Here is a 57671-nt window from a genome sequence, read left to right on the forward strand (position 1 = left end):
ATCCTCCAGCCTGCGTGCTTCATCCATATAACGCTGCACCAGCTTACGCAAGCCTTCGACCCGCGCGTAACAATCCTGCCAGGCGCTCCGCGCCCTATCGAGATTGGCCTTGTGCCACTCAAGGCTTTTGTATTGCTGGGCAACGGCGACATCGAGCTGGCTGAGAAAGCGCTGATAACCCAGTAACCACTGCCCGGAAACCCCGGCACTGCCGCGTTGCAACCATTGCTGCTGATAATCCTGACGAAACTGGTCAAGCTCCTGCAGCTTGTTGTTGGCCAGATTGACCTGCCCCTGAAAATGCCCAAGCCGCTGAGCCGCCGTTCGCTCGGCGGCTTCCGCCATCTCGACCACTGGCGCAAGACGCGCCGCTCGACTCTGAGCCATAAGCTATCAGCCGCCAGGTGCCGGTGCGAATATAGACGCCAGCGCCTCGCCACTGCCTTGCATGCTTTCGTTGTCTCGCAGGCCCTGGCGCTGATAGCGCACCAACACCGGGTGCAACGCAATCGCCATGTCGGTCTCGCGATCACCACCCGCCACATAGGCACCCACGCTAATAAGGTCGCGAGTCTGCTGATAGCGCGACCACAACTGTTTGAAATGCTGCGCACGCGCCATGTGCTCGGGGCTGACCACCGCAGGCATGACCCGACTGATGGAGGCTTCGATATCGATGGCCGGGTAATGGCCTTCTTCAGCCAGACGCCGGGACAGCACGATGTGACCGTCGAGCACACCACGCGCGGAGTCGGCAATCGGGTCCTGCTGGTCATCGCCTTCCGACAGCACCGTGTAAAAGGCCGTGATAGAACCACCACCCGCCTCGGCATTGCCTGCGCGCTCCACCAGCTTGGGCAACCGGGCGAACACAGAGGGCGGGTAGCCTTTGGTGGCTGGCGGCTCGCCAATGGCCAGGGCGATTTCCCGCTGAGCCTGAGCAAAACGGGTCAGCGAGTCCATCAGCAGCAGGACATTCTTGCCCTTGTCACGAAAGTATTCGGCGATTCGCGTGCAATACATGGCAGCGCGCAGCCGCATCAGCGGCGCATCATCGGCTGGCGATGCAACCACCACCGAGCGCTTCAGGCCCTCTTCGCCAAGAATGTGCTCGATGAACTCCTTGACCTCACGACCCCGCTCACCGATCAGGCCGACGACGATGATGTCCGCCTCGGTGAAGCGCGTCATCATGCCCAGCAGCACACTCTTGCCCACACCGGTACCGGCAAACAACCCCAGACGCTGACCGCGGCCAACCGTCAATAAACCGTTGATGCAGCGAATGCCGACATCCAGCGGCTGGCTGATGGGGTCACGCTTGAGTGGGTTGATGGTCGGGCCATCCATTGGCACCCAGTCTTCAGCCTTGATCGGCGAGCGGCCGTCCAGCGGCCGGCCCGCGCCGTCAAGCACACGGCCCAGCATGCTCATGCCCATTGGCAGGCGACCGGTATCGGCCAGTGGCACGACCCGCGCACCGGGCGCAATGCCCGCCACGCTGCCGACCGGCATAAGAAACACCTTGCCGCCAGAAAACCCCATCACTTCGGCTTCGACTTCAACCGGGTGATGACTGTCATCGTTGATGACCACACAACGGCTGCCCATCGCAGCACGCAGGCCCTCGGCCTCTAGTGTCAGGCCAACCATACGCAGCAGGCGGCCCTCTACAACGGGCTGGGCAGGCAGACTGATCGACTCGGCGTAGGAGCCGAGGCGCTTGCCGAAACTGGTGCGATCAAGGCGCATCGAGCGTGTCCGCGTCAGATTCGGCTGCACTGGAAGCCTTGCCGGGCGCAGCCTCCAGCTCGACGCTGAGGTCCGCCGCAGCCGGATGCGTCACCTGCTCATGCAACTGATCATGCATTTTGGAAATAGCCAGGGCGATTCGCGTTTCGACACTGGCATCAATACGACTGTGCTCGGTTTCGATACGGCAACCACCCGGCAGCAAGTCTTCGTCTTCGACTATTTTCCACGACTCTTCATGACGCTCGCGCATGGCCTTGACCAGCAGGAAGTCCTGAGGATTGATGAAAATTCGCAGGTTCTGCGCGCCCATCGGCAATAGCTTGAGGGCATCGCGCAACACGCTGGCGATCTGCCCGGAATCAGTGACCAGTTCGCGCTGAATGACCTGCCGCGCGATGTGCTCGACCAGATGAATGACGGCCTTTTCGATCTGTGTGTCCTGCTCGGCGATAGGTGCCAACAGGTGGCCCATCAGTTGTTCCAGGCTGGCGACCTTGGCCGCAAGAACGACTTCCGCTTCCTGGCGCACTTTTAGCTGGGTGCTGTGAAAGCCTTCCTTTTCACCGGTGGCGAAGCCTTCGTTCCACGCCTCCTGGCGGATGCTTTCCAGCTCCTCCAGGGTCAACGGCTGAACTTCGTCCAGCGGTACTTCTTCCATCTCGGCCGGTTCATCGACCGGTTCCGGTTCGGGCTCAGGCTCGGGTTCCACATGTGGATCGAAGCTGGGCAACGACCAGATATCGAGTAACCCGGCGTCCTTGGCGCGAATGAGGTCGCTGGCCGATTCTTTATTGGAACTGGACATGAGTCGGCTGAATCCTTAGATCATTTCCTCGCCACCCTTGCCACCGAGTACGATCTCGCCGGCCTCGGCCATACGACGCGCAATGGTGAGGATTTCTTTCTGGGCGGTTTCCACATCGCTGACACGCACCGGACCTTTTGCTTCCAGGTCGTCGCGCAACAGTTCGGCGGCACGCTTGGACATGTTCTTGAAGATTTTTTCCTTGATCGCCTCGTCCGAGCCCTTCAGCGCCAGTACCAGCACGTCCGAGGATACTTCGCGCAACAGCGCCTGAATACCGCGGTCGTCCACGTCGGAGAGGTTGTTGAAGACAAACATGAGGTCTTCGATCTGTACCGAAAGGTCTTCGTCGACCTCGCGGATCGAATCCATGAGCGCGCCTTCGATGGAACTGTCGAGGAAGTTCATGATGTCGGCTGCACGCTTGATACCACCCAGGGTGGTACGCGACGTGTTGGCGTTACCGGAGAACTGCTTCTCGAGAATCTGGTTAAGCTCTTTGAGCGCTGCTGGCTGCACCGTATTGAGCGAGGAAACGCGCAGGATGATATCCAGACGGACCTTGTGGTCGAAATGCCCAAGCACCTCGCCCGCCTGGTCAGCATCAAGATACGCCACCACGATGGCCTGAATCTGCGGGTGCTCGAAACGGATCACGTCGGCGACGGCACGCGGCTCCATCCACTTGAGGCTGTCCAGACCGCTGGTGTTGCCACCCAGCAGGATCCGGTCGATAAGGCCGTTGGCCTTGTCTTCGCCCAGTGCCTGGGTCAGCATCTTGCGGATATAGCCATCGGAACCGACGCCAAGGCTGGTCTGGTCGCCGACGATGTCGACAAACTCGCTCATGACCTCTTCGACCTGCTCGCGATGCACATTGCGCATCTGAGCCATCGCTACGCCCACTTTCTGGACTTCCTTGGGCCCCATGTGCCGGAGCACCTGAGCAGCGTCGGTTTCGCCGAGGGAAAGCAGCAACACTGCAGCTTTCTCGACTTTGGAGAGTTTGGCTACCATGGCTCGATCATTCATCAGTGTTAATCCACTCTTTCACGACCTGGGCCACACGACCCGGATCTTCGGCCACCAAGCTCTTGATTGCGTTCAGCTGTGCGTCATAACCCTCGGTCGGGCTAGGCAGCAGAATACTTTGCGGGCCACCCAGACTGACGCGGTCGTTGGACAACTCACCATCCAGGCCGCCCATGCCACCCAGCTCGGCGTCGCCACCGAAACCGGCCAGCTCCTTGCTCTTGCCGGTGGTGATGTTGGTCAACACCGGACGCAACACGCCGAACACCAGGATCAGGATGAAGATCACACCCACCGCCTGTTTGACGATGTCCCAGAACCACGGCTGCGAGTAGAACGACGCCTCTGGCAACACTTCAGCGCGCTCGCTGGAGAATGGCACGTTGATCACGCTGACGCTGTCGCCGCGGCTGGCGTCGAAACCGACGGCATCCTGCACCAGACGGGTGAAGCGAGCCAGGTCCGCCGCGCTCCACGGAGCACGGGTGACTTCGCCGTTGGCGGCGTTGGTCTTGACCATGTCGTCGACTACCACCGCGACTGACAGACGAGTCAGACGGCCCTGCTGCTGCTTGGTGTGACTGATCGAACGGTCCAGCTCGAAATTCTTGGTCGACTGCACGCGTTTGTCGGCAGGGTAAGGAGCCAACGCTGGCTGACCGGTCGCCGGGTCCATGATCTGTTGACCATTGGCATCCAGCAGCGGTTGGCCTGGAGCGATAGGGCCGGCAGCACCGGCCGCACCGGCCGTTGCATTCTGCGGAGCCGTCGCAGGACCTGGCGGCTGGTTGCTCAACGCGCCCGGAACGCCGCCCGTGCTTGAACTGCTGGAGCGCTGTTCGTTGACCGACTGCTCGCTGCGCAAGGCAGGCTGGTCAGGGTTGAAGCTTTCGGCGGTCGATTCGACGGCGCTGAAATCGACTACTGCCGAGACTTCAGCCTTGTAGCGATCGTTGCCCAGAATCGGCTGCAGAATGTTCTGCACACGCTGGGTCAGCATGCCTTCCATGCGACGGCTGTAGTCGAACTGCTTGCCAGCCATGGTCAGTTCGGAGTTTTCCGCCTGATCGGACAGCAAAGCGCCCTTCTGGTCGACAACCGTGATCTGCGACTTGCTCAGCTCGGGAACACTGGTGGCCACCAGGTTGATAATGGCCATAACCTGGCTGGGCTCCAGCGAGCGGCCAGCATACAGCTCGACCAGTACCGAAGCGCTTGGCTTGCGGTCGTCACGGACAAACACCGAACTCTTCGGAATCGCCAGGTGCACACGGGCACCCTTGACGTTGTTCAGGGCAGAGATGGTACGTGCCAGTTCGCCTTCCAGACCACGACGATAGCGCGTGGCTTCCATGAACTGACTGGTCCCCAGGCCCTGATCCTTGTCGAGGATTTCGAAACCGATGTTGGCGTCGTTCTGCACCACGCCTGCCTGCGCCAGCTGAATACGCGCACGCTGCACATCATCGGACTTGACCAGCAACGCGCCGGAATTGGGTTCGACGGTGTAGTTGATATTCGCCGCAGTCAGGGTGTCCATGATCTGCTTGCTGTCCATGCCCGCCAGGCTGCCATAAAGCGGACGATAGTCAGGCTGCTGGGACCAGAGCACCACGGCAAAGCCGATGGCCACGCTCGCGGCAAGACCGACCATAAGGCCGATCTGACGCAGCATGGTCATTTCGGAAAGGTTTTCCAGAAAAGACAAACCGAACAACGGTTTCTTATCGGAAGCGCCCGCTCTTGCTGGAACGGGATCGGCAGTTGCTTCGGCCATGACTCAGTACGTCCCTTAAACCGGCATCTGCATGATGTCTTGATAAGCTTGAACCAGCTTGTTACGCACCTGGGTCAACGCCTGAAAAGACACGCTGGCTTTCTGCGACGAAATCATGACGTCGGTCAGATCCACGCCGCTCTTGCCGATTTCAAATGCATTGGCCAACTGGCTGGAGGCCTGCTGGGTCTGCGCGACCTTGTTGACGGCCTGGCCAAGCATGTCGGCAAAGCTGCTGGCGCCGGCTTCCTGCGCGCCGGACACGGGCTTGGGTGCAGACATCGCATCCATCTGCATGGCCCGCATATCCAACATCAAGCGATTAAATTCAACACCTTGGCTCATGGACGTTTCTCTCGTAAGGCCCGCAAATTTTTGACACTGATTCAGCGGGTACAGAAGACATAGCAACAACGGTGCCAGCTAGATGGCGGCTATTTGCCACACCAAATGGGAATACCATGTTGCCCGACATGAAATCACTCCAGACCTCCCGTATTCATGGGGGTATCCGGATATTTCCGGCTTGCGCCGTTTATACGAATATTCAGTGACCAGCGATCACAACCACCGATCAGCGCCACCGGTTCAGGTAGCGAACAGATAGGCTTCCACATCCATCCCGGCATCGCGCATCTGCGCCAGCTTGTAACGCAAGGTACGCGGGCTGATACCCAGGCGCTCGGCGGCCTCCTTGCGACGACCGCGCTCCGCACGCAGCGTGTCAATAATCATCTGAAACTCGCGACGCCTGAGGTCATCACCCAGGGCACCGACAGACTCCGCATTGCCACCAGCACCTGCATTATCAGGCGAGGATGTGACAGGCAAAGACGGCACAGCCTCCACCACGGCAGCGGCTGGAAGACTTGTCACCGGCCCGGAGAGACAGAAATCCTGCGCCTGTATCACCCCGCCCTGCTGCAGAATCAATGCTCGCTGCACGGCGTTATCCAGCTCACGCACATTGCCAGGCCAGGGGTAGCTGACCAAACACTGCTGCGCCTCGGCAGAAAGACGAACCGGCGCGTGCTTCATTTTATTGACGTGCTTGGCCAGAAGCCGCTCGGCCAGTGGCAGAATATCGGCAGTCCTTTGACGCAGCGCCTGCCAGGCCAGTGGAAATACCGACAGGCGATAAAACAGATCTTCGCGAAAGCGCCCCGCCGCCACTTCCCCTGCCAGATCGCGGTTGGTAGTAGCCACAACGCGAATATCCAGAATGATCGGCTTGCGCGCACCCACGCGCTCGACTTCCCGCTCCTGCAACACACGCAACAGTTTGGCCTGCAGCCCCAGTGGCATTTCGGAAATCTCGTCAAGCAGGATTGTCCCGCCGTCAGCCTGTTCGAACTTGCCAGCCTGCGCGGCAATGGCGCCGGTAAACGAGCCCTTTTCATGACCGAACAGCGTCGCTTCCAGCATATTGTCCGGAATCGCAGCGCAGTTGATCGCAATAAAAGGCTTATCGGCACGCGGAGAATTTTGATGAATGAAACGCGCCAGCACTTCCTTGCCTGTGCCGGACTCACCGGAGATGAGCACAGTGGAGTCGCTCTTCGCCACACGGCTGGCCAGGTTCAATAACTGGATACTGGCGGGTTCAACAGCAATCGGCCCGTCGCGCTCGGCAGGCTCCAGACGACCCAGTGCATGTCGTGCAACCAATGCAATCAGGGCCTTGGGTTCGAAAGGCTTGACCAGATAATCGGCCGCGCCCTGACGCATGGCATCGACCGCGCGATCAACGGCACCGTGAGCGGTCATCAGCAATACCGGCAGTTGCGGATGCCGACTGCGCAACAGGCTCAGCAACTGGTGACCGTCCATGCCCGGCATGTTGACGTCGCTGATCACCAGACTGAACGGTTGCGCCTCGGCTGCGACCAACGCCTCTTCAGCAGAGCCGACCGCCTGGTATCCATAGCCAGCCAATTCCAGGGTTTCCCCAAGTGCCTCGCGCAGCGAACGGTCGTCCTCGACCAACAGCACGTTGATCGACATCAGTTGTTACCCATCGAGCCGGAAGCCGGAATCAATGGCAGGCTGACAATTGCACAGGTGCCACGACCGACCCGCGACAGATAATGCACGCCGCCCTGATGCGCACGCGACACCGCCGTCACCACAGCCAGACCAAGCCCGGTGCCGGTGGTCTTGGTGGTGAAAAACGGCTCGCCGATACGCGCCAGCGCAGCCTTGTCCATACCACTGCCATTATCGCTGAAGCATATGCGCAACACATTGCCGCGGCTGTACACATGAACTTTCAGCAGTGTCCGGCCAGCACTGGCCTGGACGGCGTTTTCAATCAGGTTGAGCAACGAACCAACCAACGTGTCGCGATTGCACAGCAACTCGCCTTCAATACTGTCGCACTGCCAACGCACCGGTACGCCCTGCACATGGGTGACCGCAGCGTTTTGCAAAGCCTGGAACAAGGCAACGGGCGTCAGGCGATCCGTCAGCGGCAACTCGCCACGGGCAAACACCAGCATGTCGCGAACCTGATGCTCGAGCTCATGCAGACGATCCTTGAGCCGTGCGGCAAAGCGCTGCTGGGTTTCCACCGGCAATTCCTGCTCGGTCAGATGACTGGCGTAGATCATCGCGGCCGACAACGGTGTACGAATCTGATGCGCCAGAGAAGCGACCATCCGACCCAGCGATGACAAGCGCTCGTGACGCGCCAGTTGCTCCTGGAGATGGCGGGTTTCGGTCAAGTCATTAAGCAGCACCAACTGCCCGGGTTCAGCGTCCAGCGAGCGGGTTGCAATGGAAAGCCTGCGGCCGTCCTTGAGCGAGACTTCGTGGCCATCGTCTTCACGCGGGGCAAAACACCGACTGATGACGTGACGCCAGAGCATGCCCAGCAAGGGCTGGCCCAGCAGATCGATTGCCGCAGGATTGGCTTCGCGCACCACGCCCATGCCATCAATAACGATTACGCCACCGGGAAGCAGATCAAGCAGGCTTTGCAGGCGGTTGGCCAGCCGCTCTTTTTCCGCCAGCTCTTGCAGGCGCTGGGCACCGGCATGGGCCAGTTCGCCCTTGAGTTCAGTGACACGCGCTTCGAGCAGACCATAGGAGTCAGTCAATTGCGCCGACATTTGATTGAACAGCGAGAACGCCTGCTCAAGCCCCTGACGACTTTCCAGCTCCGGGGAGTATTGAGCCTGAGCAGATAGGGCGGAAGTCAGTTGGGCGGCCTGGGACATAGTTCATCTCTCTCGTGGCGAACCGTCAGTAAACGGTGTGTTGAGAGGGACTTTGCAATCCTCGTGCCGAAAAAAAACCCCTGAAAATTCAGGGGCTTGATTTTTGGCGCTACAGACAGGCGTCAATCATCTGCCTGTTCATCACCTTCGCGACGGCTCATACCGTACTTGCGCATCTTCTCGACCAGCGTGGTGCGACGAATCCGTAAACGCTCTGCAGCACGGGCAACAATACCGTTCGCGTCGTCGAGCGCCTGCTGAATCAGACCCTGCTCCAGACCACCCAGATAGTCTTTCAGGTCCAGACCTTCAGGCGGCAGCATTGCGCCCGACGCGAAATTCGGCGTATTGCTGTTGATGGCGACGCGCTCTTCGATATCGCTGCGCATGCTGTCGACCATCTGCTCGTCTTCGTCATCGACATAGCGGAATTTCTTCGGCAGCTCGGCCACGCCGATCACGCCGTACGGGTGCATGATCGCCATGCGCTCGACCAGGTTGGCCAGCTCGCGAACGTTGCCCGGCCAGGCATGACGACACAGCGACATGATGGCGGCGGAATTGAAACGAATCGAGCCGCGCTTTTCATGCTCCATGCGCGAAATCAATTCGTTCATCAACAGCGGAATGTCTTCAACACGCTCGCGCAACGGTGCCATCTCGATGGGGAACACATTGAGACGGTAATAAAGGTCTTCGCGGAAGCTGCCAAGCTCGATCATGTTTTCGAGATTCTTGTGCGTCGCGGCAATAATGCGCACGTCGATGCTCTGCGTCTTGTTGCTGCCCACGCGCTCGAAAGTGCGCTCCTGCAACACGCGCAGCAACTTGACCTGCATGGGCAGCGGCATGTCACCAATTTCATCAAGGAACAGCGTACCGCCGTTGGCAAGCTCGAAACGGCCGGCACGACTGGTGATTGCCCCGGTAAACGCGCCCTTCTCATGCCCGAACAACTCGCTTTCGAGCAGCTCGGCCGGAATGGCACCGCAGTTGACCGGCACAAACGGTGCATCGCGGCGCTTGGAGTGATAGTGCAGGTTGCGCGCTACCACTTCCTTGCCAGTCCCCGACTCACCGAGAATCAAAACGCTGGCGTCAGTGTCAGCGACCTGCTGCATCATCTGCCGCACATGCTGAATCGCGCGACTGGTTCCCACCAGACTGCGGAACAGGTTCGGCTCACGATGACGTCCACGCTCGCGGGCCTGGTCGTACATCTCGCGATAGACCTGGGCACGGTGCAGGGAGTCGAGCAGCTTGCTGTAGCTGGGCGGCATCTCAAGCGCGGAAAGAACCCGCCTGCGCAGGTCCTCCGGCAACTCGACAGAAGAATTTTCACTCATAAGCAGCACAGGAAGGAACTCATCCCATGCTGCGATGGTCTTAAGAAGCCCTTGAAGGCTGCCCGGCGCGTTTACGCTGCCGACCAGCACACAAAGGACTTCTCGCGGAGATGCCAGAGAGCCGACAACCTGCTGCCAGTCCTGGCTTGAACAGGAGAGGTTTTCTTCGCCAAGAAAATTCAGGATAACCGCCAGATCCCGGCGGCGCTGGCTATCGTCATCGATTAGCAGAATCTTGATTTCACGCCACATGCAATAGCAACTTCCCTAGTCAACTCAATGCCCATGATTGGGGGGCAGCTTGGCATCTCAGCTGTATAAACCTTGAGACGCCAGAAAATAGTAAACATCACTAGTTAAGTCAAAAAAACGAACACAGTCAAATTTATGGCGAAATTCTTGTCGAACAATAAAAATGACAATTAAACATTAACCGAACAGATGGTATACCTTCGTCGCGTTCTTCGCATTCTGGATTTGAGTCATTTCATCGACGACTGCTTGACGCTCCCCGGTTGCAACATCAATCAGTTGCCTGTAGACCCCCAACAACTCCTCAAGATTGCTGCGCAGAGCCGGTTCGTCAGCAGGCGCTTCGCTGACCACCGCATCGACACATTCGCGACACGCCAGGTCAAGTTTGACGATAGCCTCCCAGTCGCGTTCGGCAAGCGCCCCCACCAGGGCTTCCCGGGTTTCTTCGATACGCTTGAGCGCAGCACTCATCTTGTTGTTCTCCTCAGGGCAGCAACTTATTGTTGTGCTTGTGCGGTACCGATAGCATCCCAGCCTTCCTTGACGGTGATCAGCAGCCCGGCAACCTCGTCGAGCATCTTCTGATCGTTGCGTGCGTTGGCTTCGGCCAGACGCGTCATCATGTAGTGATAAAGGCTGTCCTGCCTGACCAGCGCTTCGCTGGGGGCGTTGTCCAGGTCAAGCCCTTCACGCAGACCACCTACGATGCCGATCGCCTTGCTGATGAACACGCCTTTGCTGGCGACGTCCTTGCGTGCCATGGCACCCTTGGCTTGAGCGATACGGTCGAGGCCACCCTCCATCAACATTTGAACCAGACGGTGAGGACTGGCTTCCGAGGTCTGAGCCTGGGAGCCGATCTTCTGATACTGCCGCAACGCTAACATCGGATTCATAAGGGGGACCTCGTCGCAAATCCATAATACTGATACTCAAGCTATCGACGCATGGCGCAGAAACTTTAGCCCAAAAGCAGAAACCCGACACGGAGTCGGGTTCTTGATACTTCTGTAAAACGAATTTACGAAGCGTTTTTCTGCGCGTTCATCGCTTCGAAGATCGACGTGATGCTGGTAGCGGTCGCCTTGAGCTGCCCTACAACCAGGTCCATCGCGTTGTATTTCTTGGTCAAACTCGCCGTCAAGCTTGTAATACGACGATCCAGTGCGTCCTGATCACTGGCAATACGAGTCTGTATTTTATTAAGACTGCTCGTCTTGCTGGCCAGAACACCGTCAGACTTTGTGTAGGGCAGAAGCGCCTTGGTCATACGCGAAACCAGGCCGCCATCAACCGTACCGTCGGCATTTGTTGCCCCCGTACCAGTGAACATCGTCTGAATCTGACTGCCCAGTTTTTTATCGTTCAGCGCTGCTGTGAATGTAGCAGTGTCCAGTGACAGCGTACCGTTGGACTGCTGGGTTTTGATGCCCAACTGCGAAAGAGCACTGAGGCCGGCACTTGAAGAGGCACTCGCCAGCTGATCACGGATAGTCGCCAACAGCGCGCGCGGCGTAGCGTCACCAGTAAGGGCGGCCGCCGTGTAAACACCCTTGTCGCTGATCGAACCCTTGGTCAGGGAAGTCACCAGGGTGGCCAGCGTGTTGTAAGAGTCCACGAAGGACTGCAGCGACGCTTTCAACCCATCGGTGTTGGTGGCCACCGTAACGGTAGTGGTTGCTCCAGCAGCAGTTGGCGCGACCAAGTCGAAGGTCAGGCCGGAAATCGCTGTACTGACTGTATTCGTCTTGCTGGTCAGGCTCAGGCCGTCAACAGTGAAAGCAGCATCCTTGGCGGTCGCAGTAATAGCGCCAGCACCGGGAATCGCCTTGCCGTTGGCATCGGTCCCCGTGCTGGTATCGCTCATCAGCTTGGTGCCATCGATATTCAGCGCTTCCTGACCGGAAGCACCCACTACCGAAATGTCACTGCCCTTGCCGGTGGTCGTCGAGCTGAATACCAGCCTGGCACCATTGTCGTCGTTGATGATGTTGGCAGTAATGCCTTTACCCTGCAGCGACGAGTTGATCTTGTCGCGCACTTCCTGCAACGTCGAGGTCTTGTCGATCACGACACTGTAGTCAGTGCCATTCTGAGTGATTTTCAGGGTACCACTCGGAATAGCACTCGCCTGCGTGGAATTCAGCGCGGCTGTGGCCACCTTTGAAGGCGTTGCCAGCTGGGTGATACCGATCGCGTAAGTACCGTTGACGGCCGTGTTGCCGGCCGTTGCCTTGACCACCGCCTCGTTGGCAGATGTCGCAGCAAAGCCCTGAAACGCAGGCGTCGTTGAGCTACCCAGGGTATCCAGGGTTTTCTGGAACGCGGCCAGTGCCGACGTCAGCTGACTCACACCCGACAACGATGCGGTTGTAGCGGCGGTCTGCTTGTCGATCTGGTTTTGCTTGGGCGCTTTCTCGGCACCCACAAGACCTTCAACGATGGCCGTGATTGCCAGACCCGAACCCAGGCCTGTTGTAGATGTAATTGGACTAGCCATTTGCTTCTCCCTTCAAGAATGTCGCCGGTTTCACCGCCTTTTCACAGGTCTCGCAAAACGGCAACAAATACCGTACTGGCAATCAGGCCTTGGCGCGGAACAACAAGCTGTTCGCATCACTCAGGCTATCGGCCAGTTTCAGGATTTCTGCATTGGGAATTTGTCTTACCACTTCACCCGAGTCACTGGCAATGACCTTGACGATCACTTTGCCAGAAGCTTCATCAATCGAAAACTCGAGATTGCGCTTCACCGAGTGAAAAAATTTCTGGATGTCTTCTGCCGCGGCTTTGACTTTCGCCTCGTCGTGGGAGTCATCCTTGTGCAGATCTGAGCCTTTACTTTCCGCCGTGGCGGCAACACGCTCGACTGACGGCGTATCGGCAGGCTTGTCAACAGACTTGTCTGGCACTGGCGCCTGACTCGCCGGTTGAGCGGCCGGATAAGACACGTTCAGCTTTACACTCATATCCATGACCATCACCTCCGAAAGTAAAAAAGCGAGAGAGCGCTATTACGCACTCCCCCGCTAAAACTCATGCCGATATTACTGAAGCAGTTTCAGTACAGCGGATGGCAGCTGGTTAGCCTGAGCCAGAACAGAGGTGGAAGCCTGTTGCAGGGTCTGTTGCTTGGTCAGCTGTGCAGTTTCAGCAGCGAAGTCGGTATCTTGTACGCGACCCAGTGCAGCACTGGCGTTTTCGTTGATGTTCTGCAGGTTGGAGATGGTGCTGGTCAGACGGTTTTGTGCAGCACCGAGGTCAGCACGAGTGGAGTTGATGGTCTGCAGAGCCGAGTCGATGGCGGCGATAGCGGCAGAGAAGTTGGTCTCTGCAGTGGTGCTATCGGAACCAGCGATGGTCACAGCCGAACCGACACCCAGGGTGTTGGCGTCGAAGCTTGCGCTCAGAGTCAGAGTGATCTGGTTCGAAGCGCCCGAGTTGGAGCCAACCTGGAAAGTCATGGTGCTGGCGGAACCGTCGAGCAGGTTCTTGCCGTTCAGGTTGGTACTTTGAGCGATACGGGTCAGCTCGGAACTCATCGCGGTGAATTCTTTGTTCAGCGCGTCACGGTCAGTCGAGCTGTTGCTGTCGTTTCGCGACTGAACAGCCAGTTCACGCATACGCTGCAGAATGTTGGTCGACTCTTGCAGCGCGCCTTCAGCGGTCTGCGCCAGGGACATACCGTCGTTGGCGTTTTTGATCGCCATTGTCTGACCACGGATCTGCGAAGTGATCTTGGTAGCGATTTGCAGGCCGGCAGCGTCATCTTTGGCGCTGTTGATTTTCAGACCGGAAGACAGACGAGTCATCGAGGTCGAAAGTGCGTCGGAAGCGCGACCCAGGTTCTTCTGGACGTTCAACGATGCTACGTTGGTGTTTACTGTTAAAGCCATGATGAATTCCTCGTTGGTTTGGTACTACGTGGCTTCCGGCCCCTGCAAGCGCCGGGTGTGCCTAGAGAACCTTCGTAATAGTTATCGTCGCGATGGCAGGTTGCTTGAGTGTTTTTTTTGAATATTTTGCCATCATGCCTGTACCCCTTATAAAACAAGGGTTTGAGACGAAACCAAACCAACATGACGCGAGAAAACCCGTTGTCTGAACTTCACGTTCCAGAAAGAGCAGGCCACTGTAGAAGTTCAAAAACGTGACCAGAATCGATTATTCAAAAAAAAGCGCCCGGTGAACTAGTCACGGGCGCTGTTTTTAGCCTGCGGCGATTCAGGCTTTATAGATAATCGCAGAACCCCAGGAAAGCCCCACGCCAAAACCGCTCAGTGCTACTCGATGCCACGAAGAGTTGAGTACGTGCTTTTCAATCAGCAATGGAATGCTCGACGACACGGTGTTACCCGTTTCAACCATGTCCTTGAGAAATTTCTCGGGTTTGTCTTCAAAGCGGCGTGCCACGGCATCGACAATAGCAGCGCTGCCCTGATGAATGCAGAATGCATCGATATCGTCAGGCGTCAGGTCTGACTCTCCCAACAGTTCGTGCAGGTGCGCCGGTACTTTCAGCAGCGCAAAATTGAACACCTGACGACCGTTCATGAAAAACACGCCGTTGCTGACCTTCAAGTGCGGCGCACCCGAACCATCGGTGCCGAATTTTGCCTTGCCCAGTTGCCAGGCAGCGTCCTCGCCCATCCAGGTTGCTGTGGCTGCATCGCCAAACAACATGGTGGTGTTGCGGTCCTGCGGGTCGACGATTTTCGAATACGGGTCAGCGGTTATAAGCAGGCCGTTTTTCAGCCCTGCTGCCTCCATGAACCCCTTGATCGCGTAGATGCCATAGACATAGCCAGAACAGCCCAGTGAAATGTCGAACGCAGCGACATTGGTCGACAGACCCAGCTTGTCCTGAACGATGGCTGCGGTATGCGGCAGCCCCTCTTCGTCACCGTTCTGGGTGACGACGATCAAAACGTCAATACTTTCGCGCTTGAGCTGCGGGTTGTTGGCAAACAGGGTATTGGCCGCTTCAACGCACAGGTCCGAGGTTTCCTGGCCAGCGTCTTTACGCGGCAGGAACGTGGAACCGATTTTCCCGAGGATGAAATCTTCATCCTTGCCGAAACTGGCACCTTGAGCGTAGTTATCCACGCCAGCAGTGGGCACGTAACTCGCTATGCTTTTAATGCCAATCATCATGGCTTCCCGATGAGTAAACAGGTCATTTTTCGTCCCGATCAGAATCAGGGCGCTACCGAATAAGGGTGATTGCAGACATTTTCAGGGCGCAAGGCATGTGAAAGCAAGCCAGGCGCGTGTCGCTCCCTGTAACACAATACAGTGAAGATGCACGTTATGACCCGCAGGTCACGCCGGTTTGCACGCTTTGCGATTATTGGCGGAGGGAAAAAACAAAATGCTGCCGCAGCAGGAGGGCGACGATCCGGCCGTAAAACAGCCGGATCGCGTGATGCATGCAGCTTAAACCGCCAGTGTGAACCCCTTACCGTCGAGATCGAGATTGGCGTTATAGGCTTCGTCCTGGGCAAACTGCGCCGCCCACTTTCCGGCCAGCGCGCCAAGCGCTGGTTGGGGAGCATTTACCACGCCTGAATGCACCACCTGAACATGCGGGGTCCAGACCGTCAGATAGCCCGCCTGCGCCGCCTTCAGGCACAGGTCGACATCGCCCAGAGACTCGGCAAAAGCCTCTTCGTCCAGCCCGCCCAGTGAGTCGTACAACGCTTTGGCAATCATCAGGCAGGCCGATGACACCGCGGAGTAGTTCTGCTCGACCACCAGCCGCTGCATATAACCGCGCGACGTCTTTGGCTCGCCAACGAAACCGGAACCGACACCGCCATTAAGTCCCAGAACAAGACCTGCCTGAGTAATGGTTCCTTCACGATCAACCAGACGGACCCCGACCACGCCCACTTCCGGACGTTGTGCCTGGTTGAGCAGCGACTCGATCCAGCCGACATTGACGATCTGGCTTTCGGCATCCAGCAGAATCAGGTACTCGCCCCTGGCTTCCTGGCTGACCAGATTGCGCAAGGCGGCCGTGCTGACACGCTGCTCGGCGCGGAATACGCGTACCCGGCTGGACAGCTGCTGCTGCTGATCAAGCCACGTCGATAATTCGGCAGAGGTGCTGGCGTTATCACCGATCAACACTTCATAGCGCTGATAGCGGGTGCGTTGCAGGATACTGTGCAGGCAACGTTGCAGTTCCGGCAGATTGTCCTGGCTGTGCAGCAGAATCGAGACCACCGGCCGATGGGCATGGCGATAATCGATCTTGTAGGTGCCGGGCAACGCCGAGCTGACCTCAGCCTGATAACCCCGCTGCCCCAGATGACGCGTCAGCGCCTTTTGCTCGTCCTGATTCTCTTCAAGCTCGGGGGCATCGCAGATCAGTACCGGCTCGCTCAAATGCGCCAGACCGCTCATGCCGCCTTGCTCGATCAGGCGCAGCAGCAGGTCGAATTCCAGCGCCTTGGGAAACTCTCGCGAATAGCCGCCCGCCTCGACCAGCAGTTCGCGGCGAATCAGCCAGTGCCGAGCGGCCAGCGTCGGCACACTTTGCAGCAGATCGAGGTTGAAGCCCGGACGGAACAACGGCGCCAGGGTGCCGTTGGCTTGACGGTGAATTTCATCCACAGCAACGGCTCGGCACTGCCCGGCGTCAATCAGCTCGGCGCTGGCCAGCAGCAGACCGCTGCGGGTGAACTCTTCACCCGCCTGCGCCAGCATCAGCCAATCGCTGGAAGCCTGTTTGACGACCTGATTGATCTTGTCGACATAGTTGCTTTCGGTGACTTTGACGAAGTGCAGTGTGTCGTTCAGGCTGGTGGTTGCCGGCAGATCACCGGTGGTGAATACCACGACCTTGAACGCTCGATAATGGCTGTTGATAAGGCTGTCGAAGGTTGCCTGCAGCTTGAACACGTCGGCGTCCAGATCAAGCAGCAAAATACCGATTTGCGAACCTGCTGGCCGACGCGTCAGCTGCGTGGTGAGCTTTTTCAGTTGTGCCGGTGCCGGATCACGCGCATCGAGCCAGTCGAGCAACTTGCCGGAAGGCATGCCACGCAACAGCTGGCTGTTATCGAAAGCGGAATCAGACTGCAGGCGCTGGCCCCAGGCAACGATGCGCTCGGCGCGCTCGATGTCGTCCTCGTCCTCGGACTTGCCCAACTCATCGGCCAGACGTTGCACGACGCTGTGACTGAAGGAGTAGTGTGCATAGGCTTGCCACAGACGGCTCAAAAGCGACTCGGCGTCCGGATTGCTCTGTACACGCAACAGCTCGGCCTGCTTCACCAGCACGGACTCCAGCCCTTCCATCTGCGCCTGCCCTGCCGGCAAGAGATGGATCAGAAACTCGATTTGCGCCAGTTCGTCGAACAACGGCTGGTTGTAGAACGGCAGTTCAACGAACTGGCGAGGCTCGAACTGCGCATCTGCCTGCGTCAGGGCAACGTTCCACGCTGAACTGATGATTTTTTCGCCGCCCTGATACGGCTGGGTTTCGAGGCATTCAGCCATGGCTGCCAGGCCGGCCAGTACAGCGTGCTCGCCCTGCTCACCTTGCAGATCGCGGCTATTGCCGAGCGACGAAACAACCAGGCGCGCAAGCGTTTCGCGCTCGGCTTTGGCCTTGGGGTCGATATGCTTGACTGCGCCTGCAATGGCAGCGCCATAGCGATGCTCTGCCTCCTTGCCGGCGTTGACGTGCAACGCATAGGGAATGGGCAGGATGCGCAATGCAGCAGCCGCAACCAGAAAGGCCATATGGCCGATTTCCTGCCAGTGCCGCTCGGTGCCCTCAGGCACTGACGTGAACCACTGACGCGCCAGCCCGGTCCGGGTCACGGCGTTGAGCAGTGACACGCTCTGACCCATGAAGCTCAGAAGCCGCTCGCCGGCCTGATCAGACGCGTAGTCCTCATGAACCTTGCGGTCGCGGCGGAAATAATCCACGTGATCGACGTAAGCCTGGTAACCCAGGCTATAGCCCTGGCAAGCACCGTAACGCTCGTTGCTTTCAAGGAAACTCACGGCCTCGGTCAGTGCGTCAGGCAGCAGGAAACTGTCGACCTGCGCGTACACCACAAAGGGCGTGGACACCTGCTTGAGGCCTTCTGCAATTCTGGCGCTGAGCCTGGTTTCACTGAGGGCGGCGTTGTGGATGTACTGCAGCCCGGCACGCTCCGCAACCTGCGCGTCTGGCGCAGGCGAGGCATCGACCACAATCACATTGCACGGATAACTGCTGTAGTACTTCAGCGCACGACGCAGGAAATCCGGCTGATTCTCGGCGAGCAACAGCAGGGTCAAACGCTGGCTCAACGGGGTGGTTTCATTTCCAGAATGGCTTTGCATGAGCTTTCCTTGATAGCGTGCCGATCGCGTCTCTAATCCTGGTGACCAGAAGAAACCCTGATAACCAAAAGACCCGGTCAACGCAAGAGCAAACAACACAGCTCCAGCCATCAGTGACTGGAGCGCATTAAACAGGTCGGGTCAGTCGGGCAACCAGCCGTTAGCCCAATATTGCAGGTTTTCTCCACGCAACATGAAATCGCGCAAGACGGTTTCGCGCAATTCGTCGCCCATACGATAGCTCGCATTGGGGTCTGACAGGTGCATGCGAATCGCCTGCAACCATTCTTCGGAGCTGTTGGTGTAGACCCGCGTAGCCGGCAAATGGCCCCGGTACGCCTCGGTGTCCGAACAGATGACCGGGTAGCCGCACGCACCGTACTCCAGCAGCCGCAGATTGCTCTTGCAGTCATTGAAGATATGAAATTCCAGCGGTGCCAGGGCCAGATCAAGGTTCAGGCTGGCCAGTTTGGCCGGGTAGGTTTGCAGGCTTACAGCTGTGTGATACTCATGAATGTAAGGCTTGAGCAAGTCCGGGCACATGCCGAAGAACACCCACTCGACCTCATCGGCCAGTTCACGCACGACATCGACAATCAATTCCAGGTCGCCCCGATGACTGGTCCCGCCGCCCCAGCCGATGCGCGGCTTGCCGGAGGTGCGACGCTGGCTTTTGAGGCTGCTCCACAAGTGCGTCGCCAACATGTTCGGTACGACACGAATATCGCTGTGCATGCTCGACAGCACCTGAGCCAGTGGCTGGGTAGACACCACCACTCGGTCGCACAGGCCTATGCCCTTGCGCAGCATCTCGGCAATGTTGTCGGGCATGCTGCGCCTGTGCTCGTTGCGCTCGGGCACATCGATGATGTAGTCATCCAGTTCAAAAATGCGCATGGCACTGGAGTAATTCTTGGCCAGAACGATATCCTTGATCTTGGGTTCGGAATAACGTCCTTGAAAGACGATGACATCCGGACGCTGGCGCTCGATCTCGACGGGCGTAGTCGACTCATAGGACATTCGGCCTACCACTCGCCCGGCTGCCATCAACTCAAGCAAGGGTTGGCTGACACGGTAGTGGCCTACCGCCGACGAGTTGACCAGCATGCCCAGAATCGAAGGCAGATGGCGGGTGCAGAACGGTTCCCAGCCCATTTGCAGACCTGGGTCAAGATCGAACGCCTGCACTTCATTGAGCTGAAGACTGGGGTTATAGGCCGGGTCCCGAGCCATTTTCGGCAGCCATTTTTCAAAGAACGATTGCTGCTCTTTATCCAGCGCCTGACGAGACGTTTCAGAGCGCTCGGCGGCGGCAGGCTCGGCCAATACCAGAGACGAATCGGGTGTGCCGACAATCAGGTAGCCGTCACGCCCGACCCGCATGCACAGGTCCAGATCCTGCAGCCCCTGAGTGAAGGTTGCTGCTTCCATGCCGCCTGCGTGGTCGAACACTTCCTTGCGGACCATCAGGCAATTGCCACTGACCGCGCTCCAGTTCTGTGTCAACTGCAAGCGCTGCATGTAGCTGCTTGAGCCTGTCGGATAATTGATGAAGGGCCGACCCGCCAGCCCGTCCATGCCCATCACCATCCCTGCATAGAGAATATTGCCCTGAGGGGTGAGGATTCGTGGACCGACGATACCGACTTCGGGGCGCTGAGCATGGTTGAGAAGGCCTTGCAGCCAGTCAGCCTGATGCAGCACGGCATGCGGGCTGAGCATAAGCAGATAATCGCCGTTGGCGTGCCGGGCGGCGAGGTTCTGGGCGCTGGCTTCGCTGCCGGGCTCGGTCAGCGCATAAATGCGCAGCTTGTCGCTGCCCAGCTCACTCATCGCGGCAAACCAGGCGCGGGTATCGGCGCTCTCGCTGGCGTTGTCGACGATCAGCACTTCAAAATAAGGGTAAGTCGTGTTGCTGAGCAGGCTTTCTACACAGCGCTCCAGTGCTGCCAGTTGATCCCGGGTGGTAATGATCACCGATACAAGCGGGCTTGTAGCATGCCGGTACTCGATCCGGTTCAGCAGTGGCAGCTGATCATGGTGGATGACGTGCTCTCGGCCAATGCGCGAAAGATGGGCCGATACGACCGACTCGCTGTGTTCGATCACCTGAGGCAGCGAAAGCCATTCAGCGTAGGTCAGGGTCGATTCAACCTGAACCTCGGCGATGTGTTCGACAGCCTGAGGCCCGACGCCTTCCACCAGACGCCAGATGAAATCGTGCGGTGCCAGTTCGCCGTGCACAGGGTCGAAGCCGCCTGTGTCCAGCAGATTGCGGCGCTGGAACGCCAGCGTGCGGCCAACGTAAGGATAGGCCCGCATCAGGTCCAGGTTGAAATCAGGCTTGAAGATCGGCTCGCTGGATTTCCCATCGACCAGCGCGCCTTCGTCGCTGTAAACGCACAACAGGCCCTCGCTTTGCGCGACTCGCTCTGCCAGCACCAGCAATGACGGCTGAGTCAGCCGGTCCCCGGCACGCAGCAGATAAACCCAATCGGCGTTCTCCAGCAGCGGCAGCACTTCATTTAGTTGGCGCGCCCAATCCGGCTGCAACGAGAAACGCAGCACCTGCGGATCGTCAACATCGGCATTGGTCAACACAACCACTGAGTCAGCGGCGTAATCCTGCTCGGCAATGCTGCGCAGGGTGATATCCAGCCCTTCGGCATCGCCAAACAGGTCAACGACCACCGGAACGATGCGCGGCTGCCACGTCCAGTGTCCGATGCGTTTCTCGATCAGTTTTCTCTGCGGGGCGGTAAATTGCCGACACGACAGCCATTCGGTGTAGAGCTCGGCGTAGGTTTCGCTCTTGCTGCCCACCCTGCTGTGCATGACACCCTGACGACTGGCCATTATCCCGTAAAGGCCGACCTCGTCCCACTCGCGGGGCTGCTCCAGCGCCTTTCGCAAGGGCAAAAAGCGCACCCAGCCCTGGGCCGGGGCCTGCTCACCGCTACGTGCCTTGAGCATTTCGCTCAGCCAGCCCCATTCAGTGGAGGCCTTTTGAATCACGTCGGGCTGGCCGCTGAAACGATCCGGGTGCCGGCGCTCGACGTTTTGAATAGTATGCAGCGCCACCAGGTTGCCACGGCGCAACAGGCATATGAACAGGGCAAAATCCAGCAGTGCGATAAAACCCTGTCCCGACTGGGCAATCGAAGGCAGGTACTCCATAACATCGGCCCGGCGCATCAGAGCAGCACTGAACCCACCCAGATAATTGCGTGGCGTACGCTCGAAAATCGCCAGCATGTCCTCGCCTTTGAACACGGCGTCATAGGGCACAAGCCCGACGTTTTCCAGACGGGGTGGCAATACATAGTCATCGATGTCGACCAGATGTCGTCGGCCAACGACCAGACTCACGTCTTCATAGGCATCCAGGGCGCCTGCCTGATTAGCGATGAAGTACGGAAAGAGGCGGTCGTCGTCACACAGAAACTTGATGTATTCGCCGCGCGATTCTTCAAGGCACTTCAGCAGATTGGCCTGGAACCCCAGCCGCTGCGGGTTGCGCACGTAACGCGCAAGGTTGCTGGATGCAGGCACCAGTTCGTCGAAAACGGCCTTGATTTCATCGGTGCGGCAATCGTCGCAGACAATGATTTCCAGGTTGTCGTAAACCTGATTCAAGGCACTTTGTAGCGCGGCGCGGAAGAACCGGGGATTGAGGGCAGGAATGACGATACTGACGAGGGGGACTGAATTCACTATTGCAGACTCGCGAGCGGCGGGAAGTTACCGGTCAAGTAACCTCCCTCACCGCTGAAATAAAGACGGCGGATGCTCAATGCCAAGGTTACAGCTGGCTGAACAGGTTCAGCTTGGACAACTGGACAAATACCTGCTGAGAGGCATCCAGCATAGTCTTCTGCAACGTCAATCGGGTGGTGGCCTCAACGATATCGGCGTTGACGTAAGTGCCTTGCTCAACTGTGTTGTTACCCTTGAGCAAATCGTTGGTCGTGCCCTGCGCCGTCGCCGCCAATTGCCGTGCGCCGCCGGCGGAGCGCGCTGTGGACGCCTGGTCGATGCTGCTGGCAATGTTGCCAAGCGCCGAGCCCAATGCGGCATCAAGCTTTTGCGAGGCAACCAGATTGCCGTCAGTGGGTGTCGACAATGCCTTGATCGCTGCGGTCAGCGTATTGAGGATGTTCTCGGTCTGGTGCGTGCCGGACTCCACGACAAACTGGTCACCGGCTGCTGGCGTACCGCTGACCGTAAAATTGACGCCCGACGCATTGGCCGTTGAACCGGTCAACGTGCCACTCGACACCGGCTTGCTGCTGCTGGTGACGGGCGACGCATACAGGTCGTAGGCAGTGGCACTGGTGAACTTGAGAATCGCACCATTGGGCGGAAAGGTGTTGTTGAACGCCGTGCGGTCAGCCGTTGTGTTGCCTACTGCCGAACTGCTGATAGTAGCGGCCGACGTGTTACCCGGGCTGCGCGAGGCCGAGACCGTGTCCGGCGTCGAGGCCAGTTCATAGCTGCGATTGGTCAGTGCAGTAGCGGCCGTTGCAGGCGTGGCAGATTCGGCAGCTGACAGGTTGATGTTCATGGTCAGCTCGACACCGCGGAAGGTGAAGGTCTGATCAGCGAACGAGCCATAGCTGAATTTACCGGCAGTTGACGCATCGGTCGTGACATCGGTGCCACTGGCATCGGTAATCTTGAACTGCGTGCCACTGAGGAACGTCATGGTGTACGGTTCGCCAGCCTGATAGCCCGAGTTGTAGGCGCTGGTGGACGTCACCTGACCGCCAGTCAGGCCAACCTTGCCGTCGTCGGTCGCAGGCGAAAGCAGGGTCGAGGACGTACGGGTAGTGTTGACGGCTTGCTCGAACGCTTCATAGCCTGTGGTGTTGCTCGGTAAAACCAGGCCATCACCAATCGCCAGATTGACGCTGGTCTGGTCCCCGCTATAGCTGTAAGTGCCATCGGCATTCTGCGCGTACGGCGGAGCCGAAGACTTGGACCCGGCAAAAATATACTGGCCGTTGGAGTCCTGGCTGTTCATCAAGCCGAGAAGCTGGCTCTGATACTGCTTGAGTTCAGCGGCCTTGGCCAGGCGGTCGGAATCGGTGTAGGCACCGTTGCCTGCCGACACGATCACTTCACGGGCTGTCTGCATCGTATCAACGATGCTGGTCAGCGCGGTCTCGGAATTGACGATGTTGGTATTGATCGTGCCGATGTTCGACGCGTACTGGGTCAGCATGGAGTTCTGCTGAGCCAGTTGCAGGACACGTGCAGCGCCTACCGGATCATCGCTGGCGGTATTGAGTTTGATGCCGCTGGAGACCTCTTCACTGGTCTTGAGCACATTCGAATAAGTACGCTGATAGTTGGTGTTGGTGGATTCGTAGAACTGGGTAGTTGAGATCCGCATGGTTCACGACTCCTTAAAGGCTGTTGATCAGCGTGCTGAAAATGGTTTGGGCCGCCTTGATGATCTGCGAAGAGGCGGTGTAGTACTGCTGATACTTGATCAGGTTGGCCGCTTCTTCATCAAGCGACACGCCGGAGACCGAATCACGCGCCGATTTGGCCTGTGCAACGACGGCAGCGCTGGCGGTGACATCGCTCTTGCCCTGCCCTGCCAGCGTACCGACCACCGAGACCAGATCGGCGTAAGCGCCGGACAGGCTGGTGCCCACGCCGCCGTTGGTGACGCCGACAGTCTTGGCCGTCTGCAACCCTACTACTGCCAGCGCGTTGCGGTTGTCCGAAGAGCCGGCACCCGTCAGGCCGATGCTGAACGTGTCATTGACCAACGGCGAACCGGAGAGGGTCATCTGCACTTCGAATGCCGTCTTGCCGGCTGGCGTGGTGGTGTTGTCGGTGTAACCGATGCTCAGCTTTATGGCGTTGCTCTGGCCCTGAATGATCGTGCCACTTACCGCGCTGCCATTCTGGTCGAGCACGGGCGCACCACTGGCATTGATCAGCGTGTAGCTCTGCACACCGGTACTGCTGACCGCGCCCATCACCAGCTTCATCGGCGCGGAGTCTTTGATCGCGTTACGCAGGTCAGACGTCTGAACGCTGTTATAGATGTCCGATTTGGTATTGAGCACGGGCTGCGTGAAGCCACCTGTACCCGAGTTGCTGGCCCCGGCAGTAGCGGTCAATGGCGCGGCGGCTGCAATGTCCTTGGGATCGGTCAACACCACCGAGATACCCGAGGCGCCGTTGCGTGTCGGAGTGACCTTGAAAACGTCGCCAGCAGCCAGCGCATTGCCATTGAGGCTGACACTGAAGCCATCGAACTGTTTAGGCGGGTTGTCAGTCAGCGCACCGGTGCCGACGCTTTCGCCGTTGGGCAGGCGACGAACCGTGAAGTTGGAGGCGTCGCTGAAGGTGACTTCATAATCGTCGGCGGTCAGTTTGCTGGTATCGCCAATGGTCACGTCCAGGTTGCCGGAACCGGCACTGTTGGTGGTCTTGCCGGTACTGCGCTGCGAAATGGCGTCGGCACTGTTGATGTTGGAATACAGGCTCGAACCGAAGTTGCCTTTGCTGTCGATGCCCTGGCTCATCTGGCTGTTGACCTGATCGGCCAGCACCATCGCGGCACGGCCAAGCTCATTGGTCGCAGGCACCAGCACGTCCGAGCGATAGCGCAGCAGACCGCCAATCGAGCCACCGCTGATCACCGAGGTGACGTCAGTCTTGGTCTGGCCGTAAGCGATTTGTACGTTGTACTGCAGAGGATCGGCAGGGCTCGGGGTCGCCGACATGGTGTACGACGTGCCACCGCTGACCAGCGATTGGCCGGTGCCGGTGTAGATATCGTAGTTGCCGTTGTTCTCGATTACTTTGACACCCACCAGCCCGTTGAGCTGGCGCACAGTCTCATTGCGCGAATCGAGCAGCGAGTTGGGCGTAGTGTTACCAGCCCCTGCCTGAGTGATCTGCTTGTTCAGGCTTGCCAGGGTCGTGGTCAGCTCGTTGACCTGTTTGGTGAAGGTGGTGAGCTGGGCATTGACGTTGTCATTCTGCGACGACAACTGTGAAGCGACCGAATTGAAGCGTGAGCTCAACGCAGAAGCCTGAGTCAGAAATGCCGAACGGTCCGACGACTGAGTAGCGTTGGTGGCAATACCCTGCATCTTGGTGAAAAAGTCAGCCAGCTGCGTGGACACGCCAGTCGCGCTATCGGACAGCAGCGTATCGGTCTTGCTGGCCTGGCCGGAGTACGCAACCGCGTCGGCGCTCAGGGCAGTACTGGTTTGCAATTGGGCATCAAGGTAGCTGTTGTAGATACGACGCACGTCGGACAGCGTCGTACCGGTGCCTATGTAACCGACACCCAGGCCGATATTGATCTGTGCCGAAGCCGTGGTCATTACCTGCTGACGCGAGTAACCGGCGGTATCCACGTTGGCCGTGTTGTTACCGATGGTGTTGATCGCGGCACTGCTGGCATTGATACCTGAGAGCCCAATTGAAATCAGCGACATGATTCAAAACCTTATAAAGTCGTGGAAGAGCCCGATGCAGCAGCGTAAGTCTGGTAACTCTTCATCTGCTTCGCGATCTGCGAAATCTTGCTGGCATAGTCCGGGTCAGTGGCGTAACCGGCCTTCTGCAATTCTTTTACAAACTGTTCCGGTTTATCGGCCGAATTGACCACTTCTTTATACCGATTGTTGTTCTGCAGCAGGCTGACCAGGTCATGGAAGCTGTCGGCGTAGGAATCGTAGGAACGGAAATCCGCGGTTTCCTTGACCATCTTGCCGTCACGGAACTCGCTGGTAATGGCGCGCGCTTCAGCGCCTTTCCAGCTACCCGCTGCCTTGATACCGAACAGGTTGTGACTGCTGCTGCCATCCTGCTGACGCATGATCGACTTGCCCCAGCCGGTTTCCAGCGCAGCCTGCGCCACCAGCATCACTGGATCGACGCCGATGCGTGCGGCTGCTTCCTTGGCCAGCGGCAGCATGGTCTCGACAAACTGATCGGCGTTGCTGAATGCGCGCTTGGCCGGTGCCAGCGGTGGCTGGGCCATGGAACGCACGTACTCAGGCGCGGGCGCCAGGTTGGGGTCGAGCGTCCAGTCGCCGTTGTTGCCGTTGCTGCTGGCCGTTGCGCGAGCAGGCACCGGGCTATTGCTGACGGCGGCTGTAGCGGAAGGCACGATGCCGGCCAGCAATCGGTCGGTGAGTTTGGTTGGCAACGACAGACGACGCGAGTTGAGCGCCGCCATGTCATTGCGCCCATCACCAGATGCCGAAACTGCCGCAGCCGCCTGATCTGCCGCCGCCGAGCGCGTGGCCCACAGCGGACGCTGATAGACACTGGTCGCCAGTCCGGTTTTGGCCGGGGTTGCATCGGTGGTCGTTGCAGGCGTGGCCGTCGTATCGGTCGGTGCTGCGTGCTGAATACCCTTGTCCTTGGACAGTTGACGCATCAACACGTCCTGCAAACCGATGCCGTTGCCACGGGTGGACAGGGTGACCGCCAATTGCTGGTCATACATGTCCTGATACTGGCGCGTCGCCGGGGTGTTCATCGGGTTGTCCTTGGCCAGCACTTCGTTGGCCGAGCGCATGGCCTTGAGCATCTGGCTGACGAACAGCGACTCGAACTCGCGGGCCACCTTCTTCTGGTTTTCCACACTGTCCTTGTCGCCGTGCTTCAGCGACGCCAGACGGTTGACGTCGGTGTAGGCACCCGAATCGACCGCCGACGAAATTCCGCTCTTGGGCATGTCCATAATCGAGTCCTCAGATGACGATCAGGTCGGCTTGCAACGCGCCGGCCTGCTTAAGGGCTTCGAGAATGGCCATCAGGTCACCGGGCGCAGCGCCCACCTGATTGACCGCACGAACAATCTCATCCAGCGTGGTGCCTGGACCGAACTTGAACATCGGGTGTAGCTCCTGCTGGGCATTGACCCGCGAACGCGGCACGACCGCCGTCTGACCACCGGACAATGCGCCCGGCTGGCTGACAATCGGGTCTTCGGTAATGGTCACGGTCAGGCTGCCGTGCGTTACCGCAGCGGGCGAAACCTTGACGTTCTGACCGATCACGATAGTGCCGGTCCGCGAATTGATGATGACCTTGGCAGCGGTCTGGCCCGGATCGACTTCCAGGTTTTCCAGAATCGACAGGTAGTCGACACGCTGGCCCGGATCAAGCGGCGCGGTCACACGTACCGAGCCACCGTCCAGCGCCTGAGCAACACCAGGACCAAGCAGCTCATTGATCTTGTCCACAATCCGCTTGGCAGTGGTGAAGTCGGACCGGTTCAGGTTAAGAGTCAGGGTATTACCCTGATTGAAGCCGCTCGGCACCGAGCGCTCGACCGACGCACCACCGGGAATACGGCCCGACGACGGAACGTTGACAGTGATTTTCGAACCGTCACGGCCTTCCGCGTCAAAACCGCCGACCACCAGGTTGCCCTGTGCGATGGCGTAGACATTGCCATCGACACCCTTCATCGGCGTCATCAACAGCGCACCACCGCGCAGGCTCTTGGAGTTACCGATCGAGGAAACGGTGATATCGACCGTCTGACCCGGCTTGGCGAACGCTGGCAGATCCGCGTACACAGCAACTGCTGCAACGTTTTTCAACTGCACAGTGCCGGAACCGGACGGCACCTTGATGCCGAACTGCGACAGCATGTTATTGAACGTCTGCAGGGTGAACGGGGTCTGGGTGGTCTGGTCGCCCGTACCATTGAGACCCACGACCAGACCGTAACCGATCAACTGGTTGGCCCGCACGCCGGAGATGCTTGCGATGTCCTTCAAACGCTCGGCGTGAACGCCGAACGCTGTGGACAACAACAAGGTCGCCGCTATCAGTTGCTTGAGCTTGATCATGTTTATCCCGCTATCAGAAAGGGAACAACGGGCTGAGGAAGAACCGGTCGAACCAGCCTGGCTGGCTGGTATCGGCAAAGGCTCCAGTCCCCGAATAGGTAATACGTGCATCGGCAATACGGGTGGACGACACGGTGTTGTCGGTGGCGATGTCATCGGCCCGAACCAGCCCGGCAATCCGCACCAGCTCGTCACCGGTATTGAGGGTCATCCACTTCTCGCCACGCACCGCAAGAATGCCGTTGGGCAAAACATCCGCCACAGTCACAGTGACCGAACCGGTCAGGCTGTTGCTCTGTGCGGCCTTGCCATCGCCCTTGGTAGTACGAGCGCCGTTGTAGCCTGCGTTGAGGCTCAAGTCATTGCCACCAATCGGGTTGTTGGTGGTCAGGCCCGAACCGAACAGCGAGGTAAGACCAATACTGTTGGTGCTGTCCTTGGTCATCGCCGAAGTGGCCGCCTTGCTGGCTGCCATACGCTCGGAAAGCGTGATGGTGATGATGTCGCCGATACGGAAAGCCTTGCGGTCGCCGTACAGGTTCTGCTCGAAACCGGCCTGATAGATGGCACCATTGTTGGCAGCGGCCGACATGGGTGTACGCGGCAACACCGGAGCGTAATAAGGGTCATTGGGCTTGGCCGTCGGCGCAACACAGCCAGACAGCAGGGTGATCCCGCACAATGAAGCGATCAACACTGAAAAACGCGGAACACTAATGCGGCTCATGACACTTGAAACCTCGCGGTGTAACAGGCGCTTATCAGGCGCCCTATCGGATTGAGCAGTTTTACGAGCAACAACATCAAATACTTACAGGTTCTGAGTCAGGTTCTGCAGCATCTGGTCGGCGGTCGAGATCACTTTGGAGTTCATCTCGTAAGCACGCTGGGTGGTGATCATGTTGACCAGTTCTTCAACTGTGCTGACGTTGGAGTTTTCCAGGGTGTTCTGCAGGGTCGGCCCCAGGCCGTTGAGGCCAGGCGTGCCGATCTGCGGCGCGCCGCTTGAACCGGTTTCCAGATAAAGGTTGCCGCCAATGGCCTGCAGACCGGCCGGGTTGATGAAGTCAGCGGTCTGGATGTTGCCGATGATCTGCGGTGTGGCGGTTGCACCGGCCAGGGTGACGGAAACAGTACCGTCCTGACCGACAGTGAAGGTCTGGGCGTTCTGTGGAACGACAATCGCAGGCTCAAGAGCGTAGCCGTTGGCAGTCACGATCTGGCCGTTGGCGTCCAGGTGAAAAGTACCGTCGCGGCTGTAGGCAACAGTGCCGTCCGGCTGGGTCACCTGAAAGAAACCACGACCGTTGACCGCTAGGTCCAGCGGGTTGTTGGTGGTCTGCAGGCTACCGGCTGTGAAGTTCTTCTGCGTACCGACAATGCGCACACCGGTACCCAATTGCAGACCGGATGGCAGCTCGCTGTCCTGAGTGGACTGGGCACCCGGCTGGCGTTTGATCTGGTACAGCAGGTCCTGAAACTCGGCACGGTCACTCTTGAAACCTGTGGTCGAAACGTTCGCCAGGTTGTTGGAGATGGTGGTCAGGTTGGTGTCCTGAGCGGCAAGACCGGTTTTAGCGACGTATAGTGCAGGAAGCATGTGTGTTCTCCTCAAGCGCCGGTTTGTCGGCGCAAGCTGTCATTGATTAGCCAAGTTGCAAGACGCGAGCCATCGACTGATCGTCTTCTTCGGCGGTCTTCATCATCTTGACGTGCAATTCGAATTGACGGGACAAGGCCAGTACCGAGGTCATTTCCTCGACCGCATTGACGTTGCTCGCCTGCAGAAAGCCGGACTCGACCTGAACGGTGGCATCTGCGTCGGCAGGCCGACCGGTCTTGGTGTGGATCAGGCCATCGGGGCCTTTTTCCATGGTCTTGAGGTCAGGCTTGACCAGCTTGATACGGTCGACCTGCGCCATCACCTGTGGGCTTTCGCCCAGTGAGCGAATGCTGATTGTGCCGTCGGCACCGATCTCGATCTGCTGCTGAGGCGGCACGGCAATCGGACCGCCATTGCCCATTACCGGCAAACCGCTGCCGTCGCGCAACACACCCAGAGCATCGATGTTCATGCCGGAGCTGCGGGTGTAGGCTTCGCCACCATCGGGGGTCTGCACTGCAATCCAGCCATCACCTTTGACGGCGATGTCCAGTTCACGGCCGGTCTCGACCATGGCACCGGCGGAAAAGTCGGTCCCCGGACGTTCGCTCATCGCATAGGCACGCGACGGCATGACCTCGCCAAACACCGGCATCGAGCGGGCCTGTTCAAGGTCACGCATGAAACCGTTGGTTGATACGTTTGCCAGGTTGTTGGCGTGAGCCTTCTGCGCGATCGCGTTTTCGGATGCACCGCTCATTGCGACGTAAAGCAACTTGTCCACAGTCTTCCTCCTCCGACAGACGCTTGCCGCCTGTAGCTGTTCTGAAAGGGTTAAAGCAATTTTTGAACCAACTTGTCAGGCTCGATACAAACGCCTGATTAACCAGCAAAAACCGGCATTCGATGAGGCCCTTCGGGCAAAGCGCCACCCAATAGCGGCGGAGGACTGCCGCCTGCCGATCATCAAGCAGCGAGCACCGCCAAAAAAACTTCATTGGTATGGGCTGACAAGCGGATCGACAGTGATAATCTTGCCGACACCGCAGCCCTGAACGGGAACCCTCATGCTTTTTCGTGCGTGCATTGCCGGCATCGCCAGCGCGAGCCTGATGACCCTCGCCCTCCTCGCCCAGGCCGCCCCCGCCCACTATTACAAATGGCAGGGCGACAGCCGGATTGTCTGCGCCCAGACCAGCCCCGGGCCTGGCTGGACACGGCTGAAAGGTCACTTCATCAAATCCGACTGCTCAATCTGATCAGGTCGACTGAATCAGCGTCTGCATCACGGTCGCCTCTGTCGATATGGCTTTGGAGTTGGCCTGATAAGCCGTCTGCGCCTGGATGAGAGCAATCAGTTCATCAGCCAGGACGACATTGGACCCCTCCAGCCCGTCGCCAATGAGGCTGCCCAGCGTGCCGACGCCCGGCACATCGTAATCGGCAACGCCAGAGTCGGCGGATTCGGTCCAGCGCGTATCACTGCGCGCCTGCAACCCCTGCGGATTGGCGAAGCTGGCGAGTATCACCTGACCGATATTCTTGTTCATGCCATTGGTAAACCCGGCACGCAGGATGCCATCGCGCCCCACGCTCAAGCTGCTCAACTGCCCCGCCGCATGGCCATCAACATGGGTGGAAGAACGAGAACTGGCGGCGTTGTGCTGCAGCAGGTTGGTGAAGTCGATCGTAATGCCCTTCGCACTGCCAGCCGCACCGTTGGGCACCCATTTTTCTGGCCCTGTGACCCGCTCGGCAGGCATGGCCGGTGTCCAGCCGGTTAGTTGCAGACCGTTGCTATGGGTACTCGCAAAACCAGGGCCGCCGGTCAATGACTGTACCCAGCCGCCAGAATCAAACACGATGTTTGCCGTCAGCGGGCCGGTGGAATCAGGCATCTGCGGGTTGCGGCCATCAATCAGCGCATGAATGCGCCAGCTGTTGGTGCCGTCCTTCACGAAATACTGCTTCAGCTCGTGCTGATTACCCTGGCTGTCGAAAATCGCATTGGCAAACATATCGCTGTACGTCTTCAGGTCCGATGGATCGAACGCCGGAACCGGGCGATCCATCAACGCATCACCAGGGTCAAGCATGCTGATCGGTCCATTATTCAACGGCAGCGACACTGTGCCGCCATTGGCAGCGCCGTTACTGACCCAGGCACCACCGACCTCTTCAGCCGGCCGCCAGCCTTGCAGGGCAAATTCTGTGTCCGAGACCTTACGAAGGTGCTGGCTATTGCCGCTGTATGACAACGATCCGTTTGGCCTTTGCTCAAGGGTGACGTGCAACGGCGCCACGCTGTTCGGATCCACCGGATTGCGCCCATCGATCAGCACATACATGGACCACTGACTGTCGCCGGTCTTGACGAAATACTGCTTGAGCTCATGATCCGACGCGGGCACAGCAGTAGCCCCCGCTCCAGACCCCGCGTCCTGAATGGTACGGCCAACGGCCCGCGTGTAGGTCGCAGGATCGGCCGGATCGAAGACCGGCAACCGCGCGAGCGAAGGCAGCGAGGCGTCCAGGTTGATGTTCTCGGCAACCCGCGTGGTGGCTCTGGCAGACACATTCGACGTGTAAATCTGCAAGTCGGTACGCAATCCCCGTTTGATCTCGCCCTGCTCGTTTGCCGCATAGCCTTGCAATCGTCCACCCTCGCTGTCGACGACGAAGTTCGCCGCGTCCTTGAGGAACGCTCCGGCACGGGTATAGGCAAGAGACCCACCGTCACTCACCACAAAAAAGCCGTTGCCCTGAATACGCATGTCGAGCGGATTACCCGACGTGGTCATGCTTTCGCCCTGATTGAAGTTTTGCTGCATTGAAGCAAGACGTACGCCATCACCTACAGCATTGCGACCACTGCCCAACTGGCTGGCTGAATACAGCGCCGAGAACTGCGCACGCGACGACTTGAACCCGATAGTGCCGGAGTTGGCAATATTGTTACCGGCCACCTCCAGCCTTTTGTTCGCGGCATGAATGCCGCTGATCGCGGTATTGAACGACATGAAAACTCCTTTACCCCAAAGGGCAACTCATAGAGGAGTTTTGATTCTCACATCATCGCGCGTAGGAGATTTCCAAGTACATTGACTGAACTTTCTGCAAGTTTAATTAAACTCGAGCGTGCATCACTTTGTAAAAAACAACCAAAAAAAAGCCCCTTCGAAAAGGGGCTTTATTTAACGCTCTACACTATCAAGTCATCTGAATAGTGGTTTGCATGATGGTGCTTTGAGTGGAAATAGTCTTGGCGTTCGCCTGGTAGTTGCTCTGCGCCTTGATCAGGTTGACCAGCTCCATGGTCAGATCGACGTTGGACTCTTCCAGCGCCTGACCAGTGATGTAGCCGAGGGTGCCCGATTGCGGCGTGCCGCTGACCGGTACGCCCGAAGCGAAGGTTTCACGCCAGTTGGTGCCACCTGCCTGCGCCAGGCCTTGCACGTTGGCAAAGTTGGTCAGCGAGGTCTGCCCGATCACTTGGGATTTGCCGTTGGTGTAGGTCGCGAACAGGTTGCCGGTTGCATCAACGCTCATCGCACTGAGCTGGCCAGTGGCGTAACCGTCCTGATCCTGAGTAATCAGGCCCGACACCGACGCGGTCTGGGTAATACCGGCCATGTTCAGTTTGATGGAGGCACCCGTAGCACCGTTCGCGCCCCAGCTGGTGGTCGTGCCGGTGCCGGATTGCACACCTGGTACCCAGTTGGCGACAGTAAAGGTGCCATCAGTGTTGAACTTGATGTTCGCACTGTCGGTCGGTACGGTGCCCGGCGCTGCGACGACCAGATTACCCGATGAGTCGAATGTCAGGTCGTTCTTGTCGGCCGTAGTAGTGGTCGGGTCGGAAATGCTGCGACCGTCCATCAGCGAGTACATGGACCAAGTGTTGGTGCCGGTCTTGACGAAATACTGATCCAGCGTATGCGCGTTACCCTGAGTGTCATAGGTCGGCGTGCTGTACTTCATGTTGTACGACTTGGTGTCAGTCGCGTCGAACGTAGTGAGCGACGGCAAGGCAGTGGTCGAATTCAGGTTGGCAACGTTGGTAATGGCGGTGGTTGCCTTGGGCTGAAGGTTGGACGAATCCACCCGCAGGTCGCTCAATGCACCGGTTACCACACTGCCGTTGGCATCAACGTTGTAACCCTGCAACTTCATACCGCCGCTGTTGACGACGTAGCCTTCCTTGTCGGTGTGGAATGCACCGGCACGGGTGTACAGCTTCTCGCCGTTATTGCTGAGCATGAAGAAACCGTTGCCGTTGATGGCAAGGTCGAGGCTGTTGGCAGTACCGGTAGTCAGGTTGCCCTGCGAGAACTGCTGGGAAACCGCTGCGGTTGTTACGCCGCTGCCCACATTGGTCTGGCCGGAAGTGCCGCGAATCGATTGAGCGTACTGATCGGCAAACTCCGCGCGCGACGATTTGAAGCCAGTGGTCGCAACGTTGGCAATGTTGTTGCCGGTAACGTCGAGACTTTTGTTTGCAGCATAGAGCCCACTAAGGCCGATATTGAAAGACATGTTTCACTCCTGCGCCTGGTAGGCTCTACAATCCGATGGTTTGAACTTTGGACAGGGCAACACTGCCGCTGGCCAGATTGAGCATTGTTTCTGCACCATTCACACCCAACGTGACGCTGTTGACCGTGGCAGGCAGGTAAGTCGAAAGCTGTGTGTTCTTGCCGTCAACCGAGCCTTCAGCCTTGAAGGTGTAGTTGCCCGACGCAAGCGCTGTACCGTCGCTGTCCGTACCGTCCCAGGAAAAGCTGGTGGTGCCGACTTTCTGCGCGCCCAGCTCGACGGTGTCGACCAGATTCGATTGCGAATCGTAAACCTTGATACTTGTCGCCGTAGTGGCGCTCGGAATAACGATCGAACCGGTCATACCCTTGGTGGCATCCACGGTGGTGGAGCTCGAATCGATGATCACCGAGCGACCTACCAGCGACGATGCCTGCAACGCCTGAGACGACTTGTAACTGGTTGCAATCGTGTCAACCGTCGACGTCAGGTTCTGCATGCTTTCAAGGCTGCTGAACTGCGCCAGTTGGGCCACGAACTGAGTGTTGTCCTGTGGGTCCAGCGGGTTCTGGTTTTTCATCTGCGTCACGAGCAGCTGCAGGAACGCGTCCTTGCCTAGCGTACCGGTGGAATTCGTCGCGGTCGGCGTCGGATTCTGCAGTGTGTTCAAGAACGTCGATGAGACGCTGCTTGCTGTGGTGTTATCGGCCATAACGTTCGCCTTCTATCACTGACCGAGGGTCAGAACCTTCTGCATCATGGATTTAGCGGTGTTCATGATTTCGGCGTTGGTCTGGAAAGACCGGCTGGCAGAAATCATGTCGGCCATTTCTTCAACGACATTGACGTTGGGGTAGTAGACATACCCGTCCTTGTCAGCGGAAGGATGATTGGGCTCGTAACGTGCTTCCAGGTTCGAGCTGTCTTCGATGATGCCGTTGACCTGAACGCCCTGCCCGGCTTCGCCCTGATCCTGGAACAACGAACCACCTGTGGACTGCTGACCCTGCATCACGGTGGCAAACACCGGGTGACGGGCGCGGTAGGTCTGGTCCATGCTCGAAGACACGGTCTCGGCGTTGGCGATGTTACTGGCCGTAGTGTTCAGACGCGTGGTCTGGGCACTCATGGCGCTACCGGCAATGTTGAACACATTGGCTAGTGACATGAATTATTCTCCGCGAAGGGCTGCAACCAGCCCCTTGAACTTGCTGTTGAGCAATGTGAAGCTGGCCTGAAAGCCCATGGCGTTCTCGGTGTAGCTGGCCTGCTCGACCTGGGAATCGACGGTGTTCTGGTCCAGCGAAGGCTGCGACGGGGTGCGATACAGCAGCGTCCCGTCATCATTGCCCATGCCTTCGGCTTCGATATGGCGGCTGTTGGTCTTGTTCAGCGCGAAATGACCGTTCTGCACCTTGTCGTTTTCGGCAGCCAGCACCGACGAGAAGTCCAGATCGCGAGCCTTGAAGTTCGGGGTATCGGCGTTGGAGATGTTGTTGGCCAACACCTCTGCACGCTGAGCCCGGAAGTTCAGAGCCTTTTCATGTATGCCTAGCGCTTTATCGAAGCTGATGCTCATTTCGGGAAACCTTTGCCGGTTGACCTGATTCTGTTGTTACTGACAAAGCAATCAGCGTGCCATGTTGCAAAAGCCAATGATTGCGGGGGCCGGAGCCAGCGGCGAGGCAGCGATGCCAGAAAAGCGGCAAGGCATTTCCGCTGTGGGAGAAGAAAGCGGCAAGAGGGGTGCCGTTTTTTTGCCAGTATCGGCTTGCCGCCTGACAATGGCGGCACTTCATTACTGCCTCATTCGGACACCCAATAAAAAAGAGACCCGAAGGTCTCTTTGACGACTGAATCAGAGGCCAAGCTCACTCAACCCAGGGTGGTCATCAGGTCGGCGCCCCAGTGGCCAATGGTATTTGCGCTCGGACTCGGCGATCGGCAAATCGTTGATGCAGGCAAAGCGCCGCTGCATGAGGCCGTTTGCAGCGAACTCCCAGTTTTCGTTGCCATACGAACGGAACCAGTTGCCAGAGTCGTCATGCCATTCATAGGCATAGCGCACGGCAATGCGGTTATCGGTAAATGCCCAGAGCTCCTTGATCAGCCGATAGTCCAGTTCCTTGCGCCACTTGCGCTCCAGAAAGGCTTGAGCTTCTGCACGACCATTGATGAACTCGCTGCGGTTACGCCAATACGTGTCTTCGGTGTAGGCCAGCGCAACTTTCGCTGCATCGCGAGAGTTCCAGCCATCCTCGGCGCCACGGACTTTCTGGACAGCCGTCTCCAGGGTAAAGGGTGGAAATGGCGGTCTTCCTTTATCACTCATCTCAGCGTCCTCAGAACGGTTTGTAGGGCAGAAATTTTCCATCAAGGGTTATCACGGCTCGCTCACCCCCTTCCGGATCTTCGACTTTCTTGATGTCGAGCTTGAAGTTGATTGCGCTGATGATGCCGTCGCCGAACTGCTCATGCACCAATGCCTTCAGCGTAGTGCCGTAAACCTGAACCATTTCGTGGAAGCGATAGATAGTCGGGTCACTGGAAACGTCTTCGACATTGCCGCGCAACGGGATGGTTTGCAGTTCGGCGACCGCATCCCTGTCCAGCCCGAGACGCTCGGCGACCACTTCGGCCACCGCTTCCGGCAATGGGTGCTGACCGAGCAATGCAGCCGTGACATACACCACGCTCAACCCCGTACCCTCTGCAAGCCCTGCCCACGTCAGGTTCTTTGCGGTCTTGGCCTGCAGCACACGTTCAGTCAGATTCTGGCGCGGCGCTCTGGAAATGTTGCTGTGCGGCATAGGTAACCCTCCGGAATGAATGCACATCAATCACAGCATCAGCAACTATCACCATAAGATCCAAGACTGATTTATGATCATCGCCATAATCCTGCCTTATGGTGATGCCGTGCTGTTACGCCATATACGTTATTTGCTGGCGGTCGCCGACCACGGCAATTTCACCCGGGCGGCCGAGGCCCTGCATGTCTCGCAACCGGCGTTATCGCAACAGATCAGGCAACTGGAAAGCAGCCTGGGTGTACAACTGTTCGACCGCACCCGCCGCAGCGTCGTGCCGACCGATGCTGGCCGCGTGTATCTGGACCACGCGCGTCGCTGCCTGCTTGAGCTGGAGGCCGGGAAGCGTGCGCTCAACGATGTCAGCGATCTGTCACGCGGACAATTGCGCCTCGGCGTCACGCCAACCTTCAGTGAATACCTGATAGCGCCGCTGATCGACCGCTTCAGCGCGCTGTACCCCGGCGTGGCAATCATCCTCACAGAGCTGCCTCTGGAGCAGATCACCGAGGCATTGATCAATGACGCGCTCGATCTGGCCATTGGTTTTGCCGGCAGTCATGCTGTCGAGATAGACAGCCAGCCTCTGTTCGATGAACAACTGTGCCTGGTCATGGCCAAGTCTGCCCCCGAAAAACAGACCGCGCTGACACTTGAGGACCTGCAAACGCTTCGCTTTGCCTTGCTCGCCCCCGGATTCGCCACTCGCCAACTGCTGGATGCTTGGTGCCAGACGCAGAATTTCAAGCCTGCGGTCGGCCTGGAGGCGAACTCGATCGCCATTTTGCTCAAGGTCGTTGCCCAGGGGCGTATGGCGACCATTCTTCCCGATGCCATCGTTCGCGAGCAGCCCGGGTTGCGCGAAGTTCAGACGACCCCTGCCCTGCCTGGGCGGACGGTTGCGCTGCTGCGGCGTAAAAACGGCTACCAGAGCGCCGCCGCCAACGCTTTTGCCAAACTGGTGAGTAACAGTACGCAAACATGAACCGATCGGCAGACGATCGAAGCTGTTTTCAGCCGCGCACAAAAAAAGAGACCCGAAGGTCTCTTTTTTCATCGCAGGCAACTGACAGACCGTCACTTGGCCTTATAGATGATCCCGGGGCTGCACTGAACCATCTGATAGTGATCCGGCAAACCATTGAGCGCTTCGGAAGCCCCCAGAAACAGGTAACCGCCTGGCTTGAGCGTACCGTGGATGCGCAGCAGGATGTCTTTCTTCACTTCGGCGGAGAAGTAGATGAGTACGTTGCGGCAGAACACGATGTCGAACTTGCCCAGCGCAGCGTAGCTGTCGAGCAGGTTGAACGAGCGGAACTCCACACGGCTCTTGATCGGCGTTTTGACGACCCAGCGACCCGGACTTTTCACGTCAAAAAAGCGCTGTAGACGATCCGGCGACAAGCCGCGGCCGATAGCCAGGCTGTCGTACTCGCCAGTCTTGCAGTTGTTGAGCATTGCACCAGACAAATCGGTGGCAACAATCTGCACGCCCGATTTGAGCTGGCCCTGATTGGCGCGCTCGAACTCATCGATCGACATCGACAGTGAGTACGGTTCCTGGCCCGATGAACAGGCCGCCGACCAGATGCGCAGTCGCTGACCAGGGCTGGCCTTGATCTGCTCGGGCAGCACTTTGTTCTTCAGCACTTCGAACGGATAGGTATCGCGAAACCACAGGGTTTCGTTGGTGGTCATCGCATCGACAACCTGTTCGCGCAACCCGCTGCGCGGCTGGGTCTGGATGCGCTGAACCAACTCGCCAAGCGACTTGATGCTTTGCTGCTCCATCAGTTTGTTGAGGCGGCTGGACACCAGATACTGCTTGTTTTCCCCAAGCAAGATGCCACAGGCTTTTTCCAGAAATACCCGGAACTGATCAAAATCCAAATTACCCGTAGACAAGGTGCCGCCTCTCAAATCATGTGAATCACCGGGGACGACGCCCCCGGCTGGTTATTCTGCTGCATTGATCCGCGCAACGACCCTGGCCGCCAGATCATCAGGCCGGAATTTCGCGAGAAAGTCATCCGCGCCGACTTTCTTGACCATCGCCTGGTTGAATACCCCTGACAACGAGGTATGCAAGGTGATGTGCATCTTCTGCATGCGTGGATCATTACGTATTGCTGCGGTAAGGGTATAGCCATCCATCTCCGGCATTTCAATATCGGAGATCATCATCAGGAACTCTTCTTCAGGCTTTTTGCCTTCTGCGACCATCTTGAGCAGGTAGTCCAGCGCCTGACGACCATCGTTGAGCGCGACCACCTCCACCCCGACGGTTTCCAGGCAGCGGCTCACTTGCTTGCGGGCCACCGACGAGTCATCGACCGTCAGCACGCGCATGGAGACAGCCTTGTGCTGAACCTCGGCGTCAATGACACCGACCGAGATTTCTTCGGACACTGGCGCGACTTCGGCGAGAATTTTCTCGACGTCGATGATTTCCACCAGTTGGTTATCAACCCGGGTGACGGCGGTCAGGTAATGATCGCGCCCGGTCCCCTTGGGTGGTGGATGAATCTCTTCCCAGTTCATGTTGACGATGCGTTCTACAGAATGCACCAGAAACCCCTGAACCTTGGTGTTGTACTCAGTAATGATGACGAAGGAATTGACCAACGAAATCATGCCCGTGGAACCCGTCGCCATCGCCAGATCCATGATCGGGATCGTACCGCCACGAATATTGGCCACACCCCGGACGATCTTGCTCGATTTGGGCATGATGGTGAGTTTCGGGCATTGCAGTACTTCTTTTACCTTGAAGACGTTGATCCCGTAGAGCTGCTTGCCGTCGAGACGGAACAAGAGCAGCTCCAGGCGATTCTGACCCACCAGCTGAGTTCGCTGGTTTACCGAATCCATTACACCTGCCATGCCGAACCCCCTTACCAAAATGACCGCCGCCCAGACACCAGATCAACAAGCGGCACGGGCTTTGCTATTTATTACCTCATGAACGCAAAGACGACAATTTCTCGACACCTCGCATTAGAAACCCGCAGGCTTCTGTGCGCAATCGCTCTGCTGTGCCTTTGTGGCACGGTGAGCCTTGCTCGCGCAGAGAATTTCACACTGCCTGAACAGCTTATCGGCGTCACCCAAGGGTTTCTTGAGTTCACAGTAGAAGACTATTTGGCAACCAACCAGATTGACGGGCGTCATGACATACAGGTCAAGCAGCTCGACCCGCGTTTACGGATGGGTGCCTGTGACAAGGATTTGACAGCCACACTGGAAAGCCCGCGCCCGGTCGGCCGGGTTACGGTGCGGGTACGCTGCGAAGGTTCTTCGCCCTGGACAGTGTTTGTGCCAGCCCAGGTGCTGCTATATCGCAACGTCGTAACCGTGATGCGCCCGTTAAAACGCGACGCCATCGTTACTGAACAAGACGTTGCGCTGCGTGAGCGCGACGTGAGCAGCCTGGGCCAGGGATTCCTGGCCTCCCTTGATCAGGCAGTCGGTCAGAAGGTTGTCCGACAAATGGTCATCGACCAGGTCGTTACCCCGGTGGCGCTGGAACAGCCACAAATGATTCACAAGGGCGACCAGGTGATCATCATCGCCCGCAGCGGTTCGCTAGCGGTGCGCATGCCCGGCGAAGCGATGTCCGACGGCGGTTTCAACGAACAGATACGGGTGAAAAACCTTAATTCCCAGCGGGTGATCAAAGCGAATGTCACCGGCCCAGGGCAGGTGGAAGTGGCCATGTAATGCATTGATGCTGGCGCAGAGGGTGTGTTTTTTTTAGACTGCGGGGAATATCCGACGGTGAAAAGCGTCTATTGGGAAGCTTTCTCACAATCGGCCTAAAGTTTGATAGGGGTTGGCCGAAAACAAGGCAAGCGTCCAAACACCCAGAGGTTTTTTCAATCATGGTCATAGATTTCAGTCGCCTTAACAATTCACAGTCTGTTGCCGGTACAACACGTACCAGTGCCAGTAAAGACACCGTCAAAACCGATGCGACAGCTCCTGCAGCCACCGCAGGTATCAAAAGCACCGGGGAAACTTTTTCTTTGAGCAGTGAGGCTCAACAGTTGCAGAAAATCACGGACAAGCTGACCGATCTGCCAACCGTCAATAGTGCTCGCGTTGCCGAGCTCAAGCAGGCCATCGCCGACGGTAGTTACACAGTGGACAGCAACCGTGTCGCCAGCAAGCTGTTGAATTTCGAAACCCAACGCTAAGCCAAGGCTGGCGCTGGATATTCTGGACGCTTAAAAACCAGAGCATGCGATGCAAGACACTACTTTGTTGCAGATGATCACTGACGACATGGTTTCGGCCCGACAGCTTCTAGAGCTGCTGCAGGCCGAATCCCTGATTCTTCACGGCCGCGACATGGGCGAGATGGAGCAGGTGCTGGCGCAGAAACAGGCGCTGGTCATTCTTCTCGATCAACATGGGCGCAAACGTAGCCAGGTGCTTGCGGGCATGGGGCTGCCAGCCAATCGCAGTGGTCTCCAGCAACTGGCCAGCCAGTCGGATGTCGGCGAGCAATTGCTGATGGCCGGTGACGAACTGAATGCGTTGATCAATGAATGCCAGACGCTGAACGAGCAGAATGGTAGTCTGATCCAGCTGCAACAGATCAGCACCGCTCATCAACTTCGCATACTGAACGGCGGTGAGACGCCCACGCTCTATGACAGTCGCGGGTCAACTGCGCTTAGAGCAAAACCACGCCCTCTGAGTCAGGCGTAACTTCCTGTATCAAGGTTTCGTGCGTAGTGGCAGAATGCCTGTTGTTGCGTTGCCGTAGTATTTTGCCTGGAGATTCAAGAACGTGAATGGCTCAAGCGCGGACGATGCTCCGCAGCCCCCGAAGGTCCTCAACACACCTTTGGAAATTGCCGCTAACCTGCGGTTGCTACTCGAGAGTCATGATCCTCTGATCATTACCTTCCATGAGCGTGCTCAACGCTTTCAGAGCTACCTGCTTGAAGTCGACCGTGACAGCAACGTCATGGCGCTCGACGAAATGATCCCCCGTGATGGCGAACGCTTTTTAAGTAATGGCGAATCTTTCCGCGTCGAAGGTTTTCACGACGGCGTGCGTATCGCCTGGGAAAGCTCGTCTCAGATGGAGATTGTCGATACCGACGGGCAGCGCCTGTACCGCGGACCGATGCCTGAAGAAGTGATTTACCACCAGCGGCGCAACGCATTTCGTGCAGCGCTGAAGCTGGCACAGCTGGTCGACATCGAGATCGGCGGCGACCGTTTGAAATCCCCTCTGACCGGCAAACTGCTGGACATCTCTGCAACCGGTTGCAAACTGCGCTTTGAAGGCGATGTGTCCGAGCGCATGCAGTTGGGCCAGGTATACGAACGCTTTATTGCGAAGTTGCCATTCGGAGCAATGACAGCCCCCGTAGAGCTGCGTTATCTGCACTTCGAAGAAAGATTTCACACCACCTTTGCCGGCGTGCGCTTCCACAACATGAGTGGGCTTGTGCAGCGTCAGGTTGAGCGTTTCGTCTACCAGTTGCAGCGTGAAGCTCGCCGCTTCGACAAAGACGACGACTTCTGATCCCCGCTTCTGCTTGCTGGTGATTGCGGCAACCTGCCGCAATCACACCGTAATCCCCTGCTCTGCCCCCCGCTACACTCAAGCCTTCCAGGTCTCGCTTTCACGCTCGCGTTCGTGCTCTTCAGCTTCGGCTGTTTCCGTGCCCGCGACCGGCTCGGCCTGTGCCTCGGTTTCTGCGTCGGCGTCGGCCACCACTTCAGACTCAGGTTCGGACTCCGGCTCGACGGTGGTCTGCATCTGCTCCTGAACCACCTGCTCATCGACACGCGGGTCCAGTGCAACCACCAGGGGCGAACTGGACATGCTGTCCGGCATGGCGACGTGATGCAGCGGTGCGTTTTCGACCTGATGCAAATGGGTAACGGCCTTGGGTCTGATCAGCAGCACCAGAATCACCCCGGCACCACAGACGAACGCATACAGCATGTGGCCGCCAAACAGCTTCATGACCACGCCGGCAGCCAACGGGCCGATACTCGCGCCGATGCCATAGGTCATCAGCAACATGGCCGTCAGCGACACCCGGCGCTCGGCCTCGACGTGGTCATTGGCAAATGCCACCGCCAGTGGATAGAGGCAGAACTGCATCAGCGAGGCGAGAAAGCCGACGCCGAACAGGACTTCGACCGGCACACTCGGAAACACCGCCAGCGGCAATGACGCCACCACCAGTGCAGCGGCAAAGATGCGCATCAGTACGGATCGGTCATAGCGGTCGGAAAGCAGACCCAATGGCCACTGCACCAGGAACCCGGCCAGAATGCAGCAGCCCATGAACAGACCGACCTGCTCGGTGGACAGCCCCTGTTCGGCGGCGTAAACCGGTGCCAGACCGTAGAACGAACCGATGATTAGCCCGGCACCCAACACCGCCGTCAGCGACTGCGGCACACGCTTCATGAAGAAGAGCGGCTCCAGCGGTGCCGGGTGCAACGGTGCGGGGTGAATTGCCCGGGTCATGGCGACCGGCACAAGACACAGCGCGAAGCACAATGCCACCAGCATCAGCAGCTCAGGGCCCAGTTGCGGGTGGACCACCAGTACCAGTTGCCCCAGCACCAGGCCCAGATAGGACGCAATCATGTAACCGCTGAACACCATGCCGCGCTGTTTGGCGGCGGCCTGCTCGTTCAGCCAGCTCTCGATGACCATGTATTGGCACATCATGCCAAGGCCGACAATCACCCGCAGCACCAGCCAGGCGGGCAACCAACTGATCAGGCCATGCCCGAGCACCGCAGCACCAACGATACCGGCGCAGGTGGCATAGGCCCGAATATGACCGACACGGCCGATCAGACGGTGACCGATCTTGCCCCCCAGGACCAGACCGAAATAGTTGGCGGCCATCAGCGCACCGACCCACAGACTGTCGACCTGATCGGCCGCCAAGCGCAGGGCCAGATAAGTGCTCAGCAGACCTGAGCCGATCAACATCATCAACGAGGCAAAATAAAGCGCTCGAAAGGACTTCCAGATTTGGCGCATCAACTTTCCAAAAATAGGGAGTCGCCCGACCGGGCGAGCCCAACACTGCGATTCTTAAACCTGAGCAGCCAGAACGCGCCGTTCCCAGGGGGTTATCTCGTCGAAAAAACTGGTCAGTTCCAGGGTCTTCGACGCGATGTAGCCTTCGATGAATTCATGACCAAACAGTTCCTTGGCCAACTGACTGCTTTTCAGACGCTCCAGAGCGGCGTGCAGGGTACACGGCAATGACAATTCTTCCGGCACCTCAATCGCGCCTTGCATGGGCGGGGTGGGTTCCAGCTTTTGCTCGATGCCATGCAGCCCGGCCGCCAGGCTTGCGGCGATGGCCAGATAAGGATTGGCGTCGGCGCCTGGCAAACGGTTCTCCACCCTTCGAGCCGCCGCTGCACTCGACGGGATGCGCAGGCCGGCTGCGCGATTGTCGTAGGACCAGCAGGCGTTATTGGGCGAAGCATAGGGCTGGCACAGGCGCTGATAGGAATTCACGTTGGGCGCGAACAGCGCTGTGAAATCAGCCATGCAGGCCTGCTGACCCGCGATAAAGTGACGAAACGTGTCAGTCGGTTGGCCATCTGCACCACTGAAGACGTTTACCCCGGAGTCTGTTGCTACAACGCTCTGATGAAGATGCATCGAACTGCCCGCCGTGTGCGCGAGCGGCTTGGCCATGCAGACCACAATAAGCCCGTGCTTGAGCGCGACCTCCTTGAGCAGGTGCTTGAACAGAAAGGTCTGGTCGGCGAGCAGCAGCGGGTCGCCATGCAGCAGGTTGATCTCGAACTGGCTGACGCCCATCTCGTGCATCACCGTGTCACGCGGCAGACCCAACGCCGCCATGCAGGCGTATACCTCGGCGAAAAAAGGCCGCAAGCCATTGTTCGAGCTGACACTGAACGCTGAATGCCCCTGCTCGCGTCGTCCGTCCAGCCCTGTCGGCGGCACGAACGGATACAGCGGCTCGGGGTTGGGCGCAAAGACAAAGAACTCCAGTTCGGTGGCCACCACCGGTGCCAACCCCCGTGCGGCGTAGCGGGCGATGACGGCCTTTAGCTGGCTGCGCGTCGAGAGCATGCAACGCTCGCCGCTCAACTCTTCGGCATCGCAGATGGCCAGGGCGCGCGGTTGCTCGCTCCAGGGCAGACGATGGACCTGCTGCGGATCGCTGAGCAGCGCGAGGTCGCCATCATCGCTACCGTAAAACCGTGACGGCGGGTACCCGCCCATGATGCATTGCAGCAACACCCCCCGCGCAAGCTGCAATCGCCTGCCCTCCAGAAAACCGGCAGCGGTCATCACCTTGCCGCGAGGCACGCCGTTCAGGTCCGGGGTCACACACTCCACTTCATCAATGCCCATCAGCAGCTGTGCCAGCGGATGGGGGTCATTGCGTGTCATGGTTCAATCCTTTGTCATGGGCCAGGCCGCTTGGCGGCAACCCGTACAAAATACGCAGCGGGCGTTCGGGATATCAAGCACTGAAACACCTTCGTGAGAATGATCACTACCCGACCTCTACCTGATCCGGCAAAAGCGGTCTTGGCCGGGTTCTTGCTGTGTACCCCGGTCACAACAGTTCGACTGTCATTTTTATGTCAATGGCAACGCCTTTGCCGGAAGCCCTTGAAGCAGATGCCCTTTCGAACAGCAATCGGATAAAACACGAGCAGAGAACCCTCCATGAGCGCACCGATTCCAGTAACTCGTCCTCTGTTACCGCCTCTGGAGGAGTTCATTCCCTACCTCGAACACATATGGGAAAGCCGCCAGCTCACCAATGGCGGGCCGTTTCACCAGCAGCTTGAAAAGGAGCTGGCCGAGTACCTGGGCGTGCAGCATCTCTCGCTGTTTTCCAATGGCACGCTGGCGCTGATGACCGCCATTCAGGCGCTGCGCATCAAGGGCGAAGTCATCACCACGCCCTACTCGTTCGTGGCAACCGCCCATTCGCTGCTCTGGAACAGCCTGACGCCGGTGTTTGTCGACATCGATCCGGGTACTTACAACCTGGACCCGGAGCGCATCGAAGAAGCCATCACTCCGGCTACCACGGCGATCATGCCCGTACACTGCTACGGCATCCCGTGTGACGTCGACCGCATTCAGCAGATCGCCGATCGCTATGGCCTTAAGGTCATCTACGATGCCGCCCATGCGTTCGGTGTCCAGCATCGCGGGCAAAGCCTGTTGAATCACGGGGATCTGTCGGTGCTGAGCTTTCACGCCACCAAGGTGTTCAACACCTTCGAAGGCGGGGCCATCATCAGTCCGGATGCCAAGACCAAGCAACGTATCGATTACCTGAAGAACTTCGGATTTGCTGACGAAGTGACCGTGGTCGCGCCGGGAATCAACGGCAAGATGAGTGAAATCAACGCTGCGTTCGGTCTGCTTCAGTTGAAGTACATCGATGAAGCGCTCTTGAAACGGCAACGTATCGATGAACGCTATCGCGATGCGCTGGCAACGGTACCGGGGCTGAAAATTCTCTGGAAAAGCACCGAAAAACACAATTACTCGTACTTCCCGGTGCTGGTCACCGAAGACTTCGCGATTTCTCGCGATGACCTTTATCAGCGGTTCCGCGACCACAATATCCTGGCGCGCCGTTACTTTTACCCGCTCATTTCCACATTCCCGATGTACCGGGGCCTTGACTCGGCAAAACCTGATCGCCTGCGTGTCGCGACCGGTCTGTCCAGTCAGATCCTGTGCCTGCCGATCTACGACAGCCTGACGGATGAAGCCTTCGACAGCATCATTGATGTGATCGTCACAGCCAGTAAAGAGAACTGCTAATGCGAACGTGCCCGGTCTGCTCCTGTCGTTTTCCGAACTTCTATCCGCTGGGTAGAAGCCATCTGGAAATCCTCCACCGCCTGAACGTCCACTACTGCATCGAAGACTTCGAGACCCTTAACGTCGGGCAATACAGCTGCCCCGAATGCATGGCGTCGGACCGTGACCGGCTTTACGCGCTGTTTGCCATGAACATGCTCTACAACCCGCCGGGCAAACCACTGCGCATTCTCGATATCGCACCGGCAGTGGTGCTCTCGAAGTTTCTGCGCAGCCTGCCCAACGCCCGATATCGCTCGGCAGACCTGTTCTCGCCGCTGGCTGATGACGTGGTCGACATCATGGACATGCACATGTATGCCGACGAGTCCTTCGATTTCATCGTGTGCTCGCACGTACTTGAGCACGTACCTGATGACCGCAAGGCCATGTCCGAGCTGTTTCGGGTACTGGCCAAAGGCGGCTCTGCCATCCTGATGGTGCCGATTCTGCTGACCGCCACCGAAACCGAAGAAGACCCGGACGAGGCCAGCGTCGATGAGCGCTGGGCGCGCTTCGGCCAGGACGATCATGTGCGGATGTACGCCGGACAAGACTTCCAGTCCCGTTTGACGCAGGCCGGTTTCGACGTGAAGGCCCTCGGCTCGCAGGCATTTGGTGAAGGCGTCTTCAAGCAGCACGGCATTACGGAGCAGTCGGTTTTGTATATAGGCCAAAAAAGCTGACGACAACTGCAGATCATGGACGCCGACTGCGTTGCCCGGTTGGTTTTTAAAACTTTTTCAAAAGTGGTATTGCGATGAGTTCTTCACGCCTGGTCAGTATTGTCATCCCCGCTTACAAACCGGCTTTCTTCGAAGCAGCGCTTGCCAGCGCGCTGCGCCAGAACCACGACGACATCGAGATCATCATCACCGACGACTGCCGTGACGATGGCATCAAGGCTATTGTCGAAAAGCTCAGCCCGAACAGCCGCTGGCCCATTCACTATTTCAAAAATGCAACGCCGCTGGGCGAACCTCACAACATCGCACACGCCATAGCGCGTGCGCAGGGTGAGTACATCAAGTTTCTCTACGACGATGACATCCTTCTCCCGGACTGCGTGCGCCTGATGTTCGATGTCATGCACGACAGCCCGGACATCAAAGTCGTGTCAGCGACCAGAAAGAGGATCGACGCCAACGGCGCTCTGCTGGCAGACAACCTCTACACGGCCTACCCATTCGGCAAAAACGTCGTTCTGAACGGTCCCGAGCTGGTGTCCTTTCTGGCCAGTCACCCGATCAACTTCGTCGGCGAGCCCAGTGCAGTCATGTGTCGTCGCGAAGACCTGCTGGTATTCGGGCAGGACATCATGTCTCTGCAACAGGTGCTGATCTGGGGGCTGGGTGATTTGGCCATGTACGTAAAGCTCTTGCGTCATGGAAACCTGGCGATGCTCGCCCGTCCCCTTTCCTATTTCCGGGTGTCGGATCAGCAGAGCAGCGAGGCATTCAGAAAAGACCCGACCCTGCCTCGCGAAGGTCACGCCAACTTCAGGCGCATTCCCACAGAGCTGGGCTGGGTAAGGCCTGACGAGTTCAATGGCAAGGTCAAGGTTGCTCCGCTGTCACAACGCGACAATATTCAGGAAATGGACCTGCTGGCCTACTTCGACAGAAGGCCCGAAGCCACTGTTCGGAATACCCGTGTCGCCGGCTGGCTGGCTCAGCGTCGACCTACGCCAGCCCAGCATGTGTTGCTTGAAGAGTACCTGCAACAACACAACGGCGGCCCTGCGGTTGCGATTGTCGTGTCGGACTTCAATCAGCAGCCCGAGAGCGTGCTGAGCACGCTGCAAAGCCTGGCGTCCGATGCGCCGCTGCTCGACAAGCTCAAGGTGTTTGTCCTTGCCGACTACGACCGGGAACAGCAGACGCCGCTGCAAGCGCAACTGCCCTGGCGGGATGCCAGCATGGAAAACCGTGCAACGGTCATCAACGCGTTGATGCAGGAAAACGACCAAGCGTGGTGGATCCTGGTTGACGCCGGCACGACGTTCACCTCGAGCGGCCTGCTGTGCGCTGTCATGAAAATGATCGAAACGCCCGAAGCCTGCGCAGTGTTCGGCGACGAAGTGACCCTGCATGCGCAGGCAGGTGCTCATCTGGCCTTTCGCCCGGACTTCAGCCTGGATTACCTGCTGACCTGCCCGGCGGCAACCAGCCGCAATTGGCTGTTCAATCGTGAAAAAGCTCTGGAAGTGGGCGGCTTCGACCCAGTCCACGCGCAGGCCATTGAACTCGACCTGATCCTGCGCATGATTGAGGGTTCGGGCTATACCGAATTTGCGCACTCTTGCGAGCCGATGATCATCTCGCCCTTATGGCAGGCGCAGGAGAACTACGATCAGGCGCGCACCGTGCAACGGCATCTGCACGTGCGTGGCTACCCAGGCAGTAAGGTGCATGCGCTGGAATCGGGACTTTACCGGATCGATTACGGCCATGCCGAACAGCCTCTGGTCTCCATTCTCGTCACCTCGCAGGATCAGCTCGAAACGCTGCTGCCCTGCGTAGAGAGCATTCTGGAAAACACGACATATCCGCACTATGAAATTCTGATTTGCGACAACAACAGCCAGTCGGCGCAGACCACGCAATGGCTGGCGACCATCGATTCGATGCAGTCGGAACGGATTCGCATCGTTCGCCACGAACAGGCACTGAGCCCGTCGGCGCTGCTCAACTCTGCAGCCGAACACGCGCTGGGCGACTATCTTGTGATGCTCGACAGCCACGCCCTGATCATCCAGCAGGACTGGCTCAACCACCTGCTCAACCACGCACTGCGCCCTGAAGTAGGCGTTGTCGGCGCGAAACTCATTTCGACGGATGGTAATGTCGTGCAGGCCGGCATCATCATGGGCCTCAATGGCACCGCGGCCACCGTCACTGCCAGCGACATCGCAGGATCTGCGAGCGATGCGCAACGTCTGGAAACAGATCAGAACTACAGCGCTGTCAGCGGCTCCTGCCTGATGATTCGCAAGTCCGTGCATGAAGAGGTGCAAGGGCTGGACGAACACTTGTTCCCCCTGCACTTCAATGATGTGGACCTGTGCCTGAAGGCGCGCAGCACTGGGCATCTGGTCGTCTGGACACCGCACGCCATCGTCGCGCTGCGCCCGGACGACGCACAGAGCGACGCTGAAGCACTGGACTTCGCGACGCGCGCGCTCTACCACCGCTGGCTGCACTACATGGCCTGGGACCCTGCATACAACAAGAATCTGACGCTGACTGACAGTTTCGTCGCCCAGAGCAACCCGCAGTTGAGCTGGCGGCCATTGACCCACCGTCCACTGCCGGTGGTCCTTGCTCTGCCCTGCAATCATGCGGCTGCCGGCAATCGCATCAGCGCCGCGCTGCAAAGCCTGAGCGCCGAGCGCGAGACAGACGGCATCATCAGCCATGCGCCGCTTCCATTCGTGGAAATTGCCAGACTCAGCCCGGATACGGTGGTTATCCAGGGGCCAGTAAACGAAAGCCTGATTGCCAGCATCAACGCGATCAAGGACCACACCAATGCCTGGGTGGCCTACGACCTGCCGCACTACCCGGCGTACGCTGAAATCGACAAGAGCGCTGTGCCACTCGCAACAGTGCAGGCTTCCCTGCGCCACGGGCTGGCGCGGGCAGATCTGATCACAGTCCCCACAACAGCGCTGGCGGAGCTGCTGGAGGGCTCACACCCCAACGTTCAGGTGATTGAAACCCGACTTGCGCCTGAGCCATGGCGCAATCTGCAAAGCCAGCGCCAGACTCGCCCCAGACCTCGTGTAGGTTGGGTAGGCACGGCGGCAGAAACGGGCGACCTGCTGATTCTGTCAGAAGTCATCAAGGCGCTGGCAGACCGTGTGGAGTGGGTCATCATGGGACCCTGCACGCGCTGGCTACGCCCTTATATTCATGAACTGCGTTCGCCCGTGGAGGGCACTTTGTTCCCTGGGACGCTGGCCAGTCTGAACCTGGATCTGGTGTTGGCGCCTGCAGAATCCAACCTGATCAATACGAGCAAAAGCCCGGTGGCCCTGCTGGAATTCGGTGCCTGCGGTTATCCGGTCATTTGCAGTGATGTGCTCAGTGCGCCTGAAGACCTGCCCGTCACTCGGGTGGAAAACGAGACGAATGCCTGGGTCAGTGCCATCGAGCAACACATTGATCAGTTGGATGAGTGCGCACGCAAGGGCGACGCCTTGAGACAGGCTGTCATTGATAACTGGATGCTTGAGGCCGATCACTTGCAAGCCTGGCGCGATGCCTGGCTGAAGGGCTGATCAGAAAGGATTAAAACCAACAACAAGCTCTGCGTCCGGGCGGTGACGCAGAGCGATGATGTTTACCAGCGTATGACGCACGCCCCCCACGAATAGCCCACCCCGAACCCGACTGCAGCAACCCGGTCGCCCGGTTTCAGCGTACCGCGGTTCAAGGATTCCTTCAGCGCAATGGGAATGGTGCACGACACCGTATTGCCACAGTGCTGGAAGGCAGAAACGAACTTCTCGACCGGCAACTTCAAACGCCGACGCAGGGCATCCAGCATGAAGTGGTTGGCCTGATGAAACACGAACAGATCGACATCGGCCACACCCAGTTCGTCATCGAACAACGATGCGAACAACTGCGGTACGCGGGTCATGGAAAACTCGAAAATCGCCGGGCCATTCATGTACAGGTGTGCATCGGTACGCACACTGCCACCGTCATCCTGATACTCGGCAGGCTGAAGGTTTTCCGCCGAGGGCCTTCGCGCACCGCCAATCGGGACCATCAGGTTTTCCGCCCCGGAGCCGTCACTGCCATAACGAAAACGTTCCAGGAAAGGCCCGCCCTCAGTCGCGCTGAGCAGGGTCACAGCCGCGGCGTCACCGAACAGGGTACGAACACTTTTGTCCTGCGGATGAATGTAGCGACTGTAGGTTTCCGCCGTCACCAGCAATACGTTCCGGCATTGCCCTGACTCGATCAACCCTTTGGCGATGCCAAGCCCGTAAATGTAGCCTGAACAGCCCTGATTGAAATCGAAGGCGGCGCAGTGGGTGGGAAGTTGCAAGCGGTGCTGCAGAATGCAGGCGGTGGCGGGCAATACATAATCCGGGCTTTGCGTGCAGTAAATCAGTGCGTCTACTTCGCTGCGCTGAATATCTCCGTTGAGAAACAACTTCTCGCAGGCGCGGTACGCAAGGTCGGACGCAGTTTCATCCTTGTCGATGATGCGCCGCTCGCCAATACCGGTCTTCGAGAAGATTTTCTCGACATCCCATTCGGGAAATTCGCGCGCCAGTGTTTCATTGTCCAGCGAATGAGCAGGCAGTTCATATTCTATGTTCACGATCCTGGCATGAGCGCCCATGAGCGTTACCCCGATATGCGTGTGGCAGGTACACCGAATACTGTAGTGCCAGCGGCGACATTGCGTATTGCAACGCTACCCGCTCCGACCACAGCCTGTTTGCCGATCCTTACCTTTGGCAGGACGCTGGCATGCGTCCCCATGAAAACACCCTCCTCCAGCACGACACCGCCAGTGATATCGCAATGCCCGCTCAAGGTGGAGAAGTCGCCGATGTCTGCGTCATGCCCCACCAGACAGCCAATATTGAGTGTTACAAATGCGCCGATGCGAAGATCGACCGTGAGCACCGTTGAAGGACAGATCACCGCACCCAGGCCAATGGAAACATTTTCGCCAATGATGACCGAGGGGTGAATGAGGGTGAAAAATTGCGCGCCCCTGGCAAGGAGTTTTTCCACGACCAGGCGCTTGCCGCTCGGATCGCCAATCGCGCAGATCAGATACTCTTCGGGCTTTGGCTGGTAGCCGTCCACCGTCGAAACGACAGGCGGATAATGGTCGAAGCGCTCGGTCGAGCCCGGGCCGTCATTGATGAATCCGGCGATGAGCCATCCCGGATTGTTCTCCACCCAATCCGTCAGCCAAGCGTGCACTTCACGGCCGAAAGCGCCGGCACCTACGATGAGCAATCTATTGGCATTCATTGCGCCAGGTATCCTCCATCCACAACCATCGCTGTTCCGGTCACCCAGCGAGCCGCCGGAGACAACAGGTAATTGACCGCATAGGCTATGTCCAGCGGCTCACCAAACCCCAGCGGGTGCTTCTGCTCAACCACGGCCATGGAATCGATACCGACCAGATCTTCAAGCTTGCGGGTCATTTCGGTTCGCACTATGCCCGGCGCAATGGCATTGACCCTTATTCCGTCTCTGGCCAGTTCAAGTGCCGCAGCGCGGACCATCGATTCCACTGCGCCTTTACTGGCGCAGTAGGCCATCAGGGAAGGCTGGGCGGCCTGAGCCATCACCGATGAAAGCAGAACAATACTAGCCCCTTGAACGAAGACGCCTTTCTGCCTGAATGACTTTATCAGCGAAAAGCCAGAGGTCACGTTGGTGGCAAATACCGTTTCCCATTGCTCGATTGCCAAGGCTCGAATCGGCAGCGGCATCTGTACACCGGCAGCATGCACCAGCCCGTCGAAAGGCCCGTAGGTGCTGGCCAGGGTTTTCATCCAGGCCGGGACTGCGTGCCCGTCAAGCAAGTCAAAAGGCTCGACCCCGTGACTCTCACCGTGAAGCTGGCGCCTTGTTGCTTCAAGCCGTTCGGTGTTCCTGGCAACCAGTACCACCCGGGCGCCCTGCTGGCTCAGCCATATCGCAACCTGGCTGCCGATGCCGGAAGAGGCACCTGTGACCATGATCAATTTGCCGCTTAATGAAAACGGATTACTCACCACCCAACGTTCCTCTTCAGGGCTGACCGGCACCGCCTGGAAAACCCCTGATCGCTTATGACTCTGTAACGAGACCGATGACGTCATCCACACTCTTGCAAGCGTTGAGACGGTTGGCCGACAGGTTCTTATCCAGCCGTTCATTCGCAAGCGACATGAAGGTCAGGACCGCAATGGAGTCCCAATCCAGACTTTGTTCTTTGCTCAAGGTGCCTTCGCCTGCTTCCATCGCTTCTTCGATCAGCTTAAGTACTTTGTCTTCCATATCGATGCTCCCGGACAGCCTGCTATTGGATTAAAACGCGCGCCGACCAAAGCCTGCGCCTGACAGGACGTTAGCAATAATCGAACCAAGCCATTGAGCACACGGGGAAGCCCCTGTTACCGGGCTGGACAGGGGCAAAAGGCAGGCATTGAGGACACGAAAGTCAAAAACATGACAGGCTTATCGACAACGGGATAACGCAAGTGCGCGGCACCGCGTCAATATAATGCTGGTGCGCGGCTGTATCATATTTCGCAGCAATTGCAGTTCGGGTTTCAGGGCAGATAAATGCTGAACATTGCCCCGCCCAGCACGCCGCCGTTGGCGATTTCGATTCGCCCGCGCATGCCGTTGCGCACATGCAGCCGGGCAATGTGCGCAGCAAAGTACAAGCCCAGGCCGGTACTGCCACTGCCCTGATTGATGCCCTGCACGTATTCGGTTTGACGCTCGATCAGATACGCCGGGTAACCGGGACCATCGTCATTGAGGGTGATCTTCAACTGACCGCCTTCTTCACCGATGCTGATCACGATCTGCTCGCGGGCAAAGCCGATGGCATTGACGATGATATTGCCGACCACCGAGCCCACCAGTTCACGGTCAAAAAAGCCCAAGGGGCTCATGTCATCGATTTCATAGCGCGCGGCGATACCGCGGCTGGCCAGCACGTCCTGATGGTGCGCCAGCTGCGCTTCGATGAAATCGTCCAGTTCGTGGTAATCCGGACGCAACGGCAGTTGATTGACACCGAGTTTGTATAGGCCCAGCAGTTGCACGAGCATGCCGTTGAGATTGGCGAACTCATAGTCGATGACGCCCTGTTCCGGCATGTCACGCTGCTGACCGGAAAGCTTCGCCAGCCACTCGCTGTGCGCCTGTGTCAGGGTCGCCAGCGAGTTTTTCATGTCGTGCACGGTGGAGGCGATCACCATGGAAAAGTCGAGGCCCTGCTCTGTCTCTTCACTCATGCGCCAAACGCCCTCTCCCTGAGTTTCTGGTAACGCTCATAACGCGGATCGCTTTCCGGAATCTTGCCCAGCACCTTCAGGCTGGCACGGCATTCGTCAATGCCGGCCTGCCCGAGGTTCTGCCCCGGATGAAGCAGCGACTGCACCATGTTCAGCACAATACTGATGTTCTTCGGCTGCAAGCCCAGCGCGCTGCGGAAAAACGCCTGCGCCTCGGTGAGGTTGCCGGCCTTGTAACTGCGCACGCCTTGCAGGTTGAAATCGATTGCAGCCTTGCTGGCGCCCAGAATCGCGGGATCGTCGGTCATGTTGGCGACGCTTTTCATCACCGCCGGATCATCGCCATAGGCTTCAGCACAGCTCTTCAAAACACTGGCGCCCGCTTCTTCCTGCCCCAGCTTCTTGAGCTGCGCAGCCACCATCAGGGCGGCATCGGCACTGAGCACCTGCTCCATGCCATCGAGCCTGGTCATCGCCTGTTCGGTGAGCTTGGCTGCGGTTTCCGGGTCCGAGTGCTGCAGGCTGGCAGCCTTCATCAGGCGGGTGCGCACTTGCAGACCTTCGTCGTCGGTATGTTCCTTGGCAACGTCGACAAGGGCGTTGTTGATCTCGACACGCGTGCGCGCATCCAGCCCCTGCTCGCCGCCCTTGCTGATCAGAGCATGTGCCAGACCCAGGTTGGTTTCCGGGTCCTTGAAGCGCGAATGCTGGCCTTGGGAAACCGCCTGGCGATAAGCTTTGGAGGCACTTTCAAAATCCTCGTTGCCCAGCGCCAGCTTGCCCAGCAGCTTCTGTCGACGGACTGCCAGAGGCGACAGGCGCACAGCGCTTTCCAGAACCGTCTGCGCCCGCTTGGCATCGCCAAGCGCCACCAGCACATCAGCCAGGCCGTCGAACAGCGCCGGCATGGCCGGAAACGCCTTGATTGCCTGTTCATAGACGGCCTGCGCTTCGGCAGTCTTGCCGCGTTTCAGCAGCAGACTGCCCAACGCGCCGTAGGCCCACGGCGTGGCACGATCAGCCAGAATGGTCTTGAGAAAAGCTTCCAGTGGCTCGTTCTGCTTCAAATCACGCAAGGCATCCGCCTTGTAGCGCAAGCACAACGGCGCATAACGCGGGTCCTGCTCGATCAGCTTGTTGCACGCGGCCAGTACCTCGGCCGGTTTGCGCCGGTCGAGGGCCTGCAGAATCGGCTTGAGCAAGGTCTTGCGCTGCACCAGCTTTTCCAGGCGCTGGGCCAGCCCGGCACGGTTGAACGGCTTGGTCAGGTAACCGTCCGGCTCCCACTCAAGCGCACTCATGACCATCGCCTGACTGTTTTCGGCAGTGACCATAATGAATACGCTTTCGTAACTCAGCAGCCGCTCGACCATCAAGTCTTCCAGCACCTGCTGGCCATTCTTGCGGCCATCACCCAGATTGAAGTCGTGCAATACGAAGTCATAACGCTTTTGCGAGCACATGCGCAGCGCCTGCTCGCCGGTGTCGGCGGTATCCACTTCCTTGACGCCCAGTTCACGCAGCATCGACCGCACTGAACTGCGAAAGTCAGAGAAGTCATCAACGATAAGAAAGCTTTTTTGGTTGTACGCCAGCATCCGGATTCCTGCACAGGAGAGGGTGAAAATATGAGACCCACGGCCTGAAAACCACTCAGACCCGACTCGGCAGCCCATTTTTCAGGACGCACATAATAACTGATGGCAACATGCCATAACACAGTTCGCCGTTGCCGCCCTCTCCGCAACAAGCCACGCGGTTCAGGGCAACACTCAGTTTTTCGACCATACGGGCAGAAACTGTAGAACGAACATCAACTTCGCGCATTGTCCGGGCGGCAGGCATGCAGACATTTTGCGTGCTGGATCGTAATTGCAGGAGCAGGAAGGGAGTTTTAGCGGAGGCTCATCACCTTTCGTTCATGCCAGCGCGCGGCGCCAGCATGAACAGGTGTTTCGGGCAGGTTTACACCCAGCCATCGTTCTTCTTGCGACCCTTGGTCAACGCCGGAAGGATCAGGCCCACCAGCAGGCCTGCACCGGCAATGCTGCCGCCATAGACCATGTAGCGCATCATCACCTGCTTGTTCTCGTCGCCGAGCCGCGCCTGAGTGGCACGCAATTCGGCCTGAGAATCAGCCAGTTGATCGTTAAGGGTCTTGGTGCGGGCTTCCAGTTCGTCGACCAGTTTCTTGCGCGCATCAAGAGTCTCTTGCATACCTTGCACACGGGTCTTCCAAGTATTGTCGATGCCTGCCAGTTGATCGGTCAGCTCGGTGACCTGCTGGGTCAGTTGCGGCACACGCTCGGCCTGACCAGGCACCTCCTGCAGGTCAGTGCTGGGGATCCACACCGTGGAACCGCCTTCGCCGCGCACCTGGCTGAACTTGCCCGAAGAGCTGAGCAGCTCGACCTTCTGCCCGGATTTCAGCGTCCCCACAATCCGATGATCATCGGTTGGTCCGCTGCGTACGTAG

General features: G+C 58.2%; 51 protein-coding genes (2 of these 51 cut by a window edge). 9 read left to right on the forward strand and 42 right to left on the reverse strand.

Annotated elements, in window-relative coordinates; translation table 11 throughout:
- The 24 genes from fliJ to RYC18_RS22505 all read right to left on the reverse strand — a co-directional run.
- Positions 1 to 387: the 5' portion of a flagellar export protein FliJ gene (gene fliJ, locus RYC18_RS22390; protein WP_002554288.1), read on the reverse strand. Its footprint begins 63 nt before the window's first position; only the first 387 of its 450 coding nucleotides appear in the window; its start codon is at positions 385 to 387; its stop codon lies beyond the left edge, outside the window.
- A 6-nt stretch (positions 388 to 393) separates the two neighbouring features.
- Positions 394 to 1752 (reverse strand): flagellar protein export ATPase FliI, encoded by a 1359-nt coding sequence (fliI, locus tag RYC18_RS22395; RefSeq protein WP_004664459.1) that lies wholly within the window; start codon positions 1750 to 1752, stop codon positions 394 to 396.
- Positions 1742 to 2560, reverse strand: a complete 819-nt coding sequence (gene fliH, locus RYC18_RS22400) for a flagellar assembly protein FliH (RefSeq protein ID WP_002554290.1) — start codon at positions 2558 to 2560, stop codon at positions 1742 to 1744. The genes fliI and fliH overlap by 11 nt, the downstream gene beginning before the upstream one ends.
- A 15-nt stretch (positions 2561 to 2575) precedes the next feature.
- Positions 2576 to 3592, reverse strand: a complete 1017-nt coding sequence (gene fliG / locus RYC18_RS22405; protein ID WP_002554291.1) for a flagellar motor switch protein FliG — start codon at positions 3590 to 3592, stop codon at positions 2576 to 2578.
- On the reverse strand, positions 3585 to 5369 hold the full coding sequence (gene fliF / locus RYC18_RS22410; RefSeq protein ID WP_002554292.1) for a flagellar basal-body MS-ring/collar protein FliF: 1785 nt from the start codon (positions 5367 to 5369) through the stop codon (positions 3585 to 3587). The genes fliG and fliF overlap by 8 nt, the downstream gene beginning before the upstream one ends.
- Before the next feature lie 15 nt (positions 5370 to 5384).
- Positions 5385 to 5714: a flagellar hook-basal body complex protein FliE gene (fliE, locus tag RYC18_RS22415; protein ID WP_002554293.1), complete on the reverse strand. Its 330-nt coding sequence runs from the start codon at positions 5712 to 5714 to the stop codon at positions 5385 to 5387.
- 243 nt (positions 5715 to 5957) lie between these two features.
- Complete coding sequence (locus RYC18_RS22420; RefSeq protein WP_004664453.1) at positions 5958 to 7373, reverse strand: sigma-54-dependent transcriptional regulator; 1416 nt, start codon at positions 7371 to 7373, stop codon at positions 5958 to 5960.
- Entirely contained in the window at positions 7373 to 8587 is a 1215-nt protein-coding gene (locus tag RYC18_RS22425) for a sensor histidine kinase (protein ID WP_005780439.1), read from the reverse strand. Before RYC18_RS22425 ends, RYC18_RS22420 begins: the two co-directional genes overlap by 1 nt.
- A gap of 122 nt (positions 8588 to 8709) precedes the next feature.
- The gene (gene fleQ / locus RYC18_RS22430; RefSeq protein ID WP_004664450.1) at positions 8710 to 10185 is read right to left on the reverse strand and encodes a transcriptional regulator FleQ; all 1476 of its coding nucleotides are present in this window, start codon (positions 10183 to 10185) and stop codon (positions 8710 to 8712) included.
- A 177-nt stretch (positions 10186 to 10362) separates the two neighbouring features.
- Positions 10363 to 10659, reverse strand: coding sequence for a flagellar protein FliT (gene fliT / locus RYC18_RS22435; RefSeq protein WP_002554297.1), 297 nt, complete (start codon positions 10657 to 10659; stop codon positions 10363 to 10365).
- Between the two features lie 26 nt (positions 10660 to 10685).
- Complete coding sequence (gene fliS / locus RYC18_RS22440) at positions 10686 to 11084, reverse strand: flagellar export chaperone FliS (protein ID WP_002554298.1); 399 nt, start codon at positions 11082 to 11084, stop codon at positions 10686 to 10688.
- 125 nt (positions 11085 to 11209) lie between these two features.
- A complete protein-coding gene (gene fliD, locus RYC18_RS22445; protein ID WP_004664447.1) occupies positions 11210 to 12688 on the reverse strand; it encodes a flagellar filament capping protein FliD in 1479 nt (492 codons plus the stop codon).
- 82 nt (positions 12689 to 12770) lie between these two features.
- Positions 12771 to 13163, reverse strand: coding sequence for a flagellar protein FlaG (locus tag RYC18_RS22450; RefSeq protein WP_002554300.1), 393 nt, complete (start codon positions 13161 to 13163; stop codon positions 12771 to 12773).
- A 72-nt stretch (positions 13164 to 13235) separates the two neighbouring features.
- A complete protein-coding gene (locus RYC18_RS22455; RefSeq protein WP_002554301.1) occupies positions 13236 to 14084 on the reverse strand; it encodes a flagellin domain-containing protein in 849 nt (282 codons plus the stop codon).
- 328 nt (positions 14085 to 14412) lie between these two features.
- Positions 14413 to 15339, reverse strand: a complete 927-nt coding sequence (locus RYC18_RS22460; protein WP_002554302.1) for a ketoacyl-ACP synthase III — start codon at positions 15337 to 15339, stop codon at positions 14413 to 14415.
- A 285-nt stretch (positions 15340 to 15624) separates the two neighbouring features.
- Positions 15625 to 18531, reverse strand: coding sequence for a glycosyltransferase (locus tag RYC18_RS22465; protein ID WP_046832746.1), 2907 nt, complete (start codon positions 18529 to 18531; stop codon positions 15625 to 15627).
- Between the two features lie 141 nt (positions 18532 to 18672).
- On the reverse strand, positions 18673 to 22248 hold the full coding sequence (locus tag RYC18_RS22470; protein WP_046832747.1) for a glycosyltransferase: 3576 nt from the start codon (positions 22246 to 22248) through the stop codon (positions 18673 to 18675).
- Positions 22249 to 22336: 88 nt separating this feature from the next.
- A complete protein-coding gene (locus tag RYC18_RS22475) occupies positions 22337 to 23929 on the reverse strand; it encodes a flagellar hook-associated protein 3 (protein ID WP_002554305.1) in 1593 nt (530 codons plus the stop codon).
- Between the two features lie 13 nt (positions 23930 to 23942).
- The gene (gene flgK, locus RYC18_RS22480; protein ID WP_005744568.1) at positions 23943 to 26003 is read right to left on the reverse strand and encodes a flagellar hook-associated protein FlgK; all 2061 of its coding nucleotides are present in this window, start codon (positions 26001 to 26003) and stop codon (positions 23943 to 23945) included.
- Positions 26004 to 26014: 11 nt separating this feature from the next.
- A complete protein-coding gene (flgJ, locus tag RYC18_RS22485; RefSeq protein WP_005754767.1) occupies positions 26015 to 27259 on the reverse strand; it encodes a flagellar assembly peptidoglycan hydrolase FlgJ in 1245 nt (414 codons plus the stop codon).
- 10 nt (positions 27260 to 27269) lie between these two features.
- Positions 27270 to 28379, reverse strand: a complete 1110-nt coding sequence (locus tag RYC18_RS22490) for a flagellar basal body P-ring protein FlgI (RefSeq protein ID WP_003404340.1) — start codon at positions 28377 to 28379, stop codon at positions 27270 to 27272.
- A 13-nt stretch (positions 28380 to 28392) separates the two neighbouring features.
- Positions 28393 to 29106 carry a flagellar basal body L-ring protein FlgH gene (gene flgH, locus RYC18_RS22495; RefSeq protein ID WP_316886866.1) on the reverse strand — a complete coding sequence of 238 codons (714 nt, stop codon included), beginning with the start codon at positions 29104 to 29106 and terminating at the stop codon, positions 28393 to 28395.
- Positions 29107 to 29190: 84 nt separating this feature from the next.
- Entirely contained in the window at positions 29191 to 29979 is a 789-nt protein-coding gene (gene flgG, locus RYC18_RS22500) for a flagellar basal-body rod protein FlgG (RefSeq protein ID WP_002554310.1), read from the reverse strand.
- Between the two features lie 46 nt (positions 29980 to 30025).
- On the reverse strand, positions 30026 to 30766 hold the full coding sequence (locus RYC18_RS22505) for a flagellar basal body rod protein FlgF (RefSeq protein ID WP_004658719.1): 741 nt from the start codon (positions 30764 to 30766) through the stop codon (positions 30026 to 30028).
- A 283-nt stretch (positions 30767 to 31049) separates the two neighbouring features.
- On the opposite strand from RYC18_RS22505, the gene RYC18_RS22510 reads away from it, so the two are divergent.
- Positions 31050 to 31241, forward strand: a complete 192-nt coding sequence (locus RYC18_RS22510) for a hypothetical protein (RefSeq protein ID WP_005754776.1) — start codon at positions 31050 to 31052, stop codon at positions 31239 to 31241.
- Here the strand turns inward: RYC18_RS22510 and RYC18_RS22515 are convergent, their stop codons facing one another.
- The 7 genes from RYC18_RS22515 to cynS all read right to left on the reverse strand — a co-directional run bounded on the left by RYC18_RS22515 (position 31242) and on the right by cynS (position 37328).
- A complete protein-coding gene (locus RYC18_RS22515; RefSeq protein WP_316886867.1) occupies positions 31242 to 33002 on the reverse strand; it encodes a flagellar hook-basal body complex protein in 1761 nt (586 codons plus the stop codon).
- A gap of 190 nt (positions 33003 to 33192) precedes the next feature.
- Complete coding sequence (gene flgE, locus RYC18_RS22520) at positions 33193 to 34518, reverse strand: flagellar hook protein FlgE (RefSeq protein WP_004664434.1); 1326 nt, start codon at positions 34516 to 34518, stop codon at positions 33193 to 33195.
- Between the two features lie 25 nt (positions 34519 to 34543).
- Complete coding sequence (flgD, locus tag RYC18_RS22525; protein WP_316886868.1) at positions 34544 to 35230, reverse strand: flagellar hook assembly protein FlgD; 687 nt, start codon at positions 35228 to 35230, stop codon at positions 34544 to 34546.
- Positions 35231 to 35245: 15 nt separating this feature from the next.
- Positions 35246 to 35686, reverse strand: a complete 441-nt coding sequence (gene flgC, locus RYC18_RS22530) for a flagellar basal body rod protein FlgC (protein WP_002554316.1) — start codon at positions 35684 to 35686, stop codon at positions 35246 to 35248.
- A gap of 3 nt (positions 35687 to 35689) precedes the next feature.
- Positions 35690 to 36097: a flagellar basal body rod protein FlgB gene (gene flgB, locus RYC18_RS22535; protein WP_002554317.1), complete on the reverse strand. Its 408-nt coding sequence runs from the start codon at positions 36095 to 36097 to the stop codon at positions 35690 to 35692.
- Between the two features lie 279 nt (positions 36098 to 36376).
- Positions 36377 to 36850, reverse strand: coding sequence for a DUF1348 family protein (locus RYC18_RS22540; RefSeq protein WP_003370064.1), 474 nt, complete (start codon positions 36848 to 36850; stop codon positions 36377 to 36379).
- 10 nt (positions 36851 to 36860) lie between these two features.
- A complete protein-coding gene (gene cynS, locus RYC18_RS22545) occupies positions 36861 to 37328 on the reverse strand; it encodes a cyanase (protein WP_004658714.1) in 468 nt (155 codons plus the stop codon).
- A 73-nt stretch (positions 37329 to 37401) separates the two neighbouring features.
- On the opposite strand from cynS, the gene cynR reads away from it, so the two are divergent.
- Positions 37402 to 38313, forward strand: a complete 912-nt coding sequence (gene cynR / locus RYC18_RS22550) for a transcriptional regulator CynR (RefSeq protein ID WP_316886869.1) — start codon at positions 37402 to 37404, stop codon at positions 38311 to 38313.
- A gap of 92 nt (positions 38314 to 38405) precedes the next feature.
- Here cynR and cheR read toward each other — a convergent pair whose 3' ends face one another.
- Positions 38406 to 39233 (reverse strand): protein-glutamate O-methyltransferase CheR, encoded by an 828-nt coding sequence (gene cheR, locus RYC18_RS22555; protein WP_004658712.1) that lies wholly within the window; start codon positions 39231 to 39233, stop codon positions 38406 to 38408.
- A 51-nt stretch (positions 39234 to 39284) separates the two neighbouring features.
- Positions 39285 to 40211 (reverse strand): chemotaxis protein CheV, encoded by a 927-nt coding sequence (locus tag RYC18_RS22560; RefSeq protein WP_004658711.1) that lies wholly within the window; start codon positions 40209 to 40211, stop codon positions 39285 to 39287.
- A 78-nt stretch (positions 40212 to 40289) separates the two neighbouring features.
- Here RYC18_RS22560 and flgA point away from each other — a divergent pair, with 78 nt between their 5' ends.
- The 4 genes from flgA (at position 40290) to RYC18_RS22580 (ending at position 42870) form a co-directional block, all read left to right on the forward strand.
- Complete coding sequence (gene flgA, locus RYC18_RS22565; protein ID WP_016981585.1) at positions 40290 to 41048, forward strand: flagellar basal body P-ring formation chaperone FlgA; 759 nt, start codon at positions 40290 to 40292, stop codon at positions 41046 to 41048.
- A gap of 161 nt (positions 41049 to 41209) precedes the next feature.
- Positions 41210 to 41524, forward strand: a complete 315-nt coding sequence (gene flgM / locus RYC18_RS22570) for a flagellar biosynthesis anti-sigma factor FlgM (protein ID WP_004664423.1) — start codon at positions 41210 to 41212, stop codon at positions 41522 to 41524.
- A gap of 49 nt (positions 41525 to 41573) precedes the next feature.
- Complete coding sequence (locus tag RYC18_RS22575) at positions 41574 to 42041, forward strand: flagella synthesis protein FlgN (protein ID WP_002554325.1); 468 nt, start codon at positions 41574 to 41576, stop codon at positions 42039 to 42041.
- A gap of 82 nt (positions 42042 to 42123) precedes the next feature.
- On the forward strand, positions 42124 to 42870 hold the full coding sequence (locus RYC18_RS22580) for a flagellar brake protein (RefSeq protein ID WP_005759338.1): 747 nt from the start codon (positions 42124 to 42126) through the stop codon (positions 42868 to 42870).
- 78 nt (positions 42871 to 42948) lie between these two features.
- Here RYC18_RS22580 and RYC18_RS22585 read toward each other — a convergent pair whose 3' ends face one another.
- Together RYC18_RS22585 and RYC18_RS22590 are read right to left on the reverse strand one after the other, a co-directional pair.
- Positions 42949 to 44358 (reverse strand): MFS transporter, encoded by a 1410-nt coding sequence (locus RYC18_RS22585; protein WP_004664422.1) that lies wholly within the window; start codon positions 44356 to 44358, stop codon positions 42949 to 42951.
- A 54-nt stretch (positions 44359 to 44412) separates the two neighbouring features.
- Complete coding sequence (locus RYC18_RS22590; RefSeq protein ID WP_162491510.1) at positions 44413 to 45654, reverse strand: glutamine synthetase family protein; 1242 nt, start codon at positions 45652 to 45654, stop codon at positions 44413 to 44415.
- Positions 45655 to 46038: 384 nt separating this feature from the next.
- Between RYC18_RS22590 and vioA the strand changes: the two genes are divergently transcribed.
- The 3 genes from vioA (at position 46039) to RYC18_RS22605 (ending at position 51478) form a co-directional block, all read left to right on the forward strand.
- Positions 46039 to 47157 carry a dTDP-4-amino-4,6-dideoxy-D-glucose aminotransferase VioA gene (gene vioA, locus RYC18_RS22595; protein ID WP_002554329.1) on the forward strand — a complete coding sequence of 373 codons (1119 nt, stop codon included), beginning with the start codon at positions 46039 to 46041 and terminating at the stop codon, positions 47155 to 47157.
- The gene (locus RYC18_RS22600) at positions 47157 to 47882 is read left to right on the forward strand and encodes a methyltransferase domain-containing protein (protein WP_005780400.1); all 726 of its coding nucleotides are present in this window, start codon (positions 47157 to 47159) and stop codon (positions 47880 to 47882) included. The genes vioA and RYC18_RS22600 overlap by 1 nt, the downstream gene beginning before the upstream one ends.
- A gap of 74 nt (positions 47883 to 47956) precedes the next feature.
- Positions 47957 to 51478: a glycosyltransferase gene (locus tag RYC18_RS22605; RefSeq protein WP_316886871.1), complete on the forward strand. Its 3522-nt coding sequence runs from the start codon at positions 47957 to 47959 to the stop codon at positions 51476 to 51478.
- A 62-nt stretch (positions 51479 to 51540) separates the two neighbouring features.
- Here RYC18_RS22605 and RYC18_RS22610 read toward each other — a convergent pair whose 3' ends face one another.
- The 7 genes from RYC18_RS22610 to RYC18_RS22640 form a co-directional block, all read right to left on the reverse strand.
- Complete coding sequence (locus tag RYC18_RS22610; RefSeq protein WP_004658699.1) at positions 51541 to 52557, reverse strand: ketoacyl-ACP synthase III; 1017 nt, start codon at positions 52555 to 52557, stop codon at positions 51541 to 51543.
- Positions 52558 to 52562: 5 nt separating this feature from the next.
- Entirely contained in the window at positions 52563 to 53204 is a 642-nt protein-coding gene (gene vioB / locus RYC18_RS22615; protein ID WP_316886872.1) for a dTDP-4-amino-4,6-dideoxy-D-glucose acetyltransferase VioB, read from the reverse strand.
- Positions 53201 to 53962 (reverse strand): SDR family NAD(P)-dependent oxidoreductase, encoded by a 762-nt coding sequence (locus RYC18_RS22620; protein WP_011169104.1) that lies wholly within the window; start codon positions 53960 to 53962, stop codon positions 53201 to 53203. The genes vioB and RYC18_RS22620 overlap by 4 nt, the downstream gene beginning before the upstream one ends.
- A gap of 52 nt (positions 53963 to 54014) precedes the next feature.
- The gene (locus RYC18_RS22625) at positions 54015 to 54224 is read right to left on the reverse strand and encodes a hypothetical protein (RefSeq protein WP_005780394.1); all 210 of its coding nucleotides are present in this window, start codon (positions 54222 to 54224) and stop codon (positions 54015 to 54017) included.
- A 275-nt stretch (positions 54225 to 54499) separates the two neighbouring features.
- Entirely contained in the window at positions 54500 to 55195 is a 696-nt protein-coding gene (locus RYC18_RS22630; protein WP_005759355.1) for a sensor histidine kinase, read from the reverse strand.
- Complete coding sequence (locus RYC18_RS22635) at positions 55192 to 56793, reverse strand: tetratricopeptide repeat-containing response regulator (RefSeq protein WP_016981590.1); 1602 nt, start codon at positions 56791 to 56793, stop codon at positions 55192 to 55194. Before RYC18_RS22635 ends, RYC18_RS22630 begins: the two co-directional genes overlap by 4 nt.
- A 367-nt stretch (positions 56794 to 57160) precedes the next feature.
- Positions 57161 to 57671 carry the 3' portion of a TIGR04211 family SH3 domain-containing protein gene (locus RYC18_RS22640; RefSeq protein ID WP_005731537.1) on the reverse strand. Its footprint extends 164 nt past the window's final position, so the window shows 511 of its 675 coding nt (coding positions 165–675); its start codon lies off the right edge, out of view; it ends in the stop codon at positions 57161 to 57163.

Origin of the sequence: Pseudomonas syringae group sp. 247E2 (assembly GCF_032587795.1) — a bacterium.
GTDB classification, from domain to species: domain Bacteria; phylum Pseudomonadota; class Gammaproteobacteria; order Pseudomonadales; family Pseudomonadaceae; genus Aquipseudomonas; species Aquipseudomonas amygdali.

Coding starts and splice junctions, on each gene's coding strand:
- fliI (WP_004664459.1), bottom strand. CDS start 1,752: ATGCGCCTTGATCGCACCAGTTTCGGCAAGCGCCTCGGCTCCTACGCC.
- fliH (WP_002554290.1), bottom strand. CDS start 2,560: ATGTCCAGTTCCAATAAAGAATCGGCCAGCGACCTCATTCGCGCCAAG.
- fliG (WP_002554291.1), bottom strand. CDS start 3,592: ATGAATGATCGAGCCATGGTAGCCAAACTCTCCAAAGTCGAGAAAGCT.
- fliF (WP_002554292.1), bottom strand. CDS start 5,369: ATGGCCGAAGCAACTGCCGATCCCGTTCCAGCAAGAGCGGGCGCTTCC.
- fliE (WP_002554293.1), bottom strand. CDS start 5,714: ATGAGCCAAGGTGTTGAATTTAATCGCTTGATGTTGGATATGCGGGCC.
- RYC18_RS22420 (WP_004664453.1), bottom strand. CDS start 7,373: ATGTCGATCAACGTGCTGTTGGTCGAGGACGACCGTTCGCTGCGCGAG.
- RYC18_RS22425 (WP_005780439.1), bottom strand. CDS start 8,587: ATGTCCCAGGCCGCCCAACTGACTTCCGCCCTATCTGCTCAGGCTCAA.
- fleQ (WP_004664450.1), bottom strand. CDS start 10,185: ATGTGGCGTGAAATCAAGATTCTGCTAATCGATGACGATAGCCAGCGC.
- fliT (WP_002554297.1), bottom strand. CDS start 10,659: ATGAGTGCTGCGCTCAAGCGTATCGAAGAAACCCGGGAAGCCCTGGTG.
- fliS (WP_002554298.1), bottom strand. CDS start 11,084: ATGAATCCGATGTTAGCGTTGCGGCAGTATCAGAAGATCGGCTCCCAG.
- fliD (WP_004664447.1), bottom strand. CDS start 12,688: ATGGCTAGTCCAATTACATCTACAACAGGCCTGGGTTCGGGTCTGGCA.
- RYC18_RS22450 (WP_002554300.1), bottom strand. CDS start 13,163: ATGGATATGAGTGTAAAGCTGAACGTGTCTTATCCGGCCGCTCAACCG.
- RYC18_RS22455 (WP_002554301.1), bottom strand. CDS start 14,084: ATGGCTTTAACAGTAAACACCAACGTAGCATCGTTGAACGTCCAGAAG.
- RYC18_RS22460 (WP_002554302.1), bottom strand. CDS start 15,339: ATGATTGGCATTAAAAGCATAGCGAGTTACGTGCCCACTGCTGGCGTG.
- RYC18_RS22465 (WP_046832746.1), bottom strand. CDS start 18,531: ATGCAAAGCCATTCTGGAAATGAAACCACCCCGTTGAGCCAGCGTTTG.
- RYC18_RS22475 (WP_002554305.1), bottom strand. CDS start 23,929: ATGCGGATCTCAACTACCCAGTTCTACGAATCCACCAACACCAACTAT.
- flgK (WP_005744568.1), bottom strand. CDS start 26,003: ATGTCGCTGATTTCAATTGGGCTCTCAGGTATCAATGCCAGCAGTGCC.
- flgJ (WP_005754767.1), bottom strand. CDS start 27,259: ATGGACATGCCCAAGAGCGGAATTTCGTCGGCGGTCGATTCGGGTGCC.
- RYC18_RS22490 (WP_003404340.1), bottom strand. CDS start 28,379: ATGATCAAGCTCAAGCAACTGATAGCGGCGACCTTGTTGTTGTCCACA.
- flgH (WP_316886866.1), bottom strand. CDS start 29,106: ATGAGCCGCATTAGTGTTCCGCGTTTTTCAGTGTTGATCGCTTCATTG.
- flgG (WP_002554310.1), bottom strand. CDS start 29,979: ATGCTTCCTGCACTATACGTCGCTAAAACCGGTCTTGCCGCTCAGGAC.
- RYC18_RS22510 (WP_005754776.1), top strand. CDS start 31,050: ATGCTTTTTCGTGCGTGCATTGCCGGCATCGCCAGCGCGAGCCTGATG.
- RYC18_RS22515 (WP_316886867.1), bottom strand. CDS start 33,002: ATGTCGTTCAATACCGCGATCAGCGGCATTCATGCCGCGAACAAAAGG.
- flgE (WP_004664434.1), bottom strand. CDS start 34,518: ATGTCTTTCAATATCGGCCTTAGTGGGCTCTATGCTGCAAACAAAAGT.
- flgD (WP_316886868.1), bottom strand. CDS start 35,230: ATGGCCGATAACACCACAGCAAGCAGCGTCTCATCGACGTTCTTGAAC.
- flgC (WP_002554316.1), bottom strand. CDS start 35,686: ATGTCACTAGCCAATGTGTTCAACATTGCCGGTAGCGCCATGAGTGCC.
- flgB (WP_002554317.1), bottom strand. CDS start 36,097: ATGAGCATCAGCTTCGATAAAGCGCTAGGCATACATGAAAAGGCTCTG.
- RYC18_RS22540 (WP_003370064.1), bottom strand. CDS start 36,850: ATGAGTGATAAAGGAAGACCGCCATTTCCACCCTTTACCCTGGAGACG.
- cynS (WP_004658714.1), bottom strand. CDS start 37,328: ATGCCGCACAGCAACATTTCCAGAGCGCCGCGCCAGAATCTGACTGAA.
- cynR (WP_316886869.1), top strand. CDS start 37,402: ATGATCATCGCCATAATCCTGCCTTATGGTGATGCCGTGCTGTTACGC.
- RYC18_RS22560 (WP_004658711.1), bottom strand. CDS start 40,211: ATGGCAGGTGTAATGGATTCGGTAAACCAGCGAACTCAGCTGGTGGGT.
- flgA (WP_016981585.1), top strand. CDS start 40,290: ATGAACGCAAAGACGACAATTTCTCGACACCTCGCATTAGAAACCCGC.
- flgM (WP_004664423.1), top strand. CDS start 41,210: ATGGTCATAGATTTCAGTCGCCTTAACAATTCACAGTCTGTTGCCGGT.
- RYC18_RS22575 (WP_002554325.1), top strand. CDS start 41,574: ATGCAAGACACTACTTTGTTGCAGATGATCACTGACGACATGGTTTCG.
- RYC18_RS22585 (WP_004664422.1), bottom strand. CDS start 44,358: ATGCGCCAAATCTGGAAGTCCTTTCGAGCGCTTTATTTTGCCTCGTTG.
- RYC18_RS22590 (WP_162491510.1), bottom strand. CDS start 45,654: ATGACCGCTGCCGGTTTTCTGGAGGGCAGGCGATTGCAGCTTGCGCGG.
- vioA (WP_002554329.1), top strand. CDS start 46,039: ATGAGCGCACCGATTCCAGTAACTCGTCCTCTGTTACCGCCTCTGGAG.
- RYC18_RS22600 (WP_005780400.1), top strand. CDS start 47,157: ATGCGAACGTGCCCGGTCTGCTCCTGTCGTTTTCCGAACTTCTATCCG.
- RYC18_RS22605 (WP_316886871.1), top strand. CDS start 47,957: ATGAGTTCTTCACGCCTGGTCAGTATTGTCATCCCCGCTTACAAACCG.
- RYC18_RS22610 (WP_004658699.1), bottom strand. CDS start 52,557: ATGGGCGCTCATGCCAGGATCGTGAACATAGAATATGAACTGCCTGCT.
- vioB (WP_316886872.1), bottom strand. CDS start 53,204: ATGAATGCCAATAGATTGCTCATCGTAGGTGCCGGCGCTTTCGGCCGT.
- RYC18_RS22625 (WP_005780394.1), bottom strand. CDS start 54,224: ATGGAAGACAAAGTACTTAAGCTGATCGAAGAAGCGATGGAAGCAGGC.
- RYC18_RS22630 (WP_005759355.1), bottom strand. CDS start 55,195: ATGAGTGAAGAGACAGAGCAGGGCCTCGACTTTTCCATGGTGATCGCC.
- RYC18_RS22635 (WP_016981590.1), bottom strand. CDS start 56,793: ATGCTGGCGTACAACCAAAAAAGCTTTCTTATCGTTGATGACTTCTCT.